This window comes from Streptomyces hiroshimensis, assembly GCF_014650335.1.
GTDB lineage: Bacteria > Actinomycetota > Actinomycetes > Streptomycetales > Streptomycetaceae > Streptomyces > Streptomyces hiroshimensis.
Map to the genome: position 1 here is coordinate 166,663 of NZ_BMUT01000006.1, position 54,788 is coordinate 221,450.

The following is a 54,788-nucleotide window of genomic DNA, read 5'->3' on the forward strand; positions in this document are numbered from 1 at the left end:
CGCCACGGCAGGCCGCTCGTCCAGTTCCGGCCCGGCCGAGCCGCCATCGCCGGTGAAGTGGTTCCACATGATGATCTCGCCGTCGAACAGCCAGAAGTCATTGCCCGGCAGAGCGAGGTCCGACGCCTTCCGGCGGGGAAGCCAACGGACCAACTCCCCCGCCGCGATGTTCTGATACGTGCAGCCGTGCTCGTACCTGATGTAGTCGCTCACCGGCTCCGAGACGACGCGGGCGCGACGGAACACGAATCCGCGCTCGACGGCGTCCCGCACCATGGTGTGAAAGTCGTTCCACCACGTCTCGGGTTCCGGCGACGGCCGCCATCCTGAACGCCATGCTTCGAATTCTGCGGCCTCTTCGCCGATGCCGTACGAATCGCGCGTCTCAAGATGAACAGCCGAGTGCCGGGTTTTCGCCAGTAGATCAGCGAACGCCGAGTCGGTCTGCGACATCACAAGCCTCCCTGATGGCGGGCGCCATGCGGATGGGCAGCCTCACCACCGCTTCACTGTCCGGAACCGGCCCCGACTCCAGGCACTGGGCCGGCAGCGCTTCCCCCGCCTTCCAGCCTTGGACGACGATCTCCTGCGCCTCGCTGTCGACCCAGACCGTGGGGCCACTGAGTTCCGTTGGTGTCCGGGTCCTTCGCGATGAACAGCAGCGCCATGACAGCCTCCGTCGGTCTGCCGGTTCTACGGACGTCTACGAGGCTCGCCGTCGACGCGTGCCGCGTCAAGGGGACGGCAGGCCCGGGAAGTTGAAACGTCGGGGGCGGATCCCCGCTTCGGTGTCAGCGCCTCGCAGGCCCCGCGGCGGGTAGGCCGGGACAGCTTGAAGATCACGATCGCACCGCACTCACCTGCGCGAACGGCCTCCGTGGGCGTGCCATGGCAGGGGTGGACGATGTCGGGGCCATAGCCGCCGGGGCCCGCGTCCTCAAGGTGCCCGGCGTGTACCCGGCCGGGCCGTGATGCCACGAACGCCCCGCAGGACTTACGCTTGCTATTGGACTAGACCTGTTGTCGTCTTCGTGTGCCGCGACTGATGGGCGTAAGGGATTGCACGCACGTTGCACAAGTTACGTGTGTTACTGGAGAGGAAGGGTGTCACGTGAGTAACGGTGCAATCTTGGAGGTGATCGCGCTCGATCCGCGGGACGCGGTGGCGGCGCAGGACGGCGGGGCGGACCGCCTCGAACTGGTTACCGACATGGCTGCGGACGGGCTCACCCCGTCCCTGGAGACCTTCACCGCCGTGCGGGACGCCGTCGGCATTCCCGTGCGCGTCATGCTGCGCGCCACCGACGGATTCTCCGCGGGTGACGCGGCCGCCCTGGCCGCCCTGTGTGATGACGCCCGCGCGCTGGTCGCCGAAGGGGCCTCCGAGTTCGTCTTCGGCTTCCTGACCGACGACGGCCGCGCCGACCTCACGGCCGTGGCCGCGCTCGCCGACGCGATCGGGCCGCGGGCCCGCTGGACGTTCCACCGGGCCATCGACCGGGCGGCGGACCGCGATGCGCTGCGCAAGCAGCTCGCCGACCTGCCCGGCCTCGACACGTACCTGACGGCCGGGTCCGCCTCCGGTGTCGACGACGGCCTCGCCGCGCTGGTCGCGGAGGCGGGGCGGGCCGACGAGCCCGGCTACGAGCCGCGGATCATGGTCGGCGGAGGGCTGCAGCTCAAGCACCTGCCGGTGCTGCGCGGGGCCGGGATCTCCGCCTTCCACATCGGGGGTGCCGCTCGGCCGGACGGGTGGGGCGGGCCGGTGGACGCCGGTGCTGTGCGGACGTGGCGGGAGGCGCTGGACGCGTAGCGCCCAGCGCCTGGCGTGCAGCGCGTTCCGGGCTCCGCCCCGGACCCCGTCTCGCGCTGAACGCGCTCGTCCTCAAACGCCGGACGGGCTTGATTCTTGCCGGGACCGGCTTTCAGCTGCGGGAACGGCCTCGGTTCGCATACGGGCCGTTCCTGCCGCTGCGGGAGCCTTCGCCGCCGGCCTCGTCGTCGCTGCCGCCAGCCACAGCGCCACCACCGCCAGCGCCGACGCCCCCAGCGGGAACCAGCGCTCTCCCAGGAGGGCGATCGCCAGGCTGCCCGCGCCGCCGCCCGCGGCCGTGCCCAGGTACAGCGCGCTGCTGTTGAGGGAGAGCAGCAGCGGTGCGTCGGCGGGGCGCAGGGAGGCCAGGCGGTGGGGCTGGGCCACCGAGATCGACCAGCCCGCGAGCGGCACCGCCAGCGCGTAGACGAGCGCACCCGGCATCGTGAGGCCCAGCCACGGCAGCGCTGCGAAGAACACCACCGAGATCACGCTGCCGACCAGCAGGACCTTCCGTACGCCCCAGCGGTCCACGACGTGGCCCCCCAGCCAGCTGCCCGCGACCGAGGCGACGCCCGTCACCAGCAGGATGGTGCTGAGCTTGTCCGCGTCGCCGCCCGTCGCCGGGTGGACGGCCGTGCCCAGGTAGATGTAGACGGACTGGAAGGACAGGAAGAAGGCGAAGGTCGTCGCCGCGGCGGCCAGCACGCGCTTGTCGCGCAGCGGTGCGAGCCGCTCGCGCAGGCCCGCCGCCTGGGCGGACGCGGGCAGTTCGCGGAGGAAGGCGGCCAGGCCCAGCAGGGCCACGGCGCCGAGTGCGGTGACGAGCCACATGGTCGCCCGCCAGTCCGCCCGGCCCACGTAGGTGCCGAGCGGCACGCCCAGGGCCGTGGCCGCGGTCATCCCGCCGAGCACGGTCGCAAGGGCCCGGCCGCGCCGCTCCGGCGGGACGAGGGCGGTGGCGGCCGCGCTGGCGTTCGGGGTGTAGAGCGCGGCTCCGGCGGCGGCCAGGACGCGGGTCGCGAGGAGCGTCGGGTAGTCGGGGGCGAGGGCGCTCAGGGCGTTCGCGGCGGTGAAGACGGCGAGCGCCGCGAGCAGCAGGCGGCGGCGCGGCCAGCGGGCGGTCGCGGCGGCGAGGAGGGGCGCGAGCAGCGCGTACGAGAGTGCGAAGACCGTCACCAGCTGGCCGGCCGCCGGGACGGAGACGCCGAGGTCGCCGGCGATCCGGCCGAGGATGCCGGCCATGACCATGGTGTCGGTGCCCACGGCGAAGGTGCCGAGGGCTAGTAGGAGCAGTCGCAGGCGCACAGGATCCCCCCGAGTCGAATCGTTTGATGCTCGCCAAACAATTGGTGATGGGTGGATAATTGTCAAACAGTTGTCGGGGGGTGAGGAGGGAAGAGCACATGCCGGACGAGTGGCTGCCGCAGCCCGCGACCGAGGACATCCGGCTGGTGAGGGTGCTGCACGCGCTCGGCGACCCGGTGCGCCTGCAGCTCCTGTCGGTGTACTTGAAGGGGCAGGAGTTCGCCTGCGACCTGGGCGGACTCGGCCTCGACCACCTGCACAAGTCCACGGTGTCGCACCACATGAAGGTCCTGCGCGAGGCGGGCGTGACCTCCACCCGGGTCTCCGGCCGCAACCGGTTCGTACAGCTGCGGCGCGCGGATCTCGACAAGCGGTTCCCCGGGCTGCTGGACGCCCTGCTCAGGGGGTTGGAGGGGGAGGCCTCGTAAGGCCCGGCGGGCGGGCCTTACTAAGGCTGCGGTTAACCCAACTGCCCCGGCAGCGGCTCCGCATGAAGGACCGTCAGCCCAGACACCGCTCGCGTCAGCGCCACGTACAGCCGTCGCAGCCCCGTCCGCTCGTCCGGCTCGCCGGAGACGACCGCCGCCGGCTCGTCCAGGACCACGTAGTCGTACTCCAGGCCCTTCGCCAGCGAGGCCGGCACCAGCGTCAGGCGGGCCTGCGCCGTCGTCTCCTCGCCCGGGGCCAGATACGGCATGCCCGCCTCCGTCAGCAGCGCGCCCAGGGCCTCGATCCGGGCGTCCGCCGCGATCAGACCGATCGACCCCTCCCGCTCCAGCGACTCCCGGCAGGCGGCCACGACCGCCGCGTCCAGCTCCCCGCCGGTCACCGCGCGCACCGAGAAGTCGCCCGCCGCCTCGCGGACGGACGTGGCCTCGGCCAGGCCGGGCGCGATGGCCGGCAGCAGCCGCGACGCGTAGGCGATCACCTCGCGCGGCACGCGGAAGCCCTGCGTGAGCTCCTCCACCGCCGCCTCCGGCTTGCCGAGGTGCGCGAGCGCCTCCTCCCAGCTGGCCGTCGCCCACGGCGTCGTGCCCTGCGCGAGGTCACCGAGGATCGTCGCGGAACCGGTCGTGCAGCGCCGGCCCACCGCGCGGTACTGCATGGGGGAGAGGTCCTGGGCCTCGTCCAGGACCACATGGCCGAGCGACGGCGTCCGCGCCACCAGGTCCGCCGCCTCGTCGACGAGCACCGCGTCCGCCACCGACCACTTCGCCGACTTCACGCCGCGCGCCGGCTTCGCCCACAGGATCTCCGCCTGCTCCTCCGCCGAAAGAACCCCGTCCGCGTGCTCGGCCAGGAACTCCGCGTCGGACAGCAGCCGCAGCACCAGCTTCACCGGATCGACCGCGGGCCACACCGCCTTGACGGCCGCCTTCACGGCGGCGTTGCGCGCGACCGCGTCCTGCACCCGGTCGTCCGGCGCCTCGCCCGCCTGCTCCATGCGGACGAGCACGGCGTGCGCGATCCGCTGCGGCAGGGCCTCGCGGGCGGCGCCGTAGCGGATGTCGCGGCCGAGCAGCTCGCGGACGATCTCCTCGATCTCGTACGCCGGTACGCGCCAGCGCCGCGAGCCGCGGACGACGACCACGGACTCCTCCGGCATCGTCACCCCGGAGCGCACCGCGCGCCGCAGCACCTCCGCCATGCGGGCGTCGCCCTTGATACGGGCGGCCTCGGCGCGGTCCGTGCCGCGCACCTCCACGTGCGCGACGAGGTCGTCGACCGTCGCCTGCGCCACGTTCAACTCGCCCAGCGCGGGCAGGACTTGCTCGATGTAGTGCAGGAAGGACCGGTTCGGGCCGATGACCAGCGTGCCCGTGCGGGCGAGGCGCTCGCGGTGCGCGTAGAGCAGGTAGGCCACACGGTGCAGGCCGACCGCCGTCTTCCCGGTGCCGGGAGCACCCTGCACGCACACCGTGCCGCCGATCCCGGCGCGCACGATCTCGTCCTGCTCCGGCTGGATCGTGGCCACGATGTCCCGCATGGGGCCCACGCGCGGCCGCTCGATCTCCGTCTGCAGCAGCCTGCTGGCCTGATCGGCACCGGACGTGTCGGTGAGGTCCTCGTCCTCGTACGCGGTGAGTTCGCCGCCCGTGTAGCCGAAGCGGCGGCGCATCCGCACGTCCATCGGCTCCTTCTTGGACGCCCGGTAGAACGGCTGCGAGACCGGCGCGCGCCAGTCGATCACCATCGGGTCGCCGTCCGCGTCGTGCACGTGCCGGCGGCCGATGTAGAACTGCTCGCCCTCGGCCCCTTCGGCCTGATCCGCGCCCGGCGCGTGCGTGTAGTCCAGCCGCCCGAAGAACAGCGGGGTGTGCGCGAGGTCGGCCAGCGCCGTGATGCGGTCCTCGATCTGCCGCTCCAGGACGGCGGCGTTGACCCAGTTCGCGGTCACGTCCTTGATGTCCAGGGCCTCGACGTCGGCGCGCATCGCGCGCAGGGCGGCGCGGGAGGAGGAGAGGTGGGTGCGCTCCCGCTCCAGGGGGTCGTTCGCGTTCGATACGTGTGGCGCGGGCACGGCAAAGCCTCCAGGCGTACGGCGGAACGAAACGAGTGGAAGCCGCCGGTTTCCGTCCGGACGGCGGCCGCGCTCCGTGCGGCGGCGGACGCTGCGGGAGGCGGGCGGGAAGGGGAGATTCTAGTCAGCGGGCCGGGGGCGCGCGAGCGATTTTCCCGCGCCCCTGGGGTGGGCCCTGGGGTGGGCCCCAGGGCCCACCCCAGGGTCGTCCTCAGGGTCGGCCTCCACCTCCCGTAGGACGCCATGATCCTGGGGTCGTACGCGCGGGCCTGCGCGTTTACACCGGCAGGCCGATGTCCGGGGCGCTGCCGGACACCATCATGGAGACATGAACACAGCAACCATGAACACGGACCCCACCACCGGCGAATCCCCCCTCGCCCACGCCCTCCGTGCGATCAAGGCCTTCGCCGGCGCGGCCGTCAGCGTCGTCGTCCTCGGCCAGTACGCGGACGACCGCAAGGCCTGATCCCGGCCCTTCCGTAACGTCGTCCGGCTTGCGCCTCGACTTCGTACGGCTTACGCCTCCTCGCCCGCGAGCAGCGAGTCCGCGTCCACGATGCGGTACGCGTAGCCCTGCTCGGCCAGGAACCGCTGCCGGTGCGCCGCGAAGTCCTGGTCGACGGTGTCCCGGGCGACCACCGAGTAGAAGCGCGCCTCGTGCCCGTCCGCCTTCGGGCGCAGCACCCGGCCGAGCCGCTGTGCCTCCTCCTGCCGCGAGCCGAACGTGCCCGACACCTGGATGGCGACCGTCGCCTCCGGCAGGTCGATGGAGAAGTTCGCGACCTTCGAGACCACCAGCACCGACAGCTCGCCCTGCCGGAAGGCGTCGAAGAGCTTCTCGCGCTGCGCGTTGCTGGTCTCGCCCTTGATCACCGGCGCGTCGAGGTGCTCGCCGAGCTCGTCGAGCTGGTCGATGTACTGCCCGATGACCAGCGTCTGCTCGCCCTTGTGCCGGGCCACCAGCGCCTCCGTGACGCGCCGCTTGGTGGCGGTCGTCGCGCAGTAGCGGTACTTCTCCTCCGTCTCGGCCGTCGCGTAGGCCAGCCGCTCGGCGTCCGTGAGGTTGACGCGCACCTCCACGCAGTCGGCGGGCGCGATGTAGCCCTGCGCCTCGATCTCCTTCCACGGCGCGTCGAAGCGCTTCGGGCCGATGAGGGAGAAGACGTCCGACTCGCGGCCGTCCTCGCGCACGAGCGTCGCCGTCAGGCCGAGGCGGCGGCGTGCCTGCAGGTCGGCCGTGAACTTGAAGACCGGCGCCGGCAGCAGGTGCACCTCGTCGTAGACGACCAGGCCCCAGTCGCGGGAGTCGAACAGCTCCAGGTGCGGGTAGATGCCCTTCCGCTTGGTCGTGAGGACCTGGTACGTGGCGATGGTGACCGGCCGGATCTCCTTCTTCGTGCCGCTGTACTCGCCGATCTCGTCCTCGGTCAGCGACGTGCGCTTGACCAGCTCGTGCTTCCACTGGCGGGCCGAGACCGTGTTGGTGACGAGGATCAGCGTCGTCGCCTTGGCCTTGGCCATCGCACCGGCGCCGACGAGCGTCTTGCCCGCGCCGCAGGGCAGCACGACGACGCCCGAGCCGCCGTGCCAGAAGCCCTCGACGGCCTGCTGCTGGTACGGCCGCAGCGCCCAGCCGTCCTCCGCCAGCTCGATGGGGTGGGCCTCGCCGTCCACGTACCCGGCCAGGTCCTCCGCCGGCCAGCCGAGCTTCAGCAGCGTCTGCTTGATCTGGCCGCGCTCGGAGGGGTGCACGGCGACGGTGTCCGGGTCGATCCGGGCGCCCACCAGCGGCTGGATCTTCTTCGAGCGGAGGATCTCCTCCAGGACGGGGCGGTCCGTCGACTCCAGGACCAGCCCGTGCGTGGGGTGCTTGAGCAGCCGCAGCCGCCCGTAGCGGTCCATCGTCTCCGCGATGTCGACGAGGAGGGCGTGCGGGACGGGGTAGCGCGAGTACGTGACGAGGGCGTCCACGACCTGCTCGGCGTCATGCCCGGCGGCCCGGGCGTTCCACAGGCCGAGCGGGGTGACCCGGTAGGTGTGGATGTGCTCCGGGGCGCGCTCCAGCTCGGCGAAGGGGGCGATGGCGCGACGGCATGCGTCGGCCTGCTCGTGGTCCACCTCCAGGAGCAGCGTCTTGTCGCTCTGGACGATCAAGCAGGACACTCGTACCTCCACAACCGGGCCCGGCCGACCCATCGCGCCAAACTATTGAGTCTACTTGCTCGAACGTGGAGGCGGGTGGGAATCCCGGTGCGGGGGTGGTGCAGGGCCGGGCGGGGTGGTGGCGCAAGGCCGGGCGGGCTCCGTCAGGCGGGCTCCGTCAGGCGTGCTCGTCCGCCAGTTCGGCCACGCCCGTGATCCGGTGCAGCGGATATGTCCGGACCTCGTCCGCCGTGTGGTCGTAGCCCGTCACGAAGCCGCCCTCGACCCGGACCGGGGCGATCACGCGCTGGCTCGCCGCGCCCTCCGCGTTCACATAGCCGATCCACACCGCGGCGCCCGTGAGCACCGCGGCCTGCATCGTGGCGAGGGTGTCCGCGGAGGTGGTGCGGGGCAGTCCGCCGTCGGCGGGGGCGGGCGCGGCGACCGGCTTGCGCTCGGCGGTGGACGCCAGGTCCCCCGCGCGGATCGCCCGCACGGCGGCGCCCAGCAGCGTCTCGTCCGGCACCGGCGGGCCCTCCGGAACCGGGGCGGGGGCCGTGCGCGGCGGGGTGCGGCGGGCGTCGGCGCGGGTGACGACGACGTCCCCCTCGGCGGACTCGGCCGCCGGGGCGTACCCCATGGCCCGCAGGCCCTCCAGGAGGGCGTCCGGCGCGGCCTGCGCCGCCAGCACGGTGGGGGCGAGGCGGCGCAGCCGCAGCGGGGCGGAGCGGCGGTCGGCGAGGATCTCGGCGAGCATCGCCTCGTCGTCGCAGCGCAGGTAGGACGAGGCCGCGCCGACGCGCAGATGGCCGTGGCGGCGGGCCACGTCGTCGATCAGGTAGGCCAGCGGCTGGGGCACGGGCGTACGGGAGTGCTCCGTGAGGAACGCCTTCAGGTCGGCCGCGGTCTGCCCGGCGTCCAGCGCGCGGCGCACGGAGGCGGGCGTGAAGCGGTAGACCGTGGCGCCGCCCTTGGACTCGACGTCCGCGAGGACCCCGAGCATCTGGGCGAGCGGCCGCTTCAGGGGGCCCGGGGCGACGGCCGTCAGGTCGGCCTGGAGCAGGATGTGGTCGAGCGGCTCGGGCAGGAGCGGGGCTAGGAGGGCTGCCGCTCGTACGGCGCAGGCGCCCTGTTCGGCGTCGCTCAGGGGCTTGGTGCCCGGGGAGCCCTCCGGCCCCAGCAGGGCGCGGCCCGGGGCGGACAGGGCGCCGCGGTTGGTGACGCCCAGCAGCTCCGCCTCGGCCAGCGCCCAGCGGGCCAGGCGCGTACGCAGGTCCTCCGTGCCGGGCTCGGCGGGCGTGCGCGGCGGGCGCTCCCAGTGCAGGCGCTCCAGGAGCGTGTCCGCGGTGACCGAGGCGCCGGGCGGGAGCGTGGCCAGGAGCGCCAGGGCGCGGCGGCGGACCTCGGGCGCCGGAGAGCGGTCCAGCTCCGGGCCGAGCACGTTGAGGGGACGGCCCTTGGCGTCGCGGCTGCCGACCAGGCCCGGAGTGCGGGTGGCCGCGGACCAGGCCGTGGCCAGACGGGCCCAGCGCTGCTCGGTGGGCAGGCGCAGCCAGTCGTCGGAGGCGGGCGTGGGGGCGTAGCGCTCGTCGACCTCGCCGTCGGAGGCGAGCAGCCCGGCCGCGTACGCCAGCTCGATCCAGAAGGCCGCCGTCTCCTCGGTGGTGTCGAGGACGGCCGCGGCGCGCTTGAGGTCGCGCACGCTCAGGCCGCCCGCGCGCAGCACGAGCGGGCCGTCGGACTCCCAGGCGGCGAGCAGCTCCTCCACCGTGCCCAGGGCCGTGAACGCCTGGCCGGCGGCGGCCGCGTCCACGGTGTGCACGGAGTGCGGGGTCGCCGGCGCGAGGGCGGGGGCGACCGGCTCGGGCGTACGGTGCGCGCGCCCCGCGCGCAGGTGCAGGGCCGCCTCGCGGGGCAGGACGACGCTGCCGGGCGTGGCGGGCAGCAGCAGGCCGCGGTCGAGCAGCCAGCGCAGGTGCGGGGCGGGGTCGGCGGTGACCGTGCCGTAGGGCGGGCCCCACAGCAGTCTGCCGAGCACGGCCGTGGCCTCCGCGGGCGCCCCGGCCAGCAGCTCCGCCATCCGGGTGCGGTCCTCGAACAGGGCGGTGAGCGCGGCGACGGCCGACACCGGGTCGTGCGTGCCGGGCAGCCCGGCCGTGGCGATGATCTGCTGGAGGCGGCCCGGGGACATGCCGGCGGTGGCCTCCGCCACGGTCGGGCCGAGGCCGGTGGGGGAGGGGTGCGCCGGGCTCGGCGCCAGCAGCTCGCGGGCGGTGCGCACCAGGCGCAGGCGGTCCTCGCCGCCCCAGACCAGCGCCTGCTCGCGCAGCGTGGCGAGGGCGCGGGGCAGGGCTTCGGCGATGCGCGGGTCGCCCTCGGGAGCGTCCCCGGTCAGCAGGGCGGAGAGGGTGCCGTACGGGCACGGGTCGGGCGCGACGGCGAGGGCCTCGGCCGCCTGCAGCGCGAAGCGGTCCAGGCGCTCCAGGGCCCGGACGACGGAGGCGCGGGTGCCCGCGCGGGTCGCCAGCTGGGTCAGATCGCCCGGCACGGGGTTGAGGAGATCGGGGCGCGCCCGCAGCAGCCCGGCGAGCGCCCCGTCGGGCCGCGCCCGCAACTCCTCGGCCAGCGTCCGCGGCCCGCCGCGCGCGGCGCCGCCGCTACTGCCTGTGTCCCGCGGTGTGGTCATTCTGTTTACGGTACCGGGTTACGCGGCGCAGGCCAGGGGGTTGCGGGGCGGGGCGGGTGGGTCCGGGGGCCGGTTGCGGGTGCGTCTCGGGTCCGGCGCGGGGTGGGTCTCGGGTCCGGGGCCGGGTGGTCTCGGGTCCGGGTCCGGGCCCGTGGTGGGTGCCGGTGTCGGGGGCTCCGGGGTGGGGGTCCGGGGCCGTATATTTACGGGCCGGCGCCCCGGACGTCACGGGCGCCCGCGATCGGCCCACAAATACACGTCAGCGCCCCGGACCCCCACCCCTGCGCCCCCGTCACCTCCCGCCGTCCTTTCCGCTGACGCCGGTTGCCTGACCGGGCGCGGCCCCACCGTGGGGAGCTGCGTGGTCGGCGGATGCGCACGGGTTTGGGCCTGATCGGCAGTCCGTCCTTCACTGCGACGTCCGTCTTGCCGGAGGGTTTAGGGCAGGACTCCGACTCGGGCGGCGAGCCCGCGCAGTTCCGTCGTGGTGCGTCCGGAGACGAGCAGGCCCGAGATGAGGGACTTGACCGCGGGGCGGGCGTGGGTCTCCTCGGGGGCGTGGTGTTCGGCGGCCAGGAGCGCGCGGACGCAGTCGTCGCGGCGGCCCCATCGTCCGTACGCGGCCGCGATATCGGTGTAGTAGCGGGCCCGGCGCTCCACGCTGGGCAGGCTCTGCGGGGCGACGGCCCGGGCGGCGGCGAGCGCGGCGGAGGGATCGCCGGCGGAGTTCTCTGCGGAGATGAGGTGAAGCTGGACGGTGGTCAGGCTGAAGCCGCCGCCGTGGTCCCGCAGCAAGGTGGGCCCGCCGAGTCCCTTGGCGATGGCGGCGGCTTCGTTGGTCAGCTCCCGCATCCCGGCAGTGTCGCCGGCCTTGGCGGCGGTGTACGCGGCGGACTGGATGAGCAGCCCCCGCTCGGCGGCGTGGTCCGGCCCGCCCGCGCGCAGGCCAGGGTGGTCGGCGGCCGTCAGGGCGATGGACATCGCCTGCTCGTACCAGTCGGCTTTCCGGGCCAGGACCGCGAGCAGGCGGGCGGCCTCGGCAACCAGCAGGGCGTCGCCCGCGGCTTCGGCACTCTGGCGGGCGCGGTCGGCGGCCATCCATCCGAGCTGCTGCTCGTCGAGCTTGATGAGCATGCGGGTGGCCAGCAGGTAGCTGCGGGCCAGCAGCGCGCAATCGCCGCTGGCGCTGTGTGCGTGTCCGGCGTGGATGAGCCTGGGCAGGCGGACGGCGAGGCTGCCGTATCGGCAGGTGTGGAAGTCAGTGAGCGCGCGGGAGAGATCGGCGTTCACCGCGGTCTCCGACGGGATGGTGATGTTGTGGTGCAGGCCGAGCATCGCGTCCCGCAGCCGGGCGACGAGGGCCTCGCCGAGCGCGGCTTCGTTCACCGGCGGCCTGCCGCCGGTCAGGACGGGGGCGCCTGCGGCGGCTGCGGCCGTGACCGCGAGGTTCGCCAGCAACCGCCGTCGCCGCACCGGGTCCTCACCGTCCTCCCAACGGGCCGTATCCCCCACCGTAGAGGCAGGAAGGCGGGGGTATGCGGTGGTTGGCCGGATCGCGCTTCCATGTCGGACGTCCGGCTGAGGAGTCAGGCCGAGCGCCTGGGGCGCGATGCCGAGCGCGTCGGCGAAGGCCCGCAGCACGGTGACGTCGGTCAGCGGCGAGATGCCGCGCTCGTACCGGGAGACCTGGGCGGCGGAGTAGCCGGCCAGCCCGCCGAGCTGGGCCAGCGTCAGGCCCCGTTCCTTGCGCGTGCGGCGGACCAGCTCGCCGGGACTCATCTGCGCCGCGGGCGCCGCCCGCGTCCTGCCGCCCGCGTCCATACCCGTCCCCGCTCGTAGCCGAGAGGCGCGCCGTCCCTCACCGTAGCGGCGCGTCCGAGTCGTGGACAGAGGCTTTGCACCGTATGCAAACCGCTTTGCGGGTTGCGAGAACGCCACTCCCGCCGACGCTCCGGCCGCGGTGTCCTCGAAAAGCAGGCGGCCCGCAGACGGCGGGCCACCGCCTCGCCTTCGAAGAGGTGTGAGCGATGAACGCGTTCAAGAGGGCCGCCGTGGTGGGGCTCGGTGGCCAGGCCCGGAAAGACCACCTCCCGGGGCTGGCCGCGTGCCGGCTCGCCGAGCTCGCCGCGGTCTGCGACGTGGACACGGAGCAGACGGCCGCGCAGGCGGACCGGTGGCAGGTGCCCGGCTTCACCGGCCTGAAGGACCTGCTGGAGGAGGTGCGGCCGGACTTCGTCATCGCCGCGGTGCCGCACCACGCCGGCCGGGAGGTCATCGAGGTGTGTGCTGGGGCGGGGGTGCATGTGGTGAAGGAGAAGCCGTTCGCCGTCGACCCGCACGAGGCCGCCGACCTGGCTGCGCTGTGCGAGAAGACCGGCATCGAGCTGATGGTCACCGTCCAGCGCCGCTTCCACCCCGTCTACGCCGCCGCTCTCCAACTGCTGGAACAGATCGGCACCCCGTACCTGGTGGAGGGCCGCTACACCTTCCACTGTCCGGACCCGTCCGCCGGCTGGCGCGGTCGCGCAAAGCTCGCCGGGGGCGGGTGCCTGGCGGACATGGGCTACCACCTCATCGACCTGCTGATCTGGTATCTCGGCCTGCCCGACCGCGTCCTCGCGGACACCTCGGCCGCCGCCGCACCCGGCGCGGACTACGACGCTGAGGACACCGCCCTGGTCCACCTCGCCTACGACTGTGGCCTCTACGGCTCGCTGCTGGTCTCCCGCTCGACCGGGCCGAAGAGCGAGCGCCTGACCGTCACCGGCCCGCACGGGTCCGTGGTCGTCGGACGCGGAGCGGTCCGCCGTCTCGACCCGGGCGGGCAGGTCGTCGAATCCCTGGTGCGCGAACCGGCCTGGCCGAGCGCAGCCGCTCCACAGATCGACTACTTCTGCCGCGTCCTGGACGGCACCACACCCAACCCGTCCGGCCCGGCCGCCCACCTGCCGCACGCCGCGTTCCTCGCCGCCGCCTATGCCTCCCGGACCACCGCACGCCCCGCCAACCCGAAGGAGTTCCTCGCATGACCGACTCCCCGCTCGCCCTGCTCGGTGGCGAAAGCGCCGTCGCCACCCCGGGCCCGCACTTCACTTGGCCGGTCATCACCGAGGCCGACCGCGAGGCGGTGGCTGCCCAGCTGGAGGCGAGCGTCTCGATCCCGGACCGCTCCGGCGTCGTCGCCGAGCTCGAGGACGCACTCGCCTCCTTCCTCGGAGTCCGGCACGTGGTAACCACCTGCACCGGGACTGCGGCGCTGCACTCGATGTATGCCGCGGCCAGGATCGGCCCGGGGGACGAGGTGATCGTCCCGGCGCTCACCTTCCACGCCACCGCGACCCCGCTTTTCCACCTCGGCGCCGACCCGGTCCTCGCGGACGTCGACAATCGCGGTCAGCTCGATCTCGACGAGGCCGCCCGACGCATCACCGCCCGCACCAGGGCCGTGGTCGCCGTGCACCTGTGGGGGCTGCCCGAGGACATGGACACGCTCGTGTCCTTCGCCGACGAGCACGGGCTGATGCTGCTGGAGGACGGTTCCCACGCCCACGGCGCCGCCTGGAACGGCCGGCGCACCGGCACCTTCGGGGCCGCCGCGGCGTTCAGCCTCAACGGGCCCAAGCCGCTCTCGGCCGGCGAAGGCGGCTTCGTGGCCACCGACGACAGCGAGCTGTACTACCGGGTGCTGTTGCACGGCCAATACAACAAGCGCTGCCACCGCGAGATCCCCGCGACCCACCCGCTCGCACGCTTCGCGGTCACCGGCATGGGACTGAAACTACGGATCCACCCCCTCGCCGCCGCCCTCGCCCACGCCCAGCTGCCCCGCCTGGAGGGCCACCTGGACGGGCGCCAGGCCATCGCGGCCCGCATGTGCGCGGCCCTCGACGACGTGCCGGGCATCCGGGGGCCGCACGTGCCGGTCAGTGCCCGGCCGTCCTGGTACGCCCTGCCGCTGCGGTACGAGCCGGCCGAGCTCGGCGGGCTGCCGTTGGAGCGGTTCCTCGCCGCCGTACGTGCCGAAGGCGCCACGGAGGTGGACCGGCCGGGCTCGACGTGCCCTCTGGGTGGTCATCCGCTGTTCCAGGCTCCCGGGGGCCTGCTGCCTGGCTACGCTGACCGACAGGGCCCCGCCGTCGACGACCTCCCGACGGCCGAGCACGTGCACGCCACCACCTTCAAACTGCCGGTCTGGCACCGCGAGGAGGACATCCGCCTCGCCGACGCCTACACCGCGGTCCTCGCCAAAGTCGCCTCCCACGCGAAGGATCTGCTGTGAGTTCCCCCGACACCGCTCTGCTCGACGACCTCGCCCGCGCCGCGGAACGGGACGGCATCACCAAGACCGTCGTCGGCGCCGTCATCGCGGGCGCCGACGGCAAGGTCCTGCTGCTGCGCCGCCCAGCCGACGACTACCTCGGCGGGCTGTGGGAGCTCCCCTCCGGTGGCGTCGACGACGGCGAGACCCTCATTGAGGCTCTGCGGCGGGAGGTCGCCGAGGAGACAGGGCTGACGGTCACGGTCGTCGGCGGCTACCTCGGCCACTTCGACTACCGCTCCGGCAACGGCCGTGCCACCCGCCAGTTCAACTTCACGGCCACCGTCACCCCCGGCGAGAGGGTCACGCTCACCGAGCACGACGAACACCTGTGGGCCGACCACACCCAGCAGAACCAGGTCTCCACCGCCGTCCGGATCGTCCTCGACACCTGGCGCCGCCAGACCACCTGACCGGCCCCTGAGTCCGAAGCAGGCCCCTTGGTGGAGCACCCCTCGGGGCGCGACGCTACAGCCGACCCGAGCGGACCTCGTGGAGGAATGAGGTCCAGGCCGACGGGCGGACGCGGAGTGACGGGATGCTCGTGTCCTTGGAGTCGCGGATGCCGATGCCCTCGGTGAGGGCGGCGACCTCGACGCAGGTGTGCTGCGCGTCGCTGTAGGACGACTTCATCCATATGTCAGGCATCGCTGACCTCTCTCGATAGTTGTTGCAGGAACCCCACGGTCTTCTCCGGCGACATCGCTGTGGCGCTGAGGGAGCCGAACTTCCGGGAGAAGCGTCCGACCTCTCGCGTCTTGTCCGACATGCACACGGATCCCCATGGCACATCGGTCTGGACCGTCGACGGCAACGCTTCGCCCAGGTCGAGGAGGGTGAAGTTCGTGCCGAACCGGTAGCCGACCTCGTGGGTGCGCAGGATCTGCACTGTCACATTTTCCCGCTCCGACAATGCGGCAATCTCCGCGTACTGCTCGCGCATGACATCGGCACTCCCGACGACGTGGCGTAGCGCTGCTTCCCCCAGGATTGCCCAGAGGTGTACGGGATCCTCCCCGCGGGTCAGGAGTTCCTTGCGTTTCATGCGCAGGCGAACGCTCTGGTCGATGTACTCGCTCGTGGTCTCGTCGTGCAACTTCTCCATCTCGAAGATGGTGGTTGCGTACCTCTTCGTCTGGAGCAGGCCCAGGACCAAGGTCGGGTGCCATGCCTTGATGGCGCGGGCCACGGATTCGACGTTTGCGTGCGTCCGCACCGTCGGGTGCACCGCGCTGGCGAAGGATGTCCATTCCTGGCTTGCGGATTCGCGGTGCAGCTGGGCGAGCGCAGCGATGTGGTCCTCGTCCGTGACGTCGTACCGCTTCAGCAGACTGCGCAGGTGACTGGCCTGCTTGAGCGCGATGCTCCCTGTCTCGACGCGCTGGAGGTGGGACTCGCTGAACCCCAGGCCCTTCACTGCCTGTTCGAGTGTCATCCCGGCTTCGCTGCGCATGCGGCGCAGTTCGGTACCGAGTGCGATCCGACGAGCTGTTGGTCCGATCCGTGCTCCCACCCTCATCGCCTTCCGTGGCCGCCTGAGTCCTGGCTGAGTCTGGCGCTGCGTGTTCATGCTGCGCTCCCCACTGTTCCTTTTGCGTGCGCGCCTGAAGGCGTCGTGAACCCCTCAAATCCCGTCGTGCGTGCACGTGTTGCCGTCATGGCATGTGCCACTTCGGAGGCTAGCGGTATTTCTGTGGGATGGCGCTTGAATCCTCAGTTCGCCACTCGGCAGGGTGGTTCCCGTACCGAGTCGCAGGTCGGGGCGATGCCCCGCACCGCTCGAAGGAGCCGTCATGCCTCCCTTCCCCCATACCGCCCAGACCGGCGGAGGGATCACGTTCACTCCGGCCGAGCCGTCCCCCGTCTCCATCGGGCAGGCCCTCCGAGAGGCCACCGCCATGGAGACGTGGTTGCCCGCCCCGTCTCGGCTGAGCGAGGTCACCGAGCGGCTCCTCGGTTACATCCGGGAGACCGCCCCGGCCGTGGAGGCGGCTGCGGGCCGTCGCCCTGTGGCGTGTCCGGTCCGCCGGGCCGCGGTCGCCGCGGTGCAGGAAGCCCGTCACCGGGCCGGGGGTGGGCCCGGCAACGGGTATGCCTCCGCGATCACCTTTGCCCGAGGCCTGGGCAAGGCCGCGGGGGACCTGATGCACCAGCAGCGGCGTCTGCAGCGGGGAAGCGAGCGGTGAAGGGGGCGGCTGTGCGCCTGTGGGTGTGGTGGTGCCTGCACGGGCAGTTCTCCCGCCTCGTACGGGCCCTGTGGCCGGGCCGCCGGCGGGCGTATGTCGTCACCGAAGAACCGGCTCGCCTCGAAGAGTCGTGGCGACTCCTTCAGCTGCGTATCAAGGTGGTGGCCGTTCCCCACACCAGCGGCCCGCCCGCGCTCAAGCGGCTGCCGGGCTGCACCTGCGATGCGCAAGGCGCCCTAGGTCCGTCTTCACACGCGCTCGGCTGATGCCGAGGGCCGGGACCGGTCGTCCGCGGGTGGACGACCGTCGGCTGATCACCGGCATCGCCTGCAGGAACGGAACCGACTCGGCCTACGAGTTCTCAGTACGGTTACGGTGGCTGTGCTGGTTATCCGGCTTCGCTTGTGATCGGCAGGACGGAACCCAAGACCGTTGAGCCTCGAAGCTGACTTGATCAGCTGGAAGGAGTCGACGTGAGCAGGGCACGGCTGTGGCGCATCGTTGCCCTCAGCCCGGTGGCGGTTGCAGCCGACCTCCTCCAGGGCATGGCGCGGAGACGCGCGGCTTCGAGTCTTCGGCCCGCTGCTTGCCGTGTCGTACCTGTTGTCCCTTATTTCGTACGCCCGCGGTCAGTCCCACCCAGGTGTCAGGGCCTCTTGGAATCACGTACACCGGGTCGCCTTCTTGCCAGTGGAGCGGCACGACGTAATAGCCGTACTGTCCCTCGACGATGCGCCGGAGATTGGTGTAGCGGTATCGGTAGGGGAGGCAGACCCCCAAGTCCTCTTCGTAGACATAGGGGATGCTCAGGCGTCCGGTGCTCAAAACCAGGACTCCAGTCGATGGCGTGATGTTCTTCGCGCGGGCGGCGGCGTCCCAGTTGCCGAACTGCTGGATGAGCAGGGTGGCCGCCCAGAAGAGGCAGACACCTGCGGCGAAGGCCGGCACCGCCGAGTGCTGCGAACCCTGCGGGACGCGCTGCTTGACCCGAATATTCCGGCAGAGGAAGAGCCCGGCCGCCAGAGTGAGTGGGGCGATCCAAGGGTGCCCCTGTACCCAGTGCCATTCGACGAACATAGCCAGCCCGGTGACCGCGAGCAGCGCGCCGAGCGCCTTCGCTGCTGCGACCCGACCGGAGAAGAATCTACTGATCCGGTCGGCATAGGGCAGTCTGACCGGGGGCCGGATGAGGAACACAAGGAGAACAGCGACCGCCGCCACCACGATCCCGCGTCTCAACAGCGCCAGGCTATTGAGGACGAATTCAGCGGAACCGAAACCGAGAGTGAAAGGGGAGATGCGGAAGTATCCGTAATAAGCGATGGCGTAGACCGCGCCGAGATAGAACATGAGCGCGGCGATGAGCGAGGCTCGGGCAACCAGGGCCTTGACAGGGGACGTAGACGGAGGCGGATCCGCGCACTGCGCATGTTCCTCTGGGCAGGAACCACTTTTTGCGGCCTCGCTCATTATCAGCTGGGTGACCAGCCCGGCACTACCTCTTGGTCACCGGATGGCCCAGTGTCCTCGGGCGGAGGAGGGGGCGGCGTGACACCCGGGGCCCCGGGTGCGGACCTGGACGGGGACTGCGTCTTCTTCGGCTCTTCCGGTTCATTCGGCGAGCAAGCGGCGCTACACGTCAGGCACAGGGCCACAAGGCTGCAAACGCCCGCTCTGTGCACTGCTTTTCTGTACACGTCGCCTCCCTGTCTCATCCATCACGCCTGAGCGTAGGTCCTGGCGGTGGCACGGCATGGTTGGCGCGCTTCGGCCGCTCAGATCATCAGCCTGATGGGCGAGCTGCAGGTGACTCTGCGGCAGTGGCGCAGCCCCCGGCCGTCGCCACCCCGGTGCCGGCCGCCGCCTGGCCGGCATCAACCTCATCGTCGTCGCGCCGACGCCCCCTTCCGTTTGTCCAGAATGGCCCGTGAGCAGGACTCGGAGATCCGGCAATCAAGGCGCGGAGCGCAGAATCAATTTCAGAGAACTGTGCCGCCGGGCGATGGGCGGCCGCCGGGCCTGAATGCGCGATGCAGCATGATCAGGTGCCTTGTTTATCGCTTTTGTATAGATTCTGGGGTCGCGGTCGATGGCCTTTCGGAGTCGTCTCCCGGCGTTGCGCCGATTGGATAAAACCACGCGAGCGGCGTCAGCATGGTGCCCTCCCCTCACCGCGGGCCCCAGGGCCCCGGCGAGGGCTGCCCACCCCTTCGTCCCGGAAGGAACCCATGCGAGTCGGCGCCCCCCATGACCTGGCCGCACTGCCGTATGCGCACCGCCTTGAGCCCTTCGCCGGTGAGCTCGAGCAGGCGGGCACCTACGAATGGCTCCACTTCGACGGCTCCGCCTTTCAGGGGGCGGAAGCAGGCAGTGCGCTCTTCAGCGAGTCGGCGTTCTCCTCGGTGACCTTCGAGCATGGCCGCCTCCGGCACTCCCGGTTCGACGAGGTGTGGCTGCACACCGTCCGCGTGGTCGGCACCAACCTCGCGGAGACCACCTGGCTCGACAGCGAGTGCACCGCCGGCATCTTCGCCGGCGTGGAGATGCATGGGGGCGAGATGCGCCGCACCGTCTTCCACCAGTGCAAATTCGACTCGGTCAACCTGCGCGCGACCACGCTGAAGGACGTCGTCTTCGTCGACTGTCTCCTGCGCGACGTGGACTTCGGCGGGGCGGCACTGGCCGACGTCCGCTTCCCCGGCTCGACCCTGGACCGGGCCCGCTTCGACAAGGCCACGCTTACCCGAGTCGACCTGCGCGAAGCCACCGCGCTGGGTATCGCCTCCGGGATCGGGTCCCTCAACGGCGCGACGATCAGCACGGCCCAGCTGTTCGACCTGGCGCCCGTCCTGGCGCAGCACGTCGGCCTCACCGTGAAAGACGACTGACGGCACTGCCGAGGGCGCTGCCGGCGGCACAGGAGTCAATCGCGCCAGTAGCCGTTGGCGGCGGCGATGGTCTGGAACTCGATCGCGACGACCCGCGCGGCGTCGATGAGACTGTCCGGAGTGGAGGAGTAGTTGGGGCGGCCTCCCTTGAGAACATCCAGGTCAGGCTGGATGTTGTGGATGGTGTGCCGGGCCAGCATGAGCGCGAGGGCACGGCCTTGCTCCGGAGTCTTGGTCATCAGGGAACCGCCGGGAACCAGGACCATGTCGTCGTCGGATACTCGGTTCATGCCGCACAGTGTCGCCGGGCGCTCGGACTCTGCGCGGTGCAACACGACCTTGTCGCACCGGACCTGCCGCCTCCCGCGACACATGTCACCCGTTTGCACTGACCTGCGACAGGCGTTGGCAACGCGCCTCGCCGCGCAGTCGGCCTGACCGCCTGGCTGGGTGGGTGCCGACGCCTCTCAGCGGGACGGGACGGGGCGGGGCGGTGCAGGGGTGGGCCGCCCCGCCCCGTTTCGGCTAGTCGAACCAGCGCGCCCGGGCCAGTTCCTCCGTGCGGGTCGGGTCCTCCAGGAGGGCTGCGGCCTCGAAGCGGCGGGACCAGGTGCCTGCCGCCCAGGCCAGGCCCGCCGCCAGGCCCTCAAGCGTGGCCGCGTGCAGGACGCCGTCGTCCGGGTTGAGCCGCCAGTCCAGCTCCACGCCGCCGACGACCAGTTCCTCGTGTTCGACGTAGGTCGAGGGCGCGCCCGGCAGCAGGACCCGGACGTCTTCCGGGACCTCGCGGAGCTCTCCGTCGCCCGCCGGGACGGTCACCGGGAACGCCTCGCTCAGGCGGCGCACCTGCAGCAGTTCGGAGAGGGCGGCGGCGCGGTCGGGGCTTACGGGGAGCAGGGGGTGGCCTTCGGCGAAGGGCATGAGGTCGGGGGCGTCGGCGACCAGGGCGTCCGTGGCGTCGCCGACCTGTACGGTGCCGTCGACCACGGCGCGTACGTCGTCGGGGACGGTGACGTCGTCCGGGTCCAGCTCCGCCAGCGCGCTGTAGAGGCCGTGCAGCTGGGCGGGGCTCACCGGGAGGTCCTCGTCGGCCAGGCGGGAGAGGAGTTCGGCCGCGCCGCCCGGTTCGTCCAGCAGCGCGGCCGCGGACGTACGGACGCCCAGGGCGCGCAGGACCTGCTCGTCGGCGAGGCCTGCCGCGTCCGCCGGCTCGTACAGGCCGCGCAGCAGCGGGTCGCCGCCCGCGACGCGCAGACCGGCGGGGCGGCGGCCGTCCAGGACGGGGTGGCCGCGCAGCCACCAGGCCGTGTACGGGCGGACGGACTCCGTCGTGCCGTCGGGCAGCAGGATGCGCACGGGCGTGGTGAGGGCGTCGCGCAGCGGCGGCTCGGCGAGCAGGGCGAGGGCCTCGGGCCACGCGTCGTCGGCGACGAGGTCGAGGTCCCGGACGGCCACGATCTCCGTGGCGACGGGCGGCACGGGGGTGTCGGGCAGCCGGTCGAGGACGTCCTCGCACCACACGTCGACCGCGTCCAGCAGCCCGGCGTCGTCGGGCTCGGCGAAGTCGCCGTCGCGCGGTTCGAGTTCGTCGGGGTCGAGGACGACGTCCGTGGCGCGTACGAGCGCGAAGCCGGCCATGACGCCGACGGCGGTCAGCGGCTGCGCGCCCCACCGCTCGGCTAGGGCGGCATCGCATGCGGCGAGCTCGCCGGGCCTGATGATGCGTTCGAATGCGCTGCCGGGCAGGACGAGTTCGCCCGCGGGGGCGAGCTCGCCGTCCTCGTCGGGCAGGGCGAGGGCGCCGAGCCAGGGCTCGTCGCCGGGCGCGAGGTCGGCGTCGCGCACGAGGCCGAGGACGACCTCGGCGAGGGCGTCCGCGTCGAGTGCGTCCTCGTCCCACACCTCGTCGGCGTCGAGGGAGGCGGCCACCGCGGCCCGGACCTGCGGGGTGGTCAGGACGGCCCGGGGCGAGGACGGGGTGGCGCCGAGCTTCTCCAGGAGCGGGTGCGCGGCGTCGGGGTGGGCGACCTTCAGGCCCAGGCGGGAGAGCCGCTCCGAGTCCGTGCCGTCCGGCGGCGGGAGCAGCACCTGCCGCGGGCCGATGGCCGTACGGCCGTCCGCGAGCGGCACGGGCAGGCCGCTGAGCCGGTCCGGGTCGACGCCGGCGAGGCTGTCGTAGAGCCGCTGCCACCACGACGGAGTGCGCTCGACGCCGGCGAGCCGGTCGATGACCTCGCCGAGCGAGGCGCGCGCGACGCCGAGGGAGCGCAGCTCGGGGCGGCGCTCCAGACCGGCGGGCAGCAGGCTCGGGAAGAGCTCGCCGAGGACGGCGACGGTCTCGGCGCCCGCGCCCTCGACGACCTCGGCGTCGACGGGCCGCAGCGCGTACGGCTCGCCGCCGGGGCCGCTGCGGGCGAACGGGTCGTCCCAGGTGTCGGCGGCCGGCGGCACGTCCGGGGCGGCTGCCGGCTCCGGCGTGTGCCGGGCCGCGTCCGGGCCCTCCGTCCACGGGATGCCCTCCACGCCGCCACCGCCACCGGCCCGCGGCGCGGCCGGCTCCTGAGCCGCGGGGCCCCCGGCCGCGCTCGGCAGGAACGCGATGCCCGGCAGCCGGTCCAGGACCTGTCGCCGCAGCTCCGCGTCCAGCGCGCCCTGGGCCAGCGGGGACGGTACGAGGTCGAGCGTCCCGGGGCCGACCGGGTGCCAGTCGCGCAGCAGCTGCGCGTACGCCTCCGCCGCGCGCCCGGTGAGGAAGTCCGTGAGGGCGCCCGGCGCGGCGTGGCGGCGCGTGGGCTCCAGCGGGAACGTGGCGACGAGCAGCGCGGGCACGCCCAGCGGCTCGTCCGTCGGCGTCGGCGCGTGCACGACGGGCGCGGTGGCGGGGCGTACGGGCGCGCCGTCCTCGCCCACCGGCACCGCCCACATCACCGACCAGTGCGGGCGCAGGCGCTCCTCCACGGGCCGGTCGGCGAGCAGGGCGGCGTCCAGGGCCCCGGCCGCCCGCTCGACGCGCCACCGGGCCGTCGTGCCGCGCGCGGAGTCGTCCACGAGGACGTACGGGCCCTCCTGGCGGCGCGTCAGGGTCCGTACGACCCCGTCCGTCTCGACGACGACCTCGGTCAGGCCGGGCAGCGCCAGCAGCAGCGCGTCGTCGACGGCGGCCAGCAGACGGGAGGTCAGGTCCTCGGCGGCGCCGTCACGCAGCGGCAGCACGACCACCGTGTCGTAGCCGTCCGGGGCGGTGCCCTCGGCGGGCAGCGGGAGCCGCAGCAGCGGTACGTGGCCCTCGCGGCGGCGGATCTCCTCCTCCAGGGCCGGCGCCTGGACGGCCTCGCGCGCCGCCAGCGCCCTCGCCTCCGCGAGAGACCAGCGGACGCCGCCGGAGCGGCCGACGACGGCCGGCTCGTCGCTGACCGCCAGCACCGCGGAGAAGCCGACGCCGAAGCGGCCGACGCTGCCGGGGGCCGCGGTGCCGGGGGCGGCGCCGGGCACGGCGCCCTTCTCCTCGTCGCGCTTGGCCGAGGCGCGCAGGGTGGCCAGGGACTCGACGCCCGCGGCGTCCAGGGGCGCCCCGGTGTTCGCCGCGGCCAGCACGGCCGGGCGGCTGCCGGCGGCCGCGTGCAGGGTCAGCCGCAGGCGGCCGGGGACGCCGGCGCGGGCCGCGGCGTCGGCGGCGTTCTGGGCGAGCTCGACGACGAGGCGGTCGCGGTAGCCGCCGAGGGCGAGGTCCTCCTCGGCGTTGGCATCCTCCCGGAAGCGGGCCGGCGACGCCGCCCAGGCGTCCAGCACGCCGCGCCGCAGGCGGGCGGTCCCGAACGGATCCGCGCCTTCGGCTGCGCCCCGCACCATTGCCGTGCCGCTCACGTGTCGTCTCCTGCCGCCGAGGGGTGTTCCTACGGCAGAACGTACCGCGCGGGGGTTACGGGCCGACGGTGCCCTACCCGTGGGCCCGGCCGCACCGCGGAGCGGGGCCGTATCGCGCCCGAGGGGCGCTCGTCCTCAAACGCCGGACGGGCTGATTTTCGCCTGGGCCTGCCCTGCACCGAACGGCAGACCGGGCCATCCGGCGCCACGAGGGACAGGGCAGGGCCCCGCGCCTGCCTCAGGAGTGCCCGAGCTCCTCGTCGTCCTCCTCCGCCTGTGCGGGACGCAGGGGCAGGGGGTCGACGAGCGTCTCGTCGATCACCGGCGGAGCAGGCCGCGGCGGCTTCGGCATGACCGCGGCCTCGGAGTGGCCGCCGCACCCGTACGACAGGGACACCACGTGCCCGTCCGCCGGGCCGAACTCATTGGCGCAGATACCGAACGCCTGTCCGAGCGAGCCTCCGATCGGCACGAGGAAGCCGCAGCTGACGCACGACGCCGGGGCGGCCTGCGCCATCGGGGTCTTCGCGCCGTGCGACTCGTCCCAGCGGTCGGCGGCGGTGTGCAGCCCGTAGCGGGACAGGACGCGGGCGCGCCGCATCCCGAGCTCCTCGGCGACGGCCGTGATCGTGCCGCGTGCCGGGACGGCCGGCTGGGCGGCGGGGGAGCCGGGGACGACGTCGGCGTCCTCGGCCTCGGCCAGGCGGTCCATCTCCTCGGAGACGGCGGAGTTCGGCGGCGGGACGTCCTCGCCGCTCCAGCCGGGCGCGAGCCGCAGGTCCTCGGCGTCGGTGGGCAGGAGGTCGCCCGGGCCCATGTCGCCGGGGCGCAGGCGCTCGCTCCACGGGACCCACTCGGGGGCGAGGACGGCCTCGGGGCCGGGCAGCAGGGCCGTCTCGTCGAGGGTGACGTTCTTGGCGCGGGAGGCGCGGGCGACGGTGACGGCCCAGTGCCAGCCGCGGTAGGCGGGGTCCAGGCAGAGGAAGGAGTGGGTGACGACGCGGTCCCCGTCGGCGACGGTCCGGACATGCTCGCCGACCGTGCCGGGCAGCGCGGCCTCCTCGGCCGCAGCACGGGCCATGTCGACCGCCTCGGCGCACAGGCGGTCCGGGGTACGGCTTCGCATCGCAGCACTCACAAGAATCGATTCTCTCTTCCACGCCGTCTCACGAGTGCGCCAGCCGATCGGCCGGGTCGGCGGACGGAGCGGACCTCAGGACCGCGTCGACGTCCGCGCCCGAACGGCCTCGGGCACACCTAGTCACTCCCATTCTGCGGGATCGAGACTCGGAGCGCGGCCAAGAACGACCGCCGGTGGCGCGCTACGCACGCTACCCCGCTCGGCGCCACCGGGGATAGCCGGGCCGCGGCGAGCCCTGCCCCGCCCGGCCGGGAAGCGGCCGCGCCCGGCCGGACCGCGGCCCGCGGCGGCGGCGAAAGTGCCCTGCGCGGTGCGAGTTGGGGCAGTATGGCGTGGTGGGAGCCATCCGGTCGGTCGAGGGCGGTCCGCTGCGCCGCGCGGCCCGGGGCGCCGGCCGCGTGCTGCGCGCCCCGTTCACGGCCGCCGCGCGGGGCGTGCGCAGGGCGACACACGCGCACGGCGCGGGCGAGTCGGGCCTGGGCAAGCTGATCGAGCTGCACGCGGTGAATTCCGCGGGCGACATGCTGATCACCGTCGCACTGGCGTCCACGGTGTTCTTCTCGGTCCCCACGGACCAGGCGCGCGGCCGGGTGGCCCTCTACCTGGCGATCACGATGGCGCCGTTCACCCTCCTGGCCCCCGTGATCGGGCCGCTGCTCGACCGCATCCCGCACGGTCGCCGGGCGGCGATGGCGAGCGCGATGCTGACGCGGGCGCTGCTCGCGCTGACGATGTCGGGCGCGGTGGCGAGCGGCGGCCTGGAGCTGTATCCGGCGGCGCTCGGCGTCCTGGTGGCGTCGAAGGCGTACGGGGTGGTGCGCTCGGCGGTCGTGCCGCGGCTGCTGCCACCGCGGATCTCGCTGGTGAAGGCCAATTCCCGGGTGACCCTCGGCGGGCTGCTGGCCACGGGCGTGGCGGCCCCGCTCGGCGCGGGGCTGCACCGGCTGGGACCGGAATATCCGCTCTACGGGGCCTTCGTCGTGTTCATCCTGGGCACGGTGCTGTCCTTCTCGCTCCCGCACAAGGTCGACTCGGCCAAGGGCGAGGCGCGGGCCCGGCTGGTCTCCGGCGAGCACCCCCCGCACCGCCCCCGGCGGGCGTCCCTGGCGGGCAGGAGCAGCAGCAACGTAAACGGTAGGAACGGCAAGAATGGAAAGAAAAGCAATAACGGTGTCAAGCGGAACAAGGCCCCCAAGCCCCCCGGCCTCCGTACCGTCGGCAGCTCCGTCCTGCACGCCCTGCAGGCCAACAGCGCCATGCGCATGCTTTCGGGCTTCCTCACCTTCTTCCTCGCCTTCCTCCTGCGCGTCCACCCCCTCGGCGGCCTGAGCCCCGCCTTCTCGCTCGGCGTCGTCGCCGTCGCCGCGGGCGCGGGAAACGCCCTGGGCACGGCCATAGGGGCGCTGCTGCGCTCGCGCGGCCCCGAGAAGACGATCGCGCTGGTGCTGACGGTGTCGCTGGGCACGACCGTGGCCGCCGCCGTGCTCTACGGAGCCTTCTTCGTGGTGGTCGTGGCGGCCGTCGCCGGCATCTCCCAGGCGCTGGGGAAGCAGTCGCTGGACTCCCTCATCCAGCGCGACGTGCCCGAAGAGGTGCGCACCTCGGCCTTCGCCCGCTCCGAGACGCTGCTGCAGATGTGCTGGGTCGCCGGCGGGGCCGTCGGCATCGTGCTGCCGCTGAACGGCACCCTCGGCATGGCGGTCGCCGCCACGATCCTCGCGCTGGGCGTCGCGACAGCCGTACGGGGTCTGCTGACCGCCGCACGGCGTGGCACACCGCACCCCCGCGTGGCCTGACCTGGGCGGCCCGATAGCCTGCCCGCATGACCGCTGCGATTTTCCGGGGTAAGCGCCGCCGCGCCGCTGCCGCTGTCGGCGCCGTGGCCTTCGGGCTCGTCGCCCTTTCCGCCTGCGAGAAGCCGACGCCACTGGCGACGGTGACCGTCGGCTCGACCACCGTGACGACCGAGGCCGCCTGCTACGAGGAGGGCCAGAAGCTCACCGAGAGCGCCCTCGCCAAGTGCCTGGCCGACGAGTCCGTCAAGACCGTCAAGGTGCAGCCGGGCGACAAGGTCCGCGTGGGCGTCGACCCGAAGATGGCCGACCAGAACTGGTTCGTGGTGAGCAACGGCCAGCGGCAGACCAGCCAGCTGAAGCAGACCTACACCTCCCTCGACGGCGAGCAGCTCTTCGTCAACCGGATGGCGCAGCGCCTGGACAAGACCGCGATGATGTCGGTCATCACCAAGGACGGCGTGTGGAGCGTCAAGCTCGAGCTGGACAACTGACGGACCGGCGATCCCTGACAGGGCGGCGATCCCTGACGGACCGGAGGTCCCGCTGATGCGCGTCCTCGTCGTGACCGCCGTCGACGCCGAGCGCGACGCGGTCGTCCGCGGTGCCACGGCGCTCGGAAGCATGCCTTCCGGCGGCGCGGGCGAATCGGCCGAGCCGGTTGCACCAGCCGAGCCGGTCGAGCTCGCCGTGCCGGGCTTCGTGCTGCGCCGGCCCGCCCCGGGCCCGGAGCCGCTCGTGATCGACGCGCTGGCCGCCGGCGTGGGCCCGGCCGCCGCGGCAGCGGGCGCGGCCACGGCCCTTGCGGCCGCGGCGCTCTCCGGCAGCCCCTACGGCCTGGTGGTCTCCGCGGGCATCGGCGGCGGCTTCACGACCCCCGGCCGGAGCGCGGCCGTGGGGTCCGTCGTCGTCTCCGACGCGATCGTGGCGGCGGACCTGGGCGCCGAGACGCCCGAGGGCTTCGTACCCGTGACGGACCTCGGCTTCGGCACGGTGGAGCACCGGCCGCCCGCGGCGCTGGTGCGCGCCGTGGCCGAGGCGGCCGGGGCGCAGCGCGGCGACGTGCTGACGGTCTCGACCGTGACCGGCACGGCCGAGCGCGCCGCGGCCCTGGTGGCCGCGCGGCCGGCCGCGCTCGCCGAGGCCATGGAGGGCTTCGGGGTGGCCGAGGCGGCGGCCGCACACGGCGTGCCCGTCCTGGAGATCCGGGCGGTCTCCAACCCCGTCGGCCCGCGCGACCGCGCCGCGTGGCGCATCGGTGACGCCCTGGAAGCCCTCTCCGGTGCCTCCGCCGCCCTGCGCGCAGCACTGCGGGCGGCTCCTCCCGAGACGTGGGGCAGCAGCTCCGATACGTGCGGCAGCTCCCCTGCGTGCGGCACCCGCGAGACCCGAAGCACCTCCGAGAGTTGAACCGCCTCCGAGACCTGGAGCACCTCATGAGCGAGCCCCTGAAGATCGCCTACTCGCCCTGCCCGAACGACACGTTCGTCTTCGACGCCTGGGCCCACGGCCGGGTCCCCGGGGCGCCCGCCCTGGACGTCACGTTCGCCGACATCGACATCACCAACGGCATGGCCGAGCGCGGCGAGTTCGACATCCTCAAGGTCTCCTACGCGGTCCTGCCGTGGGTGCTCGGCGAGTACGCCCTGCTGCCGGCCGGCGGCGCCCTGGGCCGCGGCTGCGGGCCGCTCGTGCTCACGCGGGAGGCGGGCAGCCCCGCGTCCCTGGCGGGGAAGACGGTGGCGGTGCCGAGCGAGCGCTCGACGGCGTACCTGCTCTTCCGGCTGTGGGCGGCCGCGGAGGTCCCGGGCGGGGTCGGCGAGGTGGTCGTCCTGCCGTTCCACGAGATCATGCCGGCCGTGCGCGACGGCAAGGTGGACGCGGGCCTGGTCATCCACGAGGCGCGGTTCACGTACGGGAACTACGGCCTGCACTGCCTGGCCGACATGGGCGAGCACTGGGAGGACACCACCGGCCTGCCCATCCCGCTGGGGGCGATCATCGCCAAGCGCTCGCTGGGCGCGGAGCGGCTGCGCGAACTGGCGGCGGCGGCACGGACGTCCGTGCGGATGGCGTGGGACGATCCGGAGGCCTCGCGGCCGTACGTGCTGGAGCACGCGCAGGAGATGGACCCCAAGGTCGCCGACCAGCACATCGGGCTCTACGTCAACGAATTCACGGCCGGGCTCGGGGAGGACGGCTATGCGGCGGTCCGCGGGCTGCTCACCCGGGCCGCGGCCGAGGGGCTCGTACCGCCCCTCGGCCCGGACGCGCTCGCTTTCGTCTGAGTCATCTCATCCGTCCGAGCGTGTCCCCTTCGGGTTCTGCGGGTCTGTCAGGCGCCCTGCTCAGAGGTCCTGTCAGGCGTCCTGCTCAGACGTTCTGTCAGACGTCCAGCTGGTCGGCGACGGCGCGCAGCATGCCGGCGATCTTGGCGCCGTGGGCCTTGTCGGGGTAACGGCCGCGCTCGAGCTGCTGGGTGACGTTCTCCAGGAGGGTGGTCAGGTCCTGGACGATCGACGCCAGCTCGTCGGGCTTGCGGCGCTGGGCGGCCGCGACCGAGGGCGTGGGATCGAGCAGCGTCACCGACAGGGCCTGGTCGCCCCGCTGGCCGGCCACGACACCGAATTCCACCCGCTGTCCGGGCTTGAGGGAATCGACCCCGTCCGGGAGCACCGAGGAGTGCACGAAGACGTCTCCGCCGTCGTCGCGGGAGAGAAAGCCGAAGCCCTTCTCGCTGTTGAACCACTTGACCTTGCCGGTAGGCACGTCTGTCCTCGTCCTCGTATCTCGTCGGAAATGGGGAATTGAAGGGGAGACCGTCGGAAACCACCGGTCATCGATGGCAATCGGCGGAAAAACAGCTCTTGATAGCACTACAGCGGGTCGCAAGACCCGCTACCCCCCAAGGCTAATGGTCCCGGGCCCGGTGACAAGATGTCCCCGGCCCCACCCCACGCCCAGGCATCTACCCTGGTCGGGTGAGTAGCGAAACGCCCCGGGCCGGGGATCTGCTGGTACGCATCGGCGCCATCGTCTTCCTCGTCGGCGCGGTGGCCACCCTGGCGACGGTCGCCCCGCTGTTCCTGGGCGCCGCCCCGCTGCCTCCCGCAGCGTACTTCGTCTGCATGCTGATGGGGGTGGGATTCCTCATCGCGGGGGCCGGGGTGCTGCGGTCGGTCGCCGAGCAGCGGCGTCAGGCGCGGGCCTCTTCCGCGGCGGGCCCGGCCGCGGCCAGGTAGCCGCGCAGCCAGCCGGCGAAGTCCGTGAGGCCGGGCAGGACGACGTCCGCGCCGGCCGCCTTCAGCTCCTCCGCGCCGCACGGCCCGGTGGTCACGGCCACCGACAGCGCGCCGGCCGCCCGCGCCCCGCGGACGTCCCCGACGTGGTCGCCGACGTAGACGTCCGCGCCGTACTCGCGCAGCGCCCCCGCCTTGGCCTCCGCCCAGAGCGAGCCGACGAGCACGTCCGGCTCGATGCCCAGGTGGTCGAGGTGGAGACGGGCGTTGCGGGCGTTCTTCGCGGTGACGACGACGGCCCGGCCGCCCAGTTCGCGCACCGCGGCGACGGCCTCGCGGGCACCCGGCAGGGCGGGCGAGGGCGCGATGCCGTGCTCGGGATACGCGGCCACGTAGAGGGCGGCGGCCTCGGCGACGCGCTCCGCGGGGAACCAGTTGGCCAGCTCCTGCTCCAGCGGCGGCCCGATCCGGCTGACGACGAGGTCGATGTCGATGGCCACGCCGGTGGCGGCGACCAGCGAGGCGTACGCGGCCCGGATGCCCGGGCGGGAGTCGACCAGGGTGAGGTCCAGATCGAAGCCGACCGTGAAGCGGGGCGTGCGCGCGGCGGGACTCATGGGACCCATTGTGCGGGGGCGCCTCCGGCGGCGTGGGGTCACCCCCGGCGGGGCCGGGTCGCCGCGCCTCCGGCCGGGCCGGTCGCCCCGGCTGTGCAGGGTCGGCCCTCTACGTCTCCGCCGCCGCGGCGATCAGCCACTGCGGCGGAATCCGGCGGTGCCGGGCGAACCTCCGGTCGGTTCGGCACCGCCGGATACGTCGCAGGGGGCTGAGCGCCGTCGCGGCGGGTACAGATGGCCGGGCCGCCCCGGTCTCCCGGCGTGGCCCTCTACGTACACTTAGCCTGCCCTAACTACCTCATTCCGGCCTTCCGGCCCCCGAATCCCCCGTGGAAGCGATGTCAGCCGCCGTCCCGATCAGCAGTCCCGGATCCTCCCTGGTCCGGCGCCGCATCGGCTGGACGGCGGCCGCGGTCGTCGTCCTGCTGGTCGCGGTGCTCCTCAGCCTCGCCGTGGGCGCCCGCCCCGTCGCCCCGGACCGCGTCCTCGACGCCCTGCTGCACGGCGGCGACGGCAAGGACGCCGCCGTCGTCCGCGAGATGCGGCTGCCGCGGACCCTCGTCGGCCTGATGGTCGGCGCCGCCCTGGCCCTCGCGGGCACGGCCCTGCAGGGCATCACCCGCAATCCGATCGCCGACCCCGGCGTCCTCGGCATCAGCCACGGCGCGGCCGTCGGCGTCGTCCTGGCGATCATGCTCGCCGGGGTGGAGAGCCTCACGGGCTACGTGTGGTGGGCGTTCGCGGGCGCGGGCGTCGCCTCCGTCGCCGTCTACGCCATCGCCTCGCGCGGCCGCGGCGGCGCCTCGCCGGTCAAGCTCGCGCTGGCCGGTGCCGCGATCAACGCCCTGCTCGTCTCGGTGACCACGGCCGTGCTCACCACGCAGGCGTCCGTCCTGGACAGGTTCCGCTTCTGGCAGGTCGGCTCGCTGTCCGCGAGCGACGCGGAGCTGGCGGGCCGGATCTGGCCGTTCCTGCTGGTGGGCGCGGTGCTGGTGCTGTCCGTGGCCCGCGGCCTGGACGCACTCGCCCTCGGCGAGGACGTCGCGAAGGGCCTCGGCCAGAACATCGCGGCCGTCCGGATCACCGGCGGGCTGGGTGCCACCGTCCTGACCGGCGCCGGCGTGGCCGCCGCCGGTCCCATCGCCTTCGTCGGCCTCGCCGTGCCGCACATCGCCCGCGCGCTCGTCGGCGGCGACCACCGCTGGCTGCTGCCCCTGTCCGCCCTCCTCGGCCCGGCCGTCCTGCTGTCCGCCGACACCGCGGGCCGCGTGTTCTTCCCGCCGGGCGAGGTCCCGGCAGGGGTCATGACGGCCCTGATCGGCGTCCCTTTCCTCATCGCCCTCGTCCGCCGGAAGCGGGTGGCCGCCGCATGAGCACCGCTGACCACGGCCGTACCGCCGACCACGGCCGCATCGCCGGCCACAGCGGCACCGCCGTCGCCCACGGACCCGGCCCCCGCCCCGCCGGCTACGCCCTCGTCCGGGCCGGGCGCGGCTCCTTCCTCGTCCACCGGCGGGCCACCGCCGTCGCCGCCGGCCTGGTCCTCCTGCTGGCCGCCGCGTGCCTGGCGTACCTGTGCACCGGCAAGTCGTTCACGGCGCCCGGCGAAGTCCTGAAGGTCCTGCTCGGCGAGCCCTCGCGCGAAGAGCTCGTCGTCGGCACGCTGCGGCTGCCGCGGATGACGGTGGGCGTGCTGGTGGGCCTCGCCTTCGGCGTCTCCGGCGCGCTCATCCAGACCGTCGCCCGCAACCCGCTCGCCAGCCCCGACATCATCGGCGTCACCCAGGGCGCGAGCGCCCTGACCGTCGGCGCCATGACCTTCGGCGTCACCTCGTACGCCGCCCTGCCCTACGTGTCCGTCGCCGGCGGCCTCCTCGCCGCCGCCCTCGTCTACGCCTTCGCGTGGCGCGGCGGCCTGCACGCCACCCGCTTCGTCCTCATCGGCATCGGCTTCGCCGTCGCCCTGCGCTCCGTCACCCACCTGTTCATGACCAAGGGCGACTACCTGGTCGCCCAGCGGGCGCAGGTGTGGATGACGGGCTCGCTCAACGGCCCCGGCTGGGACGAGGCCGCACCCCTGGCCCTCGCGCTGCTCGTGCTCGCGCCCTTCGTGTGCTGGGCCGCCCGGGCGCAGCGCACCGTCTCCATGGACGACGACACGGCGACCGCGCTGGGCGTGCGGCTGAACCGGGTGCGCTGCGGGCTCGCGCTCCTCGGCGTCCTCCTCGCGTCGATCGCCACGGGCGCGGCAGGCCCCGTCGACTTCGTGGCGCTGCTCGCCCCGCAGCTGGCCCGCCGCATGACGCGCACCGCGCAGATCCCGCTGCTCTCCTCGGCGCTGACGGGCGCGGTCATCGTGGTCGTCGCGGACCTGCTGGGCCGCAAGCTCCTGGAGCCGACGCAGCTGCCCGTGGGCGTGCTGACCGCCGCCGTCGGCGCCCCCTACCTGATCTGGCTCATCGTCAAGGGCCACAGCACCCGCCGCACGGGAGGAACAGCGTGACGGAGCGTCCGAACCCTGGGGAGAGCCGGCTCGCCGCCCGCGACCTGACCCTCGCCTACGAGGACCGCACGGTCGTCGACGGCCTCGACCTGGCCGTCCCCGACGGCGAGGTCACCATCGTCATCGGCCCCAACGCCTGCGGGAAGTCCACGCTGCTGCGCGCGCTCGGGCGGCTGCTGAAGCCCGTCCGCGGCACGGTGCTGCTCGACGGCGAGGAGCTCGCCCGGATCCCCACCCGGACGATCGCCAGGTCGCTGGGCCTGCTGCCGCAGACGCCCGTCGCGCCCGAGGCCATCACCGTCGCGGACCTCGTCGCCCGCGGCCGCCAGCCGCATCAGCGCTGGTGGCAACAGTGGTCGGAGGCGGACGAGCGGGCCGTCGCGGACGCCATGGCCCGTACGGACACGGCCGGGATCGCCGAGCGCGCCGTGGACGAGCTCTCGGGCGGCCAGCGGCAGCGCGTGTGGATCGCGATGGCGCTCGCCCAGGAGACCGACCTGCTGCTCCTGGACGAGCCGACGACGTACCTCGACATCGCCCACCAGGTCGAGGTCCTCGACCTCGTACGGCGCCTCAACCGCGAGCGCGGGCGCACGGTCGTCGCCGTGCTGCACGACCTCAACCAGGCCGCGCGCTACGCCGATCACCTGGTGGCGATGAAGGCGGGCCGGATCGTCGCGCAGGGCCGCCCGGCGGAGATCGTCACGGCGGAACTGGTGCGCGAGGTCTTCGGACTGGAGTCGGTGGTGGTTCCGGACCCCGTGACGGGCAGTCCTCTGGTGGTGCCGGGGCAGCCGTGGGAGGCCGTGCCGGCCGACGCGCAGGAACAGGTGCAGGCACAGGCACAGGAACAGGCCGGCAGCAGCACGGCCGTCTGAGCTCCCCGGCCTTTCGTGGGGGGCTCCTCCCCACGAAAGGCCGGGACATGAGCCAAAACCACCGCCGACGTCCGCTGCTCGCGGCGGCCGCCCTCCTCGTGGCCGCCGCCCTCGGCCCCCTCCTCTCCGCCTGCACCTCCGGTTCCGGGGACGGCCCGGGCGGCGGCACGCACACGGTGCGTACGGCCATGGGCGAGGTGAAGGTCAAGAAGCACCCGCAGCGCGTGGTCGTCCTGGACACCGCCGAGCTCGACTCCGCCGTCACCCTCGGCATACGGCCCGTCGGCGCCACCCGCGCCGACACCGCCTCCGGATTCCCCGAGCACCTGCGGGCGGAGAGCGTCCGCGGAACCAAGGACGTCGGCAGGATCGGCGCCCCCGACCTGGAGGCCGTCGCCGCCCTGAAGCCGGACCTCGTCCTCACCAACAAGGACCGCGACGCACAGCGCTACGACGAGCTGTCGAAGATCGCCCCCACGGTGATGACGGCCGCGACCGGCTATCCCTGGAAGGACAACTTCCGTACGCATGCGGAGGCGCTCGGCAAGGCGGCCGAGGCGCGGAAGGCCGTCGCCGCGTACGAGGCCCACGCCCGGGAGGTCACCGCGGCGCTCGGCGGCCCGGAGCGGGCGGCGGCGCTGAAGGTGAACGTCGTGCGGTTCGTGGAGGGGTCCGCCATCAGGATCTACGGCCGGAAGAACTTCATCGGCACCGTCCTGGAGGACGCGGGGCTGGGCCGGCCCGCCGTCGTCGACCGGGCCAAGGACGGCTTCTCCTACGACGTCGGCCCCGAACAGATCGACCAGGCCGACGCGGACGCTCTCTTCACCTCGGTCTACGGGGACCCGGACCGCGCCCGGGTGCCGCGGACGACGGGCAGCGCCCTGTGGAAGGGCATGAAGGCCGTACGGGAGGGCCGGACGTTCAAGGTCGACGACCGGCTGTGGATCCAGGGCATCGGCTACACGGCGGCACACCGGATCCTGGACGAACTACGGGCGCACCTGGCGGACTGAGGGCGCGGCGCGGTGCGGTGCGGCGCGGTGCGGTGCCGGGCGCCTGGTGAGGGATCAGCCAGGCCGCCGCGAGCGCCACACCACGAACATCGCGGAGCCGACGGCCGCGGCCCGCAGCACCCACGGCCAGGTGTCCGACATCGCCGCGCCCAGGCCGCCCTCCGGCACGGGGGCGCCCCAGCGGCCCTCCGTACGCCCCCACAGCCAGACGATCCCGGCGGCCACGACGAGTCCGGGCACGCCCATCACCGCCCACTTGGACTCGCTGTGCGAGAGCTTGCGGGTCAGATAGGCGAGGCCCCAGCCGACCGCCAGGACGATCCAGTTGCCGAGGACGGCACCCACGACCAGGATCAGGGCGACGAGCAGGAGCAGCGGGGGCACGGGGGCGCCGTCGGCACGCCGGAACAGGGTCGCGCGCTGTGCGCCGTCCTCCTCCGCGTACTCGTCCACGCCCTCCGAGCCTTCCGTGCCGCGCTCGCCCTGCCGGCCGCCCGGCCCGGGGGTCCCGTCCGCGGGATCCCGGTCGCCGGGGAGCGGGGGTGGTTTCAGTATGTCGGGGATCTCGATGCCACCGGTGAACCCGTGGACCGTGCCGCGCGCCGCGCCGTAGGCGTCCCCGCCCGCGAACGGGGAGGCGTCGGTGCGCCACCAGTCCGGCATCTCGCCGGCATCGGCACCCACCGGGGCCGCGGGGTGCTCCGGCGTGGCGTACGAGGGCGGTGGCGCGGGTGCGGGCGCCTTCTTGCGGGCGGGCTCGCCTTCGCGGCGCGGCGCGGGGACCCTGCCGCCGTCGGCGGCGCCGAAGCCTGTGGCTCCGGAGCCCGTGGAGCCGGGGCGGGTGGAGCCGGAGCGGGCGGAGCGTGCGGCTCCGGCATCGGCGACCGCCTCGTCCGGGCTGCCGAAGCCGGAGAGGATGCGCTGCACGGCGGAGGGCGTGTCGGCGCCCTCGGTGGCTCTGCGGCGCTCGATCTCCGTCCGCAGCCGGGAGACCAGGCGCATGCGGTCGGCGGAGGTGAGGTCCGCCCGCCGCTGGGCGATGTCGCCGACCCGGCTCAGATAGTCGTACACAAGCTGATCGCTCTCGATCCCCACCGAATCCCCTAAGGCCGCCTAAGACCACCAGCCGCTTTTCCCCCGAAGGTACCGGTTCTGCGCGGTGGTGACAGGGGGTACGGGACGGGCGGCGGGAGCGCACGGGGGTTGTCAGCGCGCGGCGACCACGGCGACCACGTCGAGCGCGATCCGCAGCCGACGGCCCGTCATTCCCTTGGCGTGGGTGACACCGAAGGCGTAGCGGTCGACGACGGCCGTGGCCTGCACGGCCAGGCGGGGGCCGTCCGCGACGACCCGGTCGAGGGTCAGCACCACCGGCCGGGTGACACCGCGCACGGTCAACTCGCCGTGCACCGTCACCTCACCGTCCGCACCTTTCGCCCCGCCCGCCCCGCCCGTCCCGTCCGCGCGGCGGACGTCGCCGCCGTGGAAACGGATCTCGGGGTGGAGCGCCGAGTCGAGATAGTCGGCTGAGCGGACATGCCGGTCGCGCTGGGCGTGCCCACTGGAGAAGCTGTCGACGGGGATCACGGCCTCGACGGTGGAGGCGGATTCGGGCTCCCCGACGGCGATGCGGCCGTGCGCGACGGAGAGGGTCCCCTTGATGGGGAACAGCCCGAAGAGCGCCCGCATCCGGAACCGGATCCTCGATGCCTCGGGGTCGATGCGATAGACGCCCGGTGACGGCCCGTTCTTTTCGTCTGCGCCCTGGGTGGCCATGGAGCAGTCCCCTCCCGACGGTTCCCGACGGTGCCGGTTCAACGGTCCCTAGCCGGTACGGTATCGGGCTTCCAGCCGCTTCGAACGGCGAACCGAAGGACCGCTGTGCCACCCCGTGTTCCTCACGACAGGGTGATCTCGTAACGGAGACGCTGACGATGGGCGGGCATGGTCATCAGGTCCACCTGGACGGGCCGGTCGCCGGCATCGAGGGTGAGCCGGGTGAGCCGGAGAACGGGTTCGCCGGGGGCGGTGCCGAGCGCATGCCGTTCGCCGTCGGTGGGCATCCGCGCGACGACGTCCTCGCGAACGGTCGCTCCCGCGTACCCGAGCCGCGCGAGCAGGGTGACGGCCCCGCCGGGGATCTTCGCGGTCCCGGCGAGCGGGGTGCCGCGGGCGATGGAGGCGGGGTAGTAGGTGTCGGTGAGCTCGCAGGGCCGCTCGTCGAGCAGCATCAGCCGTTGCCGCACGACCACGGTCTCGCCGGGCGGGACACGGAGCAGCTCGGCGACGACGTCCGGGGCGGGGACTTCACCGGCGTGGACGATCTTCTGCCGCCCGCGGCGCCCTTGGGCGGCGGTCTCCGCGCTCCAGGCGTCGGGGCTGCCGTCGGGACGGGCGGTGAGGTAGGGCAGGGAACTGCTGACCCAGCGGGCGTCGGTCACGGTGTCCCCAACTCACGTTCCCGGACGGCCCGGGTGAAGGAACGGTACGGCGCAGCGGCGAAACGGAGGGTCGGCCCTCCGGGCCGTTTGGAGTCGCGTATGAGGACGGGTTCGGTGTCCTCTGCGAGAGCGATCTCTACGCAGTCCTCAACGGTGGCGCTGTAGCTGCTCTTCTTGAACTTCATCATGCCTCCTTGACAACCCTTGCGATGAAGTCGCGGCTCGTGTCCGCATCCAGGGCTTGCGCCCACAGGTGATCGAATGCAGCGGTGTACCGCGTGACGAGGGTGTCTTCGTCCAGGTATACAGAGGTCGCGAGCGGCTCCACTGCAACGACGGGATCGCCCACGTCGAAGTGGAACACCGTGTAGGAGCCGTTGATTCCAGTGTGCGCCCCTGAGCTGAAGGGGAGAACCTGCAGCTCGATATTCGGCTGCTTTGATACGGCGATGAGGTGCTTGAGCTGCCCTCGGAGAACGCCGATACTGCCCATCTCGCGCCGGAGGCATGCCTCGTCAAGGACACACCGCAACGAGAGTGGGGGCCTGGTGGTCTGCCCGCTCGGCGCACTCGCCAGGATGTCCTGTCGCTTCATGCGCAGGTCGACGAAATTCCGTACGTCACGTGGGGTGCTCCATGCGCTGCCGCCTTCGATGACGGCCTGGGCGTAGTCCGCTGTCTGCAGCAGGCCCGGAATGACGATAGCCGCGTAGGCGTCGGTGCGGGTGGCGATCTCTTCCAACTCGATGAAGTCGGCGAACGGTGGACGAATCACGTCTTTGTACTGCGCGTAAATGCTCCGCTGGCGGGCACTGTTGGCCAGCCTCGCGATCTCCGTCGTCTCCGCGATGCGCGCTTCGTCCGTGACCCCGTATGCAGCAAAGAGCTTCTCCAGATCGGGGCGCTGCCTACCATTCTCGATCTTGCTCAAGGTCGGCCCGGACATGCCCAGCAGCCCGGCCGCCTCTGCAAGGTTGAGCCCGGCCCTCACCCGCATCGTCTTCAAGATCGCCCCTAGCCTCCGGCGCAGCAGGGTGGGCGTGACATCGGACATGTGATCACCTCCGTGGGGGCTGACTCTATCGACACCAACTCACCTGATGTGTCGGCGTGTTCACTCCATCGTGTCAACTTTCTGGCGAAAGTATCGACCGAAAGGCTCGCCAGGCACAGCATGAGGCTGTCGTGAGGCAGGCGAGTCGGCTAGGGGAGGCGCGAGGCGATGACGTACAGGATCGGTGCGTTCGTGGTGGACATGCGGGAGGGGCGAATCGCGCAGGTGATCGGGGCTGCGGGGAGTCGCGTCACCCTGCGTCGTCCCGGCGGGGGCCTCGAATGGGAGGCGCCGTTCGCTTCCTTGCGGCTTGCGACGCGGGAGGACCGGGAGGCGGCCGGGTTGTGGCCGGCCGGGTCCCGGCCCATGTACGGGTGCGGGGACTGCGCGCAGCTGGCGGCTGCCTATAAGGAGGCCGCCGCCGGGGACGATCCGGTCACGACCGGGGACGCCCTGGTGCTCCAGCGCCGTCACTGGCGCACCGTGCACATGGGGGGTGCGTGACCGTGCGGACGACCTGCACGCACCGCGGAGGCTGGGCGGCCCGGACGCGGGGCGAGGCCCGCTGCCGCGATTGCGGGACCGTCCGCTTCACCGAGTACGCCGCCCTCCGGCCGCCGGGCCTGCCGCACGCACTCACCCCGAAGCCGAGGGACGCCCGCAGGGCAGATCGCGCCGCGGTGATGTGGATCGCGAACCTGCCCCGCAGGCGGGTTAGGGCGAGTGACTGAGGGGCCGGTCGCGGCCGGCAGGGCGTGGCGGGCGCAGGCCGGGTCTATCCGCGGCCCGAAGGTGACTCGGTGATGCCGGCCGAGGTCGGTCCGGGTTTCGTGTGGAGGATCGCACGGGCCTGCTCCGCGGCGCGGACGATGCTTTCGGAGACGAAGTCGGCGAAGCGGGCGATGTTTTCGAGGCGGGTGGCGGCCGGGGTGTCGGGGCCGAGGACGCCGACGCCCTCCCGTGCGATCGCGACGAGGTGGGCGGTGCCGCGGGCGCTGGCCATCATCGACTCGTACCAGACGTCGTCGTCGACGATGTAGCGCTCGCGGCGGCGCTCGTCGCGTTCCCGGCGGACGAGGCCCTGGCTTTCGAGGAACGCGATCGCTTTGGAGACGGATGCCGGGCTGACCTGGAGGCGCTGGACGAGTTCGGACGCGGTGAGGCTGCCCGCGTCGGTGAGGGTGAGACAGGCCAGCACCCGGGACATCATCTTGGGTACGCCGGAAGCCATGAGGACGCTGGTGAACGTCTCCTCGTACTCGCGCACGGCCTCGGCGTCGCGTCCGTGGGCCTGCGGAGGCGCCTCCGCCCCCTGGGGTGCTGCCTGCTTGCGCCGGTGGGCGCGGCGTTCGGTGGCGCGGTGGGCCAGGTCGGCGCGGTAGGCGGTGGGGCCGCCGTTGCGCATCACTTCGCGCGTGACCGTCGAGGTGGGGCGGTCGAGGCGCCGGGCGATCTCCGCGTAGGCGAGGCCGTCGGCCAGCCCCAGCGCGATCTGCTGACGTTCCTGCTGGGTGAGCCTGCCTCCCGGCATCGCGGTCTCCTTTATGCCCCTTGGCGGTTCCTGGTTCCTGGTGTCCCCAGCGTAGCGTTCGCTTTCAATTCATTGCAACGAACGGGCGTCTTCGTTGCGTTAAACCCCAGGCCGTTGCAACGATTTTATGGCTTTGACCTGCAGTGATGCTGATTTTGTGCAACGAGTGTGTTGATGGATCCATGAATGCAACGTAGCTTTTCGTTCATCAGAAACGACGCAGTGAACACACCGAAGGAAAACGCCATGCAGAAGTTCGACACCGCCGCCCCCGTCTCCGCCGTCCTCGACATCCCCGCGGGACGTATCCGGTTCATCGCCGCCGACCGGGCCGACACCACGGTCGAGGTCCTGCCCGAAGACGCCTCGAAGAGCCGTGACGTGAAGGCGGCGGAGCAGATCACGGTCGCCTACGGCGACGGCGTCCTGCGGATCGAGGCCGCAGCGGCGAAGAACCGGATCCTCGGCAACCCCGGGGCCGTCGAGGTGACCGTCCAGCTGCCCGCCGGCTCCCGTGTCGAGGCGAAGGCCGCGAGTGCCGAACTCCGCGGCGTCGGACGGCTCGGCGACGTCGCCTTCGAGGGCGCGCACGGCACGGTCAAGCTCGACGAGACCGCGAGCGCCCGCCTCACCCTCCAGGCCGGTGACATCTCCGTCGGCCGCCTGGGCGGGCCCGCGGAGATCAGCACCCAGAAGGGCGACCTCCACATCACCGAAGCCGTGCACGGCACGGTCACGCTGCGCACCGAGCACGGCGACATCTCGGTCGGCGCCGCCCGCGGAGTCTCCGCCACCCTCGACGCCGGCACCTCCTACGGCCGCATCCACAACACGCTCCAGAACAGCGACGGCTCCACCGCCGGCCTGAACATCCACGCGACCACCGCGTACGGCGACATCACCGCCCGCAGCCTCTGACCTACAGCCTCTGACCTACAGCCTCTGACCCGCAGCGCCCCGAAGGAGCACCACCATGACGAACGTGACCCGCAAGACCCCCGGAGTCCTCGACGCCGCCGGGCCGGCTCGCCCGGAGCTGCAGAAGGTCATCGAGGAGATGGTCGATTCCGGTTTCACCGGGGTGCAGTTGCGCGTGCACGACGAGCGGGGCGAGTGGGTCGGCACCGCCGGGGCGGCCGAACCGGGCGGGGCCGCGAAGCCGCCGACGAACGGGTATGTACGGATCGGCAGCAACACCAAGACCTTCACCGCGGCCCTGGCGCTGCAGCTGGTGGCCGAGGGCAGGATCGGGCTGGACACCCCGGTGGCCGACTACCTGCCCGCGTACGGGCCGGACCCGCGGATCACGGTGCGGATGCTGCTGCAGCACACCAGCGGGGTCTTCAACTTCACCGGCGAGTACTACGACGACGGGACGTTCGCGCCGGGGATCCCCGCCACGACCGCGGGCCGGGAGTGGGTCGGCAACCGGTTCAAGACCTACCGGCCGGAGGAGCTGGTACGGCTGGCGCTGTCCAAGCCGGCGCGGTTCGAGCCGGGGACGGACTGGAGCTACTCCAACACCAACTACGTACTGGCCAGGCTGCTGATCGAGAAGGTCACCGGCCGCCCGTTCGCCGAGGAGATGCAGCGGCTGGTCCTGGGACCGCTCGGGCTGTCGGACACCGTGGTGCCGGACACCGACCCGGAGGTCCCCGAGCCGCACGCCCACGCCTACTACCGGTACGAGGAGGAGGACGGCGGCGGGCAGAAGACGGTCGACGTCACCCGCCAGAACCCCTCCTGGATCTCCACCGGCGGAGACATGATCTCGACCACCCGGGACCTCCACACGTTCATCTCCGCACTGATGGGCGGCAGGCTCCTGCCGGCCCCGCTGCTGGCCGAGATGTGCAAGCCGCATCCCAAGGCCGGCTACGGCCTGGGGGTGTTCGTTCAGGACACGGGCGAAAACGGCGGCACCGTCATCACCCACAACGGCGGCATGGCGGGCCACGCGGCGCTGATGTACAGCACGCCCGACGGCAGCAGGACCCTGACCGCCGCACTGAACTACGTGGACGACGCAGCCCTGTCCCTGGCCGGGCCGTTCCAGAAGGCGACGCAGAGGCTCGTCGACGAGGTGTTCTGCTCGCCCGCTCACTGAACTAGCGCAGCGCGTTCCCCAGCAGATCCGCGCCCAGGCGGCCGACCAGGTCGATGTCCAGTTCGTGGAAGACGTACCGGCCTTGTCTGCGGGTGCGGGTGAGGCCCGCCTTCTTCAGGACGCCGAGATGCCGGGACACCTCCGGTGCCGTGAGGCCGTTGGCGTCCGCCAGTTCCGTGGTGGAGTGGGGGCCCCGGGCGAGGGTCCGGCACAGGCGGAGCCGGAGGGGGTGGGCGACGGCCTCCAGGCGCTGCTGGACCGTCGCCAGCGAGAGCACCGGCGGCAGCTCGGGGACCGCGACGGGGTACTGGAGAACCGGCCGGTCGCCGTGGGCGTCCCGGATGACGAGGTGCGGCCATCCGAAGGCCGTGGGGAGGAAGACCAGCCCGGAGGCGGAGGCCTTCACCCGGCCGTCCTGCAGCTTGTCGACCACCAGGTGGTTGCGCCCGGCGTCCAGCGTGATGGCGGGGGAGGCCGCGGCGACGGCGTCCCCCAGGCCGCGGTGTCTGAGCAGTTCGTTCTTGTGACGGGCGTCGGCGGCCAGCCGCGGCCGGACCTGCTGCCAGACCTCACCGAAGAAGAGCTGCTCGCACTCCTCCAGCAGCCGGCGCAGCCACGTACGTACCGCGTGCGGGTCCTCCAGCAGCCGGTCGGCGAACGCCGCCTGCCGCAGCCCGCGCGCCGCGGCGAGCTCCCGGGCCCGCCGGCGGTCCTCCGCCCGGCGCAGCGGGGACGGCCTGGGGTGAGCGAACGACGTGGCGCAGGAGATCTCCACCGCGGCGACGACGAAGGCGTCGTCGTCCAGCCGGTCCCATGCGTCCAGCTCCTCTCCGAGGCCGGCCGCCGCGGTCCCCGGCAGGAACAGGTCCGAACGCGTGGAACGCCAGAGGATGTCCGCCTCGTAGAGCCTGTCGGCCAGATCCGGAGGGAGCAGGTCCCTGGTCCGGGTGGCCCATTCGAGGAGACCGGGGTGGTGGGACGGCTCGGCCAGGACGTGCAACGCCGCGCCCAGCTCGGCGAGCGGGGACACCGCGAAGGACACACGCTCCGGCGGTACGTCCGAGACGTCGATCACCACACTCATCGCTTCAGTGTGCCGTTCCCGCGAGAGCGCACACAAAGCCCCCGGTGGCTGCTGCCACCGGGGGCTTTGCTCGGGCCGGGGGCTACTTCACGCCCAGCATCTGCTCGATCGGGTCGAGGAAGAAGTACACGAGGAAGCACAGCCCGACCACGTTCAGCAGCCACGGGATCTCGCGGGCCCGCCGGTCGGCGACGCGCAGCAGGATGAAGGCGAGGACGCCGATCCCGATGCCGTTGGTGATCGAGTACGTGAACGGCATCGCGATGATCGTCAGGAACGCCGGCACCGCGATGGTGAAGTCGCTCCAGTCGATCTCCTTGACGTTGGCCGCCATGATCAGGAAGCCGACGACCAGCAGCGCGGGCGTGGCGGCCTGCGAGGGGACGACCGTGGCCAGCGGGGTGAAGACCAGGGCGAGGAGGAAGAGCCCGCCGGTCATCAGGTTGGCCAGGCCCGTGCGGGCGCCTTCGCCGACGCCCGCCGTGGACTCCACGAAGCAGGTGTTGGCCGAGGCCGAGCCCAGGCCGCCGCCGGCGACGGCGATGCCGTCGACCATCAGGATCTTGCCCATGTTCGGCAGCTGGCCGTTCTCGTCCGTCAGCCCGGCCTCCTCGCCGACGCCGATGATCGTGCCCATCGCGTCGAAGAAGCCCGACAGCAGCACGGTGAAGACGAACAGGCAGCCGGTCAGCAGCCCGACCTCCCGGAAGCCGCCGAAGAGGCTGATGTGCCCGATGAGGCCGAAGTCGGGGGCGCTCACGATCTTGTCCGGCACCTGGGGGACGGACAGGCCCCAGCTCGTGCCCGGGATCTTCGCGAGCGAGTTGATCACGATGGCGGCGAACGTCATCACGACGATGCCGATGAGGATCGCGCCGCGCGTCTTCCGTACGACGAGGATGAACGTCAGGGCGAGGCCGGCGACGAAGACCAGCACCGGCCAGCCCTGCAGCTGGCCGCCCTGGCCGAGGCCCAGCGGCACGGTGGTGTGCGCGGCGTCCGGGTTACGGGTGACGAAGCCGGAGTCGACCAGGCCGATCAGCGAGATGAACAGGCCGATGCCGATCGCGATCGCGCGCCGCAGCCCGCCCGGGATGGCGTCCATGACGCGCTGCCGCAGACCGGAGGCGACGAGCACCATCAGCACCAGGCCCGCCAGTACGACCATGCCCATCGCGTCGGGCCAGCTCATCTTGGGCGCGAGCTGGAGCGAGACGACGGCGTTGATGCCGAGGCCGGCGGCGCAGGCGATCGGCACGTTGCCGATCACGCCCATCAGGACGGTGCTGAGTCCGGCCATCAGGGCGGTGGCCGTGACCAGCTGGGCGTTGTCCAGCTGGTGACCGAACTTGTCCTGGCCGGCCCCGAGGATGATCGGGTTCAGTACGACGATGTAGGCCATCGCGAAGAAGGTGGCCAGGCCGCCGCGGAGCTCCCGGGAGACGGACGAGCCCCGCTCGGTGATCCGGAAGTACCGGTCGAGGGCGCCCTTGGGCTGGGATGGCTCGGACGGCTGGGACGGCGGGGACGGCTGCTGGGCGTCGACCGGGGAAGTGGCCGAGGAGGGCATACGGGACCTCAGTCGGATGGGCCTACACGGAGGACGTAGGCGGCGGGGGGACACGCGAAAGGATCATGGACTGTATGATCGAACAAAGCCGGCCAGTCATTTTCCGTTCGATTCAGTATGAATAAACAAGCGCGGGATTGCTATCTCCGCGCGTAGACCCTTATGCGCCAAGGGCTCCGCGCGCTGGTCCCGGGGTTCGTGCCCGGCTCCCGGGGTTCGCGCCGGGCCCCCGGCCCCCACGGACTACGCTTGCGCCCATGACGAAGTGGACACCCAGGCACGAAGCGCCGGAGCCCCTGGAGGGCAACGTCGTCGCCACCATCACCGGCGGCACCGTCATCTGGTTCGTCCTCTTCCTCGTCCAGATCCCCTTCTACGGCTGGTTCCGGGACCACGGTCACCTGTGGTGGGTGTGGACGTGCCTGGCCGGCGGCGGGCTCGGCCTTGTCGGCGTCTGGTACGTCCGCAAGCGTGACGCGGCGATCCGGCGTGCGGCGGAAGGCCGCGAAGAAGCGGCGGGAAGCGCGGCCCGCTGAGGTTCGGGCCGTCCCGCCGTTCGAAAGGCACAGCGCCCAGCGTCCCCGTACCGTCGGACTCATGAGCGATCCGGCGCAGACCGCGACCGAGGAGCACCTGCCGGCGCCGCACCCGGGCCTGAGCGCGCCCGAGGTCGCCGAGCGGGTGGCCCGGGGCGAGGTCAACGACGTACCCGTCCGCTCCTCGCGCTCCACCACGGAGATCGTCCGGGCCAATGTCTTCACCCGGTTCAACGCCATCATCGGCGTTCTTTTTCTGATCATCCTCGTCGTGGGGCCCCTCCAGGACGGCCTCTTCGGCTTCGTGATCGTCGCCAACACCGCGATCGGCATCGTCCAGGAGCTGCGGGCCAAGAAGACCCTCGACTCGCTCGCCGTCATCGGCGAGGCCAGGCCGACCGTGCGCCGCGACGGCGCGCCCTGTGCGATCCCGACCGGGGAGATCGTCCTGGACGACGTGATCGAGCTGGGCCCGGGCGACAAGTGCGTCGTGGACGGCCGGGTCGTGGAGGCCGACGGGCTGGAGATCGACGAGTCGCTGCTGACCGGTGAGGCCGACCCCGTACTGAAGCGGCCCGGGGACCCCGTCATGTCCGGGTCCTTCGTCGTGGCGGGCGGCGGCGCCTTCGCCGCGACCAAGGTCGGTCGCGAGGCGTACGCGGCCCAGCTCGCCGAGGAGGCCTCCCGCTTCACGCTCGTCCACTCCGAGCTGCGCACCGGCATCAGCCGGATCCTCAAGTACGTGACGTGGATGATGATCCCGACGGCCGTCGGTCTGATCGCCAGCCAGTGGATCGTCCAGGAACACGACTGGAGGGAGGCCGTCCGGCGGATGGTGGCGGGGATCGTGCCCATGGTCCCCGAGGGGCTGGTGCTGCTCACCTCCGTGGCCTTCGCGATCGGCGTGATCCGGCTGGGGCGCAAGCAGTGCCTGGTGCAGGAGCTGCCCGCGATCGAGGGGCTGGCCCGCGTCGACGTCGTCTGCCTGGACAAGACGGGCACCCTCACCGAGGGCGGCATGGACGTCAGCGAGCTACGGCTGCTGGACGGCGCGGCGAAGGCCGCGGCGGACGGCGAGGTGGACGAGGCGTACGTGCGCCAGGTGCTCGGAGCCTTCGGCGAGGCCGACCCCCGGCCCAACGCCAGCCTCCAGGCGATCATCGACGCCTATCCTGCGGCGGCGCGCTGGCGCTGCACCGAGTCGCTGCCCTTCTCCTCCGCCCGCAAGTACAGCGGCGCCGCGCTGAGCGCCCCCGACGGCGAGAGCGGCACGTGGCTGCTCGGCGCGCCCGACGTCCTGCTGGCCGCGGGCGACCCGGCGCTCGCCCAGGTCGAGGAGCTCAACGCCCGCGGCCTGCGGGTACTGCTGCTCGCCCGCGCCGCGCACGAGCTGGACGACCCGCGCGTCACCGACGGCGTCCGCCCCACGGGGCTGATCGTCCTCGAACAGCGGCTGCGCCCGGACGCGGGCGACACCCTGCGCTACTTCGCCGAGCAGAACGTCTCCGCCAAGGTCATCTCGGGCGACAACGCCGTCTCCGTCGGCGCCGTCGCCGCCAAGCTGGGCCTGACCGGCGCCAAGGGCCCGGTCGACGCGCGGCGGCTGCCCGCCGGGCAGGACGAGATGGGCGCCGCCCTGGACGAGGGCGCCGTCTTCGGGCGGGTCACCCCGCAGCAGAAGCGGGACATGGTCGGCGCGCTGCAGGCCCGGGGGCACACCGTCGCCATGACCGGCGACGGCGTCAACGACGTCCTCGCGCTGAAGGACGCCGACATCGGCGTCTCGATGGGCTCGGGCTCCGAGGCGACCCGGGCCGTCGCCCAGATCGTGCTGCTGAACAACAGCTTCGCCACGCTGCCGTCGGTGGTGGCGGAGGGGCGCCGGGTCATCGGCAACATCACGCGCGTGGCGACGCTGTTCCTGACCAAGACCGTCTACTCGGTGCTGCTGGCGGTCCTCGTCGTCTGCTCGCAGGTGCCGTACCCCTTCCTGCCGCGCCACCTGACGCTGCTCTCCACGCTCACCATCGGCGTGCCCGCCTTCTTCCTGGCCCTCGCGCCGAACAAGGAGCGCGCGAAGCCGCACTTCGTGCGCCGGGTGATGCGCTACGCCATCCCGGCGGGCGCCATCGCCGGGGCCGCGACCTTCGCCGCGTACCTGCTGGCCCGGCACTACTACGCGGGTCCGGGCGCCCTGGACGCGGAGACCAGCGTGGCCACGCTGACGCTCTTCCTGATCTCGCTGTGGGTGCTCGCGATCATCGCGCGCCCGTACACCTGGTGGCGGATCGGCCTCGTCCTGGCCATGGGTGCGGGCTTCCTCGTCGTGCTCGTCACGCCCTGGCTGCAGCACTTCTTCGCGCTGAAGCTCGTGGGCGCGACGATGCCCTGGGCCGCCGTCGCCATCGCGGCGACGGCCTCCGGGGCGCTGGAGATCGCGTGGCGCTGGGTGGACCGGCGCTTTCCTGCCTGAGGGGCCTTCGTCCTTCCTGCCCGAGGAGCCTTCGTCCCGGTCAGGCGCCGGCCTCTCCCGGTCAGGCGCTGGCCTTCTCGTCCTCCAGCATTTCGCGGATCTGCTCGCGCAGCGCGGAGCTGTCCGGGTGCTTGTGCCAGGAGACGGCGTGCTCGGTGGCGGCGCGGATGACCTCGTCCTCCTCACCGGTGATGGTCAGCGAGCAGTTCGTCTCGCTGGGGAACCTGCGGCAGTCGGCGACTTTCCTGGTCATGACGGCCTCCCGGGGGTGCGTTCACTGGGCCGCACTTCCAGCCTAGGCGGTGCGGGCGGCAGTCTCCGCGGCCCCCGCAGCTTCAGCGGCCTCCGTGGCCTTCGCTATCTCCGCCACCTCCGCGTCGACCATCTTCTCCATCGGGTCGGCGGCCAGCCCGCCGCCGACGACCATCGCGCCGACGATCGCGACACCCAGGATCACGTTCCCCAGCCACACCATCGTGTCGACCGGCAGGGTGTACGCGCCCACGACCCTGGCCACGCACTCGGCCAGCAGCGCCGTCCCCCACACGAGCGAGAACGTCCGCTCGGCACGCCGGAACCGCGCGTCGCGGGCCGACAGCCGGTCCCAGGCGCCCATCCGTACGGGGTCGCCCTTGACCACCCACGGCTTGAGCCCGTTGGTCATCATCGGCTGCGAGGCGAACGCGGAGATCAGCACGGCGAGACCGACGACGCTGCTCACGGCGCTGTCCTTGGCCAGCATCAGCCGGGCATCCCCGCTGACCGTGCTGAGCAGCAGCCCTACGAGGTTGACGACGAGGATCAGCGCGGCGAGCCCGTTGACCCGGCGGTCCTTGACCAGGCCCCAGACCGTCCGCGCGGCGGGCAGCGCGCTGCTCCAGCCCAGGGCCGCGACCGTGCTCATGCCGAAACCCTTGCTGAGCGCGTAGTACGCCGCCATCGGCAGGACGGCGTCCACCAGCAGCGGTGCGAAGCTCTCCCAGAGCGCCCGCCCGCGCGGGACGGCCGGGGCACCGGCGGCGGCCGGTTGCGCGGCGGTCGCCGGCCCGGTGGAGGCCGCCGGCGGCGTGGCGGTCGCTGTCTGCTTGGTGACGGCGGTGTTGCTCATGGTCGGGCCCCCGAGTCCGCGGTGTGTGCCCCCGTAGGCCGTGCGGCTTCCGGGCGTGCGTACTCCTACTCTCGCGGCCGGCCCGGTGCCGCGACAGTGTCGTTGATCAGCGACTGACCGTGACTTTTGTCAGGGCCGGGGAGGGAGGGCGTCCGCCACGACCCCGCCCGACAGCTCCATCACCTGCGCGACGAAGTGCCCCCGCCGCACCCCGAGCCGGCGCAGCGCCGCCCCGTGGTCCGCGGCGACGAAGACGGCGGCGGCGCCGAGCAGCAGCCGCCAGCCGGTCATCGCCGGTCGGCGCAGCGGCCCGGGCAGGGTGCCCACCGACTGGCGCAGGCGCAGGCAGTGGAAGGGGATATGACGTTGTTCGTCGGCCAGGATGCGGGCTGCGACCTCGGAGGGGAGTGCCTGTCCGACGCCGTCGCGGACCGCCCGGTAGTAGGGGACGGCGACGAGCTCGGCGATGGTGAGGACCATCAGTTCCAGGCGCAGCCCGAACAGCCGCCGGACCCGGACGAAGATCGCGTCGCTCCAGTGCCCGTCGAGGAGCGGTGCGCCGTCGGCGGCGAGCAGCAGAGCGAGCAGGCGCGCGTGGTTCTGCTCCTCGGCGACGAAGAGGCGGACGGCGGCGGCGTAGTCGGGGTCGCCCGCCCGGTCCGCCTTGCCGATCAGGTTCGCGCCGTCGCCGCTCTCGCCGACCTGGAAGCGCTGGAGGCTGCTGCGGACGGCGCGGGGCAGGCGGACGTCCTGCGCCCAGTCCGGGTCGCCGGTCCGGCGCCGCCGCCCGGCCTCGTCGGTGAAGTGCCGCACCCAGTCGGCGAAGGTGGCCGGCTGCGCAACCGCGCCCGGGTCCGCGGTCGTGTTCCCGCCTGTGGCCGTGTGCGTGCTCGTCGTACGTGCGTGAGTGCCGTCCGTGTCGTGCATGCTTTGCATGGCGTTCCCCCGGTGTTTCGCCGCAATGATCCGGTGATCATATGGTTTGCCCGCGCGCACGCGGGGTGGCGGGTCGGGGCCGTCGTGCTTCCGGTGCCGCGGGGCGTGCCACCGCGCGCCCCGGCGTACCCGCTTTATTTAGTCCGGGTAATGAGTTAGGCTAAAGAACATGTCGGACCGGGATCCCCAAGTCGACACCGCCGCAGTGAACTCCCTGCGCTCCGGTGTCATGCGCCTGTCGCGTCGGCTCAAGCACCAGCGGGTCGACGAATCGCTCAGCCCCACGGAGATGTCGGTGCTGGGCACGCTCGCCGGCTGTGGCAGCGCCACCCCGGGCGAGCTCGCCCGCAAGGAGCACGTGCAGCCCCCGTCGATGACCCGCATCGTCGCCCTGCTCGAAGCCAAGGGCCTGGTCCGGCTGGAGCCGCACCCCGAGGACCGCCGCCAGAAGGTGGTCACCCAGACCGAGCGGGCCGAGGCCATGCTCGAAGAGAGCCGCCGCAAGCGGAACGTCTGGCTCACCGAGCTTGTGGGGCGGCTCGACGAGGACGAGTGGGCGACGCTGCGCGCCGCCGCGCCCGTCCTCGAGAAACTCGCGCACCTGTAAGACGCGCCAGGAGGAGGCGAACCCACTTTGAGTACGGGACACGGAGCAGACTCCGCACCCGCACCGAACAGCCACGACGACGCCATACGCACCGCCGCCCTGAACGAGCCCGGCCGGGCCGTGAGCCCGGCGCCCGGGACCAAGGGCGGCACCTTCAGTTCCCTCAGAATCCGCAACTACCGCCTCTTCGCCACCGGCCAGGTCGTCTCCAACACCGGCACCTGGATGCAGCGCATCGCCCAGGACTGGCTGGTCCTCAGCCTCACCGGCTCCTCCGCCGCCGTCGGCATCACCACGGCCCTGCAGTTCCTGCCCATGCTGTTCCTCGGGCTCTACGGCGGCGTCATCGCCGACCGCTGCCCCAAGCGGCGGCTGCTCGTCGTCACCCAGACGGCCATGGGCGTCACCGGCCTCGCGCTCGCCCTCCTCACCCTCTCCGGCCACGTGCAGGTCTGGCACGTCTACCTCACCGCCTTCGCGCTCGGCCTCGTCACCGTGGTCGACAACCCCGCCCGCCAGGCCTTCGTCGTGGAGATGGTCGGCCCCGCCGACCTGCGCAACGCCGTCAGCCTCAACTCCGCCAACTTCCAGTCCGCGCGCCTGGTCGGCCCCGCCGTCGCCGGCGTGCTGATCACCGCCGTGGGCAGCGGCTGGGCGTTCCTCCTCAACGGCCTGTCCTTCGTCGCGCCCGTCGCCGGACTGCTGCTGATGCGCACCTCCGAGCTGCACAAGGTCGACCGCGCGCCGCGCGGCAAGGGCCAGCTCAGGGAGGGCCTGCGCTACGTGGCCGGGCGGCCGGACCTCATCTGGCCGATCGTCCTCGTCGGCTTCATCGGCACCTTCGGCTTCAACTTCCCGATCTGGCTCACGGCCTTCGTCAACGACGTCTTCCACGCCGGCGCCGGCACGTACGGCCTGCTCAACACCCTGATGGCGGGCGGCTCTCTGGTGGGCGCCCTGCTCGCCGCGCGCCGGGGCAGCTCGCGGCAGCGGCTCCTCGTCGGCGCGGCGCTGCTCTTCGGCCTGCTGGAGATCGCGACGGCGCTCGCGCCCTCGTTCTGGGTCTTCGCGGTGCTGCTGGTGCCGATCGGGATCTCCGGCCTCACGATCAACGTCACCGCCAACTCCAGCCTGCAGCTGGCCACGGATCCTGCGATGCGCGGGCGTGTCATGAGCCTGTTCATGATGGTGTTCATGGGCGGCACGCCCCTCGGCGCCCCGCTCGTCGGCTGGGTCACCGACGTCTACGGCGCCCGCGTCGGCTTCCTCGCCGGCGGCGCGGTCGCCACGCTCGCGGCGGCCGGGGTCGGCCTGGCCCTGGCCCGGGCCGGCGACCTCCGCCTGAAGGTCGGCCTCCGGCGCGGGCGTCCGCACGTGGCCTTCGTACCGCGGGGGCCTGCGGCGGCGGAGGAACTGGCGCCGGCGTAGCCGCCGTCCGGCGGGGGGGACCCGGCGCCGCCGGGCGCCCCCGGCGTTCCGGCACCGCCGTTCCGGCACCGCCGTTCCGGCACCGCCGTTCCGGCACCGCCGTTCCGGCACCGCCGTTCCGGCACCGCCGTTCCGGCACCGCCGGGCGGTGCCGGATACCCACCGCGTTCCGGCACCGCCGGGCACGAGGTTCCGCCGCGACTGGGGGCACCTCCCAGCGGTAGCTGGGGGAGATCAGCCACGATGCTCCGGTTCGGTGGTGCCGGAGTCACAGGGGCCGGTGGTCTCGGCACCGCCGGGCTGCGTCGTTGTGGCTTGTCGCCGTCGCGGCGGGTGGGAGAGGCGTGCCTTTCGATTCGATGGCGTCTTGCCGCGGGGCAAGGTGATCCCGCCGTCCGGCGGGCGTATCGGCCCGGCGGTGGGCCCCGTAAATCCCTGCCCAAAGGGGAGACTGGGTCCATGCGACTCTTCGCCGCTGTTCTGCCGCCCGAGGCGGCCGTCGTCGAGCTGGCGGACGCCACCGCGTCCCTGCACGGGCTGCCCGGTGCGGAGCGGCTGCGCTGGACCGAACCCTCCGGCTGGCACTTCACCCTCGCCTTCCTCGGCGAGGTCGACCCGGCGCTGCTGCCGGAGCTCACCGAGCGGCTCGGGCGCGCCGCCCACCGCCACCCGCCGCACGAGCTCCGCTTCGCCGGCGGCGGGCGGTTCGGGGACCGCGTGCTGTGGGTCGGCGCGGACGGCGAGCGGACGATCCTGCGCGACCTGGCGCGTTCGGCCGCCGCCGGAGCGCGCAGGGCGGGCGTCGCCGTCGACACCACGCACGACTTCCGCCCCCACCTCACCCTCGCCCGCGCCACGGACCCGGTGAACCTCCGGCCGTACGCCGAGGGCCTCGCCGGCTTCAGCGGCACGCCCTGGACCGTGGAGCGGCTGGAGCTCATGCGCAGCCGCCTCCCGGGCGGCGGCGTCCCGGGGGAGCGCCCCTGCTACGAGACGGTGGCCGCGTGGGAGCTGGGCGGGTAGCGCCGGCGAGTGGGGCCCGGTGAAAGGGGCCCGGTGAGCGGGGCCCGGGGAGCGGGGCCCGGCCCCGCGGGCGGGGTCACCCCGCACCGCCCGTTACGCTCGATGCGTGGACCCGAAGACCAGAAACCGCATCATGACCGCCGCGCTCGCCGCGATGCTCGTCGTCGTCGCCGTGGTGACGGCGGTGAAGTGACGTAGTGGCGTAGCGACGTAGCGCCGCAGCAGGTCGGCGGCCGGCCGGTCGGCCGGTCCACGCCCCGCCCCGGCCCCACCCCCCGAGTCCACGGCAAGCCCTGTTCATGCAGCAACACGAACATGAACACGAACAGGGCGGCCGCGACTCCTGCCTACCAGGCGAACGCCTCCGGCGACGGGCCCGGCCCCGGGAAGATCTCGTCCAGCTGGGTCAGCAGCTCGCCGGACAGCTCCAGCTCGGCCGCGCGCAGTGCGGACGCGAGCTGGTCGGCCGTGCGCGGCCCGACGATCGGGCCCGTCACGCCCGGGCGCGTGAGCAGCCAGGCGAGGGCCACCTCGCCGGGCGCCAGGCCGTGCTTGTCGAGCAGGTTCTCGTAGGCCTGCACCTGCTCGCGGACCTTGGTGTTCGCGAGCGCGTCGGCGGAGCGGCCGGACGCGGCGCGGGCGCTGCCGCCCTCCCGCTCCTTGCGGATCACGCCGCCGAGCAGCCCGCCGTGCAGCGGCGACCAGGGGATCACCCCGAGCCCGTACGCCTGCGCGGCCGGGACGACCTCCATCTCGGCGCGCCGCTCGGCGAGGTTGTACAGGCACTGCTCGCTGACCAGCCCGAGCGAGCCGCGGCGCCGCGCGGCCTCGTTGGCCTGGGCGATGTGCCAGCCGGCGTGGTTGGAGGAGCCCGCGTAGACGACCTTGCCCTGCTGGACGAGGACGTCGACCGCCTGCCAGATCTCCTCCCACGGCGTGGCCCGGTCGACGTGGTGGAACTGGTAGAGGTCGATGTGGTCCGTCTGCAGCCTTTTGAGGCTGCCCTCGACGGCGCGGCGGATGTTGACGGCGGACAGGCGGTCGTGGTTGGGCCAGTCGGCGCCGTCCGGGCCCATGTTGCCGAACACCTTGGTGCCGATGACGACCTTCTCGCGGCGGCCGCCGCCCTTGGCGAACCAGGTGCCGATGATCTCCTCGGTGCGGCCCTTGTTATCGCCCCACCCGTAGACGTTGGCGGTGTCGAAGAAATTGACGCCCGCGTCGAGCGCGGCGTCCATGATGGCGTGGCTGTCGGCCTCGTCCGTCTGGGGGCCGAAGTTCATCGTCCCGAGAACGAGCCGGCTGACCCTGAGTCCCGTGCGTCCGAGCTGCGTGTACTCCATAGCGGACCAGCCAACGCCCTGGAGTGCGCTCCAATCAAGTGGGCGGGCGCCGGACGGCGTGTCCCGGCGTCCGGCGCCCGACGGCGTATCAGGGCGGGGGCGGTACGGGGCAGGGGCGGTACGGGAGCGCCCGGCGTCAGTCGTGCGCCGGGCGGTACGGCGCGCCCACGTCCCACGCCTGGTGCATCGCGTCGGCGAAGGCGGCGGCCAGCAGGTGTTCGCCGGCCGCGTTGGGGTGCGTGCCGTCGTAGGTGTCGCGGTCGATGTCCCACTCCTCCGGGCGGGAGGCGAGGAGCAGCGGCGAGCCGGGCGTGCCGAGGTCGGCGACGGCCTTGCCGAGCAGCTCGTTGAAGCGCTCGCACTCGGCGGCGAACGCCGGGTCGGCCAGGGCGCGGACGTTGCGGATGACGGGCAGCAGCACCGCCCGGATCCGCGGGTTGGCCGCCCGTGCCTCGGCGACGAAGCGGTGCACGTTCTCGGCCGTCTGCCCGGCGTCGGTGTAGAAGCCGAGGTCGATGAGGCCGAGCGAGACGAGGAGGGTGTCGGCGCGGCCGGCCCGTACGGCGTCGCCGACGAGCGGGGCCATGTGCAGCCAGCCCTCGCCCCAGCCGGCCAGGTGCGCGCGGGCGCG

At 72.8% G+C, this 54,788-nt stretch carries 54 protein-coding genes (2 of these 54 only partly in view); 27 read left to right on the top strand and 27 right to left on the bottom strand.

Annotated elements, in window-relative coordinates:
• Positions 1-453: the 5' portion of a DUF6879 family protein gene (locus IE241_RS15805; protein WP_190022366.1), read on the bottom strand. 69 nt of this gene lie to the left of the window's left edge; 453 of the gene's 522 nt are visible here — the first part of the coding sequence; it begins with the start codon at positions 451-453; its stop codon lies off the left edge, out of view.
• Between the two features lie 658 nt (positions 454-1,111).
• Here IE241_RS15805 and IE241_RS15810 point away from each other — a divergent pair.
• Positions 1,112-1,813: a copper homeostasis protein CutC gene (locus IE241_RS15810; RefSeq protein WP_190022367.1), complete on the top strand. Its 702-nt coding sequence runs from the start codon at positions 1,112-1,114 to the stop codon at positions 1,811-1,813.
• A 72-nt stretch (positions 1,814-1,885) separates the two neighbouring features.
• Here IE241_RS15810 and IE241_RS15815 read toward each other — a convergent pair whose 3' ends face one another.
• Positions 1,886-3,121 carry an MFS transporter gene (locus IE241_RS15815; RefSeq protein ID WP_190022368.1) on the bottom strand — a complete coding sequence of 412 codons (1,236 nt, stop codon included), beginning with the start codon at positions 3,119-3,121 and terminating at the stop codon, positions 1,886-1,888.
• A gap of 98 nt (positions 3,122-3,219) precedes the next feature.
• Between IE241_RS15815 and IE241_RS15820 the strand changes: the two genes are divergently transcribed.
• A complete protein-coding gene (locus IE241_RS15820) occupies positions 3,220-3,549 on the top strand; it encodes an ArsR/SmtB family transcription factor (RefSeq protein ID WP_190022369.1) in 330 nt (109 codons plus the stop codon).
• Positions 3,550-3,581: 32 nt separating this feature from the next.
• Here the strand turns inward: IE241_RS15820 and IE241_RS15825 are convergent, their stop codons facing one another.
• On the bottom strand, positions 3,582-5,642 hold the full coding sequence (locus tag IE241_RS15825) for a HelD family protein (protein WP_229899308.1): 2,061 nt from the start codon (positions 5,640-5,642) through the stop codon (positions 3,582-3,584).
• Between the two features lie 328 nt (positions 5,643-5,970).
• Here IE241_RS15825 and IE241_RS15830 point away from each other — a divergent pair, with 328 nt between their 5' ends.
• The gene (locus IE241_RS15830; RefSeq protein WP_190022370.1) at positions 5,971-6,111 is read left to right on the top strand and encodes a hypothetical protein; all 141 of its coding nucleotides are present in this window, start codon (positions 5,971-5,973) and stop codon (positions 6,109-6,111) included.
• Positions 6,112-6,161: 50 nt separating this feature from the next.
• Here IE241_RS15830 and IE241_RS15835 read toward each other — a convergent pair whose 3' ends face one another.
• The 3 genes from IE241_RS15835 to IE241_RS15845 all read right to left on the bottom strand — a co-directional run bounded on the left by IE241_RS15835 (position 6,162) and on the right by IE241_RS15845 (position 12,294).
• Positions 6,162-7,808, bottom strand: a complete 1,647-nt coding sequence (locus tag IE241_RS15835) for a DNA repair helicase XPB (RefSeq protein ID WP_229899310.1) — start codon at positions 7,806-7,808, stop codon at positions 6,162-6,164.
• 157 nt (positions 7,809-7,965) lie between these two features.
• Entirely contained in the window at positions 7,966-10,473 is a 2,508-nt protein-coding gene (locus tag IE241_RS15840; protein WP_190022372.1) for a helicase-associated domain-containing protein, read from the bottom strand.
• 438 nt (positions 10,474-10,911) lie between these two features.
• Complete coding sequence (locus IE241_RS15845; RefSeq protein WP_190022373.1) at positions 10,912-12,294, bottom strand: helix-turn-helix domain-containing protein; 1,383 nt, start codon at positions 12,292-12,294, stop codon at positions 10,912-10,914.
• Between the two features lie 206 nt (positions 12,295-12,500).
• On the opposite strand from IE241_RS15845, the gene IE241_RS15850 reads away from it, so the two are divergent.
• From IE241_RS15850 to IE241_RS15860, 3 genes are read left to right on the top strand one after another with little or no spacing between them, the layout of a single operon-like run.
• Positions 12,501-13,502: a Gfo/Idh/MocA family protein gene (locus tag IE241_RS15850; protein WP_190022374.1), complete on the top strand. Its 1,002-nt coding sequence runs from the start codon at positions 12,501-12,503 to the stop codon at positions 13,500-13,502.
• Positions 13,499-14,752, top strand: a complete 1,254-nt coding sequence (locus tag IE241_RS15855) for a DegT/DnrJ/EryC1/StrS family aminotransferase (RefSeq protein ID WP_190022375.1) — start codon at positions 13,499-13,501, stop codon at positions 14,750-14,752. Before IE241_RS15850 ends, IE241_RS15855 begins: the two co-directional genes overlap by 4 nt.
• Entirely contained in the window at positions 14,749-15,204 is a 456-nt protein-coding gene (locus IE241_RS15860) for an NUDIX hydrolase (protein ID WP_190022376.1), read from the top strand. Before IE241_RS15855 ends, IE241_RS15860 begins: the two co-directional genes overlap by 4 nt.
• 55 nt (positions 15,205-15,259) lie before the next feature.
• Here IE241_RS15860 and IE241_RS15865 read toward each other — a convergent pair whose 3' ends face one another.
• Both IE241_RS15865 and IE241_RS15870 read right to left on the bottom strand, forming a co-directional pair.
• Positions 15,260-15,439 (bottom strand): DUF397 domain-containing protein, encoded by a 180-nt coding sequence (locus tag IE241_RS15865; protein WP_190022377.1) that lies wholly within the window; start codon positions 15,437-15,439, stop codon positions 15,260-15,262.
• Positions 15,432-16,361, bottom strand: coding sequence for a helix-turn-helix domain-containing protein (locus IE241_RS15870; protein ID WP_308433698.1), 930 nt, complete (start codon positions 16,359-16,361; stop codon positions 15,432-15,434). The genes IE241_RS15865 and IE241_RS15870 overlap by 8 nt, the downstream gene beginning before the upstream one ends.
• A 223-nt stretch (positions 16,362-16,584) precedes the next feature.
• Between IE241_RS15870 and IE241_RS15875 the strand changes: the two genes are divergently transcribed.
• Together IE241_RS15875 and IE241_RS15880 are read left to right on the top strand one after the other, a co-directional pair.
• Positions 16,585-16,977: a DUF6415 family natural product biosynthesis protein gene (locus IE241_RS15875; protein ID WP_190022378.1), complete on the top strand. Its 393-nt coding sequence runs from the start codon at positions 16,585-16,587 to the stop codon at positions 16,975-16,977.
• A complete protein-coding gene (locus IE241_RS15880) occupies positions 16,974-17,243 on the top strand; it encodes a hypothetical protein (RefSeq protein WP_190022379.1) in 270 nt (89 codons plus the stop codon). Before IE241_RS15875 ends, IE241_RS15880 begins: the two co-directional genes overlap by 4 nt.
• 241 nt (positions 17,244-17,484) lie before the next feature.
• Here IE241_RS15880 and IE241_RS15885 read toward each other — a convergent pair whose 3' ends face one another.
• Complete coding sequence (locus IE241_RS15885; protein ID WP_190022380.1) at positions 17,485-18,327, bottom strand: hypothetical protein; 843 nt, start codon at positions 18,325-18,327, stop codon at positions 17,485-17,487.
• A gap of 878 nt (positions 18,328-19,205) precedes the next feature.
• Here IE241_RS15885 and IE241_RS15890 point away from each other — a divergent pair.
• Complete coding sequence (locus IE241_RS15890; protein ID WP_190022381.1) at positions 19,206-19,865, top strand: pentapeptide repeat-containing protein; 660 nt, start codon at positions 19,206-19,208, stop codon at positions 19,863-19,865.
• 35 nt (positions 19,866-19,900) lie between these two features.
• Here IE241_RS15890 and IE241_RS15895 read toward each other — a convergent pair whose 3' ends face one another.
• The 3 genes from IE241_RS15895 to IE241_RS15905 form a co-directional block, all read right to left on the bottom strand.
• Positions 19,901-20,155 carry a hexameric tyrosine-coordinated heme protein gene (locus IE241_RS15895; RefSeq protein WP_229899315.1) on the bottom strand — a complete coding sequence of 85 codons (255 nt, stop codon included), beginning with the start codon at positions 20,153-20,155 and terminating at the stop codon, positions 19,901-19,903.
• A gap of 235 nt (positions 20,156-20,390) precedes the next feature.
• Positions 20,391-23,714, bottom strand: coding sequence for a sacsin N-terminal ATP-binding-like domain-containing protein (locus tag IE241_RS15900; protein WP_190022581.1), 3,324 nt, complete (start codon positions 23,712-23,714; stop codon positions 20,391-20,393).
• A gap of 253 nt (positions 23,715-23,967) precedes the next feature.
• Positions 23,968-24,855: a DUF3027 domain-containing protein gene (locus IE241_RS15905; RefSeq protein WP_190022382.1), complete on the bottom strand. Its 888-nt coding sequence runs from the start codon at positions 24,853-24,855 to the stop codon at positions 23,968-23,970.
• Between the two features lie 350 nt (positions 24,856-25,205).
• Here IE241_RS15905 and IE241_RS15910 point away from each other — a divergent pair, with 350 nt between their 5' ends.
• The 4 genes from IE241_RS15910 to IE241_RS15925 are packed head-to-tail and all read left to right on the top strand — an operon-like array spanning position 25,206 to position 28,951.
• Entirely contained in the window at positions 25,206-26,666 is a 1,461-nt protein-coding gene (locus IE241_RS15910; RefSeq protein WP_190022383.1) for an MFS transporter, read from the top strand.
• Positions 26,667-26,692: 26 nt separating this feature from the next.
• On the top strand, positions 26,693-27,157 hold the full coding sequence (locus IE241_RS15915; RefSeq protein WP_190022384.1) for a DUF2771 domain-containing protein: 465 nt from the start codon (positions 26,693-26,695) through the stop codon (positions 27,155-27,157).
• A 55-nt stretch (positions 27,158-27,212) separates the two neighbouring features.
• A complete protein-coding gene (locus IE241_RS15920; RefSeq protein WP_190022385.1) occupies positions 27,213-28,073 on the top strand; it encodes a futalosine hydrolase in 861 nt (286 codons plus the stop codon).
• 26 nt (positions 28,074-28,099) lie between these two features.
• A complete protein-coding gene (locus IE241_RS15925) occupies positions 28,100-28,951 on the top strand; it encodes a 1,4-dihydroxy-6-naphtoate synthase (protein ID WP_190022386.1) in 852 nt (283 codons plus the stop codon).
• 97 nt (positions 28,952-29,048) lie between these two features.
• On the opposite strand, the gene IE241_RS34810 is transcribed toward IE241_RS15925, so the two are convergent.
• A complete protein-coding gene (locus IE241_RS34810; RefSeq protein ID WP_058045797.1) occupies positions 29,049-29,432 on the bottom strand; it encodes a cold-shock protein in 384 nt (127 codons plus the stop codon).
• Positions 29,433-29,644: 212 nt separating this feature from the next.
• Here IE241_RS34810 and IE241_RS15935 point away from each other — a divergent pair, with 212 nt between their 5' ends.
• A complete protein-coding gene (locus tag IE241_RS15935; protein WP_190022387.1) occupies positions 29,645-29,905 on the top strand; it encodes a hypothetical protein in 261 nt (86 codons plus the stop codon).
• On the opposite strand, the gene IE241_RS15940 is transcribed toward IE241_RS15935, so the two are convergent.
• A complete protein-coding gene (locus IE241_RS15940; RefSeq protein WP_190022388.1) occupies positions 29,860-30,528 on the bottom strand; it encodes an HAD family hydrolase in 669 nt (222 codons plus the stop codon). The genes IE241_RS15935 and IE241_RS15940 overlap by 46 nt on opposite strands.
• A gap of 329 nt (positions 30,529-30,857) precedes the next feature.
• Here IE241_RS15940 and IE241_RS15945 point away from each other — a divergent pair, with 329 nt between their 5' ends.
• The 4 genes from IE241_RS15945 to IE241_RS15960 are packed head-to-tail and all read left to right on the top strand — an operon-like array spanning position 30,858 to position 34,916.
• On the top strand, positions 30,858-31,892 hold the full coding sequence (locus IE241_RS15945) for a FecCD family ABC transporter permease (RefSeq protein ID WP_190022389.1): 1,035 nt from the start codon (positions 30,858-30,860) through the stop codon (positions 31,890-31,892).
• Positions 31,889-33,022: a FecCD family ABC transporter permease gene (locus IE241_RS15950; protein ID WP_190022390.1), complete on the top strand. Its 1,134-nt coding sequence runs from the start codon at positions 31,889-31,891 to the stop codon at positions 33,020-33,022. Before IE241_RS15945 ends, IE241_RS15950 begins: the two co-directional genes overlap by 4 nt.
• Positions 33,019-33,900 (top strand): ABC transporter ATP-binding protein, encoded by an 882-nt coding sequence (locus tag IE241_RS15955; RefSeq protein WP_190022391.1) that lies wholly within the window; start codon positions 33,019-33,021, stop codon positions 33,898-33,900. The genes IE241_RS15950 and IE241_RS15955 overlap by 4 nt, the downstream gene beginning before the upstream one ends.
• A 47-nt stretch (positions 33,901-33,947) precedes the next feature.
• Positions 33,948-34,916 (top strand): ABC transporter substrate-binding protein, encoded by a 969-nt coding sequence (locus IE241_RS15960; protein WP_190022392.1) that lies wholly within the window; start codon positions 33,948-33,950, stop codon positions 34,914-34,916.
• 54 nt (positions 34,917-34,970) lie between these two features.
• Here IE241_RS15960 and IE241_RS15965 read toward each other — a convergent pair whose 3' ends face one another.
• The 5 genes from IE241_RS15965 to IE241_RS15985 all read right to left on the bottom strand — a co-directional run bounded on the left by IE241_RS15965 (position 34,971) and on the right by IE241_RS15985 (position 38,411).
• Entirely contained in the window at positions 34,971-36,011 is a 1,041-nt protein-coding gene (locus IE241_RS15965) for a hypothetical protein (RefSeq protein WP_190022393.1), read from the bottom strand.
• Positions 36,012-36,122: 111 nt separating this feature from the next.
• Positions 36,123-36,692, bottom strand: a complete 570-nt coding sequence (locus tag IE241_RS15970; protein WP_190022394.1) for a YceI family protein — start codon at positions 36,690-36,692, stop codon at positions 36,123-36,125.
• A 122-nt stretch (positions 36,693-36,814) separates the two neighbouring features.
• Complete coding sequence (locus tag IE241_RS15975) at positions 36,815-37,357, bottom strand: GntR family transcriptional regulator (RefSeq protein ID WP_190022395.1); 543 nt, start codon at positions 37,355-37,357, stop codon at positions 36,815-36,817.
• Positions 37,354-37,545 carry a DUF397 domain-containing protein gene (locus IE241_RS15980; RefSeq protein WP_190022396.1) on the bottom strand — a complete coding sequence of 64 codons (192 nt, stop codon included), beginning with the start codon at positions 37,543-37,545 and terminating at the stop codon, positions 37,354-37,356. Before IE241_RS15980 ends, IE241_RS15975 begins: the two co-directional genes overlap by 4 nt.
• On the bottom strand, positions 37,542-38,411 hold the full coding sequence (locus IE241_RS15985; protein ID WP_190022397.1) for a helix-turn-helix domain-containing protein: 870 nt from the start codon (positions 38,409-38,411) through the stop codon (positions 37,542-37,544). The genes IE241_RS15980 and IE241_RS15985 overlap by 4 nt, the downstream gene beginning before the upstream one ends.
• A gap of 168 nt (positions 38,412-38,579) precedes the next feature.
• On the opposite strand from IE241_RS15985, the gene IE241_RS15990 reads away from it, so the two are divergent.
• Together IE241_RS15990 and IE241_RS34970 are read left to right on the top strand one after the other, a co-directional pair.
• Positions 38,580-38,915: a hypothetical protein gene (locus IE241_RS15990; protein ID WP_190022398.1), complete on the top strand. Its 336-nt coding sequence runs from the start codon at positions 38,580-38,582 to the stop codon at positions 38,913-38,915.
• Positions 38,916-38,917: 2 nt separating this feature from the next.
• Positions 38,918-39,142 carry a DUF6255 family natural product biosynthesis protein gene (locus IE241_RS34970; protein ID WP_373300695.1) on the top strand — a complete coding sequence of 75 codons (225 nt, stop codon included), beginning with the start codon at positions 38,918-38,920 and terminating at the stop codon, positions 39,140-39,142.
• A 44-nt stretch (positions 39,143-39,186) separates the two neighbouring features.
• On the opposite strand, the gene IE241_RS15995 is transcribed toward IE241_RS34970, so the two are convergent.
• The gene (locus IE241_RS15995) at positions 39,187-39,942 is read right to left on the bottom strand and encodes a GbsR/MarR family transcriptional regulator (RefSeq protein WP_190022399.1); all 756 of its coding nucleotides are present in this window, start codon (positions 39,940-39,942) and stop codon (positions 39,187-39,189) included.
• 246 nt (positions 39,943-40,188) lie between these two features.
• Here IE241_RS15995 and IE241_RS16000 point away from each other — a divergent pair, with 246 nt between their 5' ends.
• Together IE241_RS16000 and IE241_RS16005 are read left to right on the top strand one after the other, a co-directional pair.
• Entirely contained in the window at positions 40,189-40,860 is a 672-nt protein-coding gene (locus IE241_RS16000) for a DUF4097 family beta strand repeat-containing protein (RefSeq protein ID WP_190022400.1), read from the top strand.
• A 55-nt stretch (positions 40,861-40,915) separates the two neighbouring features.
• Positions 40,916-42,049 carry a serine hydrolase domain-containing protein gene (locus tag IE241_RS16005; protein ID WP_190022401.1) on the top strand — a complete coding sequence of 378 codons (1,134 nt, stop codon included), beginning with the start codon at positions 40,916-40,918 and terminating at the stop codon, positions 42,047-42,049.
• Between the two features lies 1 nt (position 42,050).
• Here IE241_RS16005 and IE241_RS16010 read toward each other — a convergent pair whose 3' ends face one another.
• Entirely contained in the window at positions 42,051-43,133 is a 1,083-nt protein-coding gene (locus IE241_RS16010) for a DUF5937 family protein (RefSeq protein WP_190022402.1), read from the bottom strand.
• An 82-nt stretch (positions 43,134-43,215) separates the two neighbouring features.
• Positions 43,216-44,703 carry an NCS2 family permease gene (locus IE241_RS16015; RefSeq protein WP_190022403.1) on the bottom strand — a complete coding sequence of 496 codons (1,488 nt, stop codon included), beginning with the start codon at positions 44,701-44,703 and terminating at the stop codon, positions 43,216-43,218.
• A gap of 257 nt (positions 44,704-44,960) precedes the next feature.
• On the opposite strand from IE241_RS16015, the gene IE241_RS16020 reads away from it, so the two are divergent.
• Together IE241_RS16020 and IE241_RS16025 are read left to right on the top strand one after the other, a co-directional pair.
• Positions 44,961-45,239, top strand: a complete 279-nt coding sequence (locus tag IE241_RS16020; protein ID WP_190022404.1) for a DUF2530 domain-containing protein — start codon at positions 44,961-44,963, stop codon at positions 45,237-45,239.
• A gap of 61 nt (positions 45,240-45,300) precedes the next feature.
• Positions 45,301-47,712 (top strand): HAD-IC family P-type ATPase, encoded by a 2,412-nt coding sequence (locus IE241_RS16025; RefSeq protein WP_190022405.1) that lies wholly within the window; start codon positions 45,301-45,303, stop codon positions 47,710-47,712.
• 61 nt (positions 47,713-47,773) lie between these two features.
• On the opposite strand, the gene IE241_RS16030 is transcribed toward IE241_RS16025, so the two are convergent.
• The 3 genes from IE241_RS16030 to IE241_RS16040 all read right to left on the bottom strand — a co-directional run bounded on the left by IE241_RS16030 (position 47,774) and on the right by IE241_RS16040 (position 49,747).
• The gene (locus tag IE241_RS16030; protein WP_190022406.1) at positions 47,774-47,965 is read right to left on the bottom strand and encodes a DUF1059 domain-containing protein; all 192 of its coding nucleotides are present in this window, start codon (positions 47,963-47,965) and stop codon (positions 47,774-47,776) included.
• A gap of 42 nt (positions 47,966-48,007) precedes the next feature.
• Positions 48,008-48,820 (bottom strand): VC0807 family protein, encoded by an 813-nt coding sequence (locus IE241_RS16035; protein ID WP_190022407.1) that lies wholly within the window; start codon positions 48,818-48,820, stop codon positions 48,008-48,010.
• Positions 48,821-48,949: 129 nt separating this feature from the next.
• Positions 48,950-49,747, bottom strand: coding sequence for a ferritin-like domain-containing protein (locus IE241_RS16040; RefSeq protein ID WP_229899317.1), 798 nt, complete (start codon positions 49,745-49,747; stop codon positions 48,950-48,952).
• Positions 49,748-49,925: 178 nt separating this feature from the next.
• On the opposite strand from IE241_RS16040, the gene IE241_RS16045 reads away from it, so the two are divergent.
• From IE241_RS16045 to thpR, 3 genes are all read left to right on the top strand, one after another.
• On the top strand, positions 49,926-50,363 hold the full coding sequence (locus IE241_RS16045; protein WP_168090691.1) for a MarR family winged helix-turn-helix transcriptional regulator: 438 nt from the start codon (positions 49,926-49,928) through the stop codon (positions 50,361-50,363).
• A gap of 27 nt (positions 50,364-50,390) precedes the next feature.
• A complete protein-coding gene (locus IE241_RS16050) occupies positions 50,391-51,791 on the top strand; it encodes an MFS transporter (RefSeq protein ID WP_190022408.1) in 1,401 nt (466 codons plus the stop codon).
• 459 nt (positions 51,792-52,250) lie between these two features.
• The gene (gene thpR / locus IE241_RS16055) at positions 52,251-52,814 is read left to right on the top strand and encodes an RNA 2',3'-cyclic phosphodiesterase (protein ID WP_190022409.1); all 564 of its coding nucleotides are present in this window, start codon (positions 52,251-52,253) and stop codon (positions 52,812-52,814) included.
• Positions 52,815-53,161: 347 nt separating this feature from the next.
• Here thpR and IE241_RS16060 read toward each other — a convergent pair whose 3' ends face one another.
• Positions 53,162-54,157: an aldo/keto reductase gene (locus tag IE241_RS16060; RefSeq protein ID WP_190022410.1), complete on the bottom strand. Its 996-nt coding sequence runs from the start codon at positions 54,155-54,157 to the stop codon at positions 53,162-53,164.
• A gap of 136 nt (positions 54,158-54,293) precedes the next feature.
• On the bottom strand, positions 54,294-54,788 hold the 3' portion of the coding sequence (locus tag IE241_RS16065) for a GDSL-type esterase/lipase family protein (RefSeq protein WP_190022411.1). 195 nt of this gene lie beyond the right edge of the window; only the last 495 of its 690 coding nucleotides appear in the window; its start codon lies beyond the right edge, outside the window; the stop codon is at positions 54,294-54,296.

What these genes read in the sequence shown, in the direction of transcription:
- IE241_RS15830 (WP_190022370.1), top strand. Translation starts at nt 5,971, where the DNA reads ATGAACACAGCAACCATGAACACGGACCCCACCACCGGCGAATCCCCC.
- IE241_RS15845 (WP_190022373.1), bottom strand. Translation starts at nt 12,294, where the DNA reads ATGGACGCGGGCGGCAGGACGCGGGCGGCGCCCGCGGCGCAGATGAGT.
- IE241_RS16030 (WP_190022406.1), bottom strand. Translation starts at nt 47,965, where the DNA reads ATGACCAGGAAAGTCGCCGACTGCCGCAGGTTCCCCAGCGAGACGAAC.
- IE241_RS16040 (WP_229899317.1), bottom strand. Translation starts at nt 49,747, where the DNA reads ATGCACGACACGGACGGCACTCACGCACGTACGACGAGCACGCACACG.
- IE241_RS16025 (WP_190022405.1), top strand. Translation starts at nt 45,301, where the DNA reads ATGAGCGATCCGGCGCAGACCGCGACCGAGGAGCACCTGCCGGCGCCG.
- IE241_RS15820 (WP_190022369.1), top strand. Translation starts at nt 3,220, where the DNA reads ATGCCGGACGAGTGGCTGCCGCAGCCCGCGACCGAGGACATCCGGCTG.
- IE241_RS15960 (WP_190022392.1), top strand. Translation starts at nt 33,948, where the DNA reads ATGAGCCAAAACCACCGCCGACGTCCGCTGCTCGCGGCGGCCGCCCTC.
- IE241_RS15840 (WP_190022372.1), bottom strand. Translation starts at nt 10,473, where the DNA reads ATGACCACACCGCGGGACACAGGCAGTAGCGGCGGCGCCGCGCGCGGC.
- IE241_RS15870 (WP_308433698.1), bottom strand. Translation starts at nt 16,361, where the DNA reads ATGAACACGCAGCGCCAGACTCAGCCAGGACTCAGGCGGCCACGGAAG.
- IE241_RS16060 (WP_190022410.1), bottom strand. Translation starts at nt 54,157, where the DNA reads ATGGAGTACACGCAGCTCGGACGCACGGGACTCAGGGTCAGCCGGCTC.
- IE241_RS16020 (WP_190022404.1), top strand. Translation starts at nt 44,961, where the DNA reads ATGACGAAGTGGACACCCAGGCACGAAGCGCCGGAGCCCCTGGAGGGC.
- IE241_RS15895 (WP_229899315.1), bottom strand. Translation starts at nt 20,155, where the DNA reads ATGAACCGAGTATCCGACGACGACATGGTCCTGGTTCCCGGCGGTTCC.
- IE241_RS15855 (WP_190022375.1), top strand. Translation starts at nt 13,499, where the DNA reads ATGACCGACTCCCCGCTCGCCCTGCTCGGTGGCGAAAGCGCCGTCGCC.
- IE241_RS15920 (WP_190022385.1), top strand. Translation starts at nt 27,213, where the DNA reads ATGCGCGTCCTCGTCGTGACCGCCGTCGACGCCGAGCGCGACGCGGTC.
- IE241_RS15865 (WP_190022377.1), bottom strand. Translation starts at nt 15,439, where the DNA reads ATGCCTGACATATGGATGAAGTCGTCCTACAGCGACGCGCAGCACACC.
- thpR (WP_190022409.1), top strand. Translation starts at nt 52,251, where the DNA reads ATGCGACTCTTCGCCGCTGTTCTGCCGCCCGAGGCGGCCGTCGTCGAG.
- IE241_RS15885 (WP_190022380.1), bottom strand. Translation starts at nt 18,327, where the DNA reads ATGTTCTATCTCGGCGCGGTCTACGCCATCGCTTATTACGGATACTTC.
- IE241_RS15980 (WP_190022396.1), bottom strand. Translation starts at nt 37,545, where the DNA reads ATGATGAAGTTCAAGAAGAGCAGCTACAGCGCCACCGTTGAGGACTGC.
- IE241_RS16035 (WP_190022407.1), bottom strand. Translation starts at nt 48,820, where the DNA reads ATGAGCAACACCGCCGTCACCAAGCAGACAGCGACCGCCACGCCGCCG.
- IE241_RS15905 (WP_190022382.1), bottom strand. Translation starts at nt 24,855, where the DNA reads ATGCGAAGCCGTACCCCGGACCGCCTGTGCGCCGAGGCGGTCGACATG.
- IE241_RS16045 (WP_168090691.1), top strand. Translation starts at nt 49,926, where the DNA reads ATGTCGGACCGGGATCCCCAAGTCGACACCGCCGCAGTGAACTCCCTG.
- IE241_RS16005 (WP_190022401.1), top strand. Translation starts at nt 40,916, where the DNA reads ATGACGAACGTGACCCGCAAGACCCCCGGAGTCCTCGACGCCGCCGGG.
- IE241_RS15950 (WP_190022390.1), top strand. Translation starts at nt 31,889, where the DNA reads ATGAGCACCGCTGACCACGGCCGTACCGCCGACCACGGCCGCATCGCC.
- IE241_RS16015 (WP_190022403.1), bottom strand. Translation starts at nt 44,703, where the DNA reads ATGCCCTCCTCGGCCACTTCCCCGGTCGACGCCCAGCAGCCGTCCCCG.
- IE241_RS15925 (WP_190022386.1), top strand. Translation starts at nt 28,100, where the DNA reads ATGAGCGAGCCCCTGAAGATCGCCTACTCGCCCTGCCCGAACGACACG.
- IE241_RS15945 (WP_190022389.1), top strand. Translation starts at nt 30,858, where the DNA reads ATGTCAGCCGCCGTCCCGATCAGCAGTCCCGGATCCTCCCTGGTCCGG.
- IE241_RS15915 (WP_190022384.1), top strand. Translation starts at nt 26,693, where the DNA reads ATGACCGCTGCGATTTTCCGGGGTAAGCGCCGCCGCGCCGCTGCCGCT.
- IE241_RS15850 (WP_190022374.1), top strand. Translation starts at nt 12,501, where the DNA reads ATGAACGCGTTCAAGAGGGCCGCCGTGGTGGGGCTCGGTGGCCAGGCC.
- IE241_RS15990 (WP_190022398.1), top strand. Translation starts at nt 38,580, where the DNA reads ATGACGTACAGGATCGGTGCGTTCGTGGTGGACATGCGGGAGGGGCGA.
- IE241_RS16000 (WP_190022400.1), top strand. Translation starts at nt 40,189, where the DNA reads ATGCAGAAGTTCGACACCGCCGCCCCCGTCTCCGCCGTCCTCGACATC.
- IE241_RS15970 (WP_190022394.1), bottom strand. Translation starts at nt 36,692, where the DNA reads ATGGCCACCCAGGGCGCAGACGAAAAGAACGGGCCGTCACCGGGCGTC.
- IE241_RS15890 (WP_190022381.1), top strand. Translation starts at nt 19,206, where the DNA reads ATGCGAGTCGGCGCCCCCCATGACCTGGCCGCACTGCCGTATGCGCAC.
- IE241_RS16010 (WP_190022402.1), bottom strand. Translation starts at nt 43,133, where the DNA reads ATGAGTGTGGTGATCGACGTCTCGGACGTACCGCCGGAGCGTGTGTCC.
- IE241_RS15985 (WP_190022397.1), bottom strand. Translation starts at nt 38,411, where the DNA reads ATGTCCGATGTCACGCCCACCCTGCTGCGCCGGAGGCTAGGGGCGATC.
- IE241_RS15900 (WP_190022581.1), bottom strand. Translation starts at nt 23,714, where the DNA reads ATGGTGCGGGGCGCAGCCGAAGGCGCGGATCCGTTCGGGACCGCCCGC.
- IE241_RS15995 (WP_190022399.1), bottom strand. Translation starts at nt 39,942, where the DNA reads ATGCCGGGAGGCAGGCTCACCCAGCAGGAACGTCAGCAGATCGCGCTG.
- IE241_RS15940 (WP_190022388.1), bottom strand. Translation starts at nt 30,528, where the DNA reads ATGGGTCCCATGAGTCCCGCCGCGCGCACGCCCCGCTTCACGGTCGGC.
- IE241_RS15875 (WP_190022378.1), top strand. Translation starts at nt 16,585, where the DNA reads ATGCCTCCCTTCCCCCATACCGCCCAGACCGGCGGAGGGATCACGTTC.